Annotated in this window: 56 protein-coding genes (2 of these 56 running past the window's edge); 21 read left to right on the top strand and 35 right to left on the bottom strand. The window is 70.2% G+C overall.

Annotation, left to right across the window (positions count from 1 at the left end; all coding sequences use genetic code 11):
• The 3 genes in view from ACSHWB_RS31060 to ACSHWB_RS31050 are tightly spaced (at most 4 nt apart) and all read right to left on the bottom strand, a layout consistent with a single transcriptional unit that may run on beyond the window.
• Positions 1 to 468: the 5' portion of a Gfo/Idh/MocA family protein gene (locus ACSHWB_RS31060; RefSeq protein WP_439656825.1), read on the bottom strand. 444 nt of this gene lie to the left of the window's left edge; only the first 468 of its 912 coding nucleotides appear in the window; its start codon is at positions 466 to 468; the stop codon falls past the left edge of the window.
• 4 nt (positions 469 to 472) lie between these two features.
• Complete coding sequence (locus ACSHWB_RS31055; protein WP_439656824.1) at positions 473 to 1540, bottom strand: ABC transporter permease; 1068 nt, start codon at positions 1538 to 1540, stop codon at positions 473 to 475.
• Position 1541: 1 nt separating this feature from the next.
• Complete coding sequence (locus tag ACSHWB_RS31050) at positions 1542 to 2411, bottom strand: ABC transporter ATP-binding protein (protein WP_439656823.1); 870 nt, start codon at positions 2409 to 2411, stop codon at positions 1542 to 1544.
• 90 nt (positions 2412 to 2501) lie between these two features.
• On the opposite strand from ACSHWB_RS31050, the gene ACSHWB_RS31045 reads away from it, so the two are divergent.
• The gene (locus ACSHWB_RS31045; RefSeq protein ID WP_439656822.1) at positions 2502 to 2975 is read left to right on the top strand and encodes an NUDIX hydrolase; all 474 of its coding nucleotides are present in this window, start codon (positions 2502 to 2504) and stop codon (positions 2973 to 2975) included.
• Here the strand turns inward: ACSHWB_RS31045 and fdhD are convergent.
• Together fdhD and ACSHWB_RS31035 are read right to left on the bottom strand one after the other, a co-directional pair.
• The gene (gene fdhD, locus ACSHWB_RS31040) at positions 2972 to 3811 is read right to left on the bottom strand and encodes a formate dehydrogenase accessory sulfurtransferase FdhD (RefSeq protein ID WP_439656821.1); all 840 of its coding nucleotides are present in this window, start codon (positions 3809 to 3811) and stop codon (positions 2972 to 2974) included. The genes ACSHWB_RS31045 and fdhD overlap by 4 nt on opposite strands.
• Positions 3812 to 4201: 390 nt before the next feature.
• Positions 4202 to 5443, bottom strand: coding sequence for an MFS transporter (locus ACSHWB_RS31035; RefSeq protein WP_439656820.1), 1242 nt, complete (start codon positions 5441 to 5443; stop codon positions 4202 to 4204).
• Positions 5444 to 5505: 62 nt separating this feature from the next.
• On the opposite strand from ACSHWB_RS31035, the gene ACSHWB_RS31030 reads away from it, so the two are divergent.
• Complete coding sequence (locus tag ACSHWB_RS31030) at positions 5506 to 6657, top strand: molybdopterin molybdotransferase MoeA (RefSeq protein WP_439656819.1); 1152 nt, start codon at positions 5506 to 5508, stop codon at positions 6655 to 6657.
• Here the strand turns inward: ACSHWB_RS31030 and ACSHWB_RS31025 are convergent.
• The 9 genes from ACSHWB_RS31025 to pcaH all read right to left on the bottom strand — a co-directional run bounded on the left by ACSHWB_RS31025 (position 6635) and on the right by pcaH (position 13747).
• On the bottom strand, positions 6635 to 7723 hold the full coding sequence (locus ACSHWB_RS31025) for a winged helix DNA-binding domain-containing protein (RefSeq protein WP_439656818.1): 1089 nt from the start codon (positions 7721 to 7723) through the stop codon (positions 6635 to 6637). The genes ACSHWB_RS31030 and ACSHWB_RS31025 overlap by 23 nt on opposite strands.
• A 34-nt stretch (positions 7724 to 7757) precedes the next feature.
• Positions 7758 to 8927, bottom strand: a complete 1170-nt coding sequence (locus ACSHWB_RS31020; protein WP_439656817.1) for a 4-hydroxybenzoate 3-monooxygenase — start codon at positions 8925 to 8927, stop codon at positions 7758 to 7760.
• Positions 8924 to 9556, bottom strand: coding sequence for a 3-oxoacid CoA-transferase subunit B (locus ACSHWB_RS31015; protein ID WP_439656816.1), 633 nt, complete (start codon positions 9554 to 9556; stop codon positions 8924 to 8926). The genes ACSHWB_RS31020 and ACSHWB_RS31015 overlap by 4 nt, the downstream gene beginning before the upstream one ends.
• On the bottom strand, positions 9553 to 10209 hold the full coding sequence (locus tag ACSHWB_RS31010; protein ID WP_439656815.1) for a 3-oxoacid CoA-transferase subunit A: 657 nt from the start codon (positions 10207 to 10209) through the stop codon (positions 9553 to 9555). Before ACSHWB_RS31010 ends, ACSHWB_RS31015 begins: the two co-directional genes overlap by 4 nt.
• Positions 10206 to 10547 carry a 4-carboxymuconolactone decarboxylase gene (gene pcaC / locus ACSHWB_RS31005; RefSeq protein ID WP_439664699.1) on the bottom strand — a complete coding sequence of 114 codons (342 nt, stop codon included), beginning with the start codon at positions 10545 to 10547 and terminating at the stop codon, positions 10206 to 10208. The genes ACSHWB_RS31010 and pcaC overlap by 4 nt, the downstream gene beginning before the upstream one ends.
• Positions 10544 to 11299: an alpha/beta fold hydrolase gene (locus ACSHWB_RS31000; protein ID WP_439656814.1), complete on the bottom strand. Its 756-nt coding sequence runs from the start codon at positions 11297 to 11299 to the stop codon at positions 10544 to 10546. Before ACSHWB_RS31000 ends, pcaC begins: the two co-directional genes overlap by 4 nt.
• Positions 11300 to 11413: 114 nt before the next feature.
• A complete protein-coding gene (locus ACSHWB_RS30995; protein ID WP_439664698.1) occupies positions 11414 to 12523 on the bottom strand; it encodes a lyase family protein in 1110 nt (369 codons plus the stop codon).
• Complete coding sequence (gene pcaG, locus ACSHWB_RS30990; protein WP_439656813.1) at positions 12523 to 13017, bottom strand: protocatechuate 3,4-dioxygenase subunit alpha; 495 nt, start codon at positions 13015 to 13017, stop codon at positions 12523 to 12525. The genes ACSHWB_RS30995 and pcaG overlap by 1 nt, the downstream gene beginning before the upstream one ends.
• Positions 13010 to 13747 carry a protocatechuate 3,4-dioxygenase subunit beta gene (gene pcaH, locus ACSHWB_RS30985; protein WP_439656812.1) on the bottom strand — a complete coding sequence of 246 codons (738 nt, stop codon included), beginning with the start codon at positions 13745 to 13747 and terminating at the stop codon, positions 13010 to 13012. The genes pcaG and pcaH overlap by 8 nt, the downstream gene beginning before the upstream one ends.
• 109 nt (positions 13748 to 13856) lie before the next feature.
• Here pcaH and ACSHWB_RS30980 point away from each other — a divergent pair, with 109 nt between their 5' ends.
• Entirely contained in the window at positions 13857 to 14429 is a 573-nt protein-coding gene (locus tag ACSHWB_RS30980; protein ID WP_439656811.1) for a TetR/AcrR family transcriptional regulator, read from the top strand.
• Between the two features lie 68 nt (positions 14430 to 14497).
• Positions 14498 to 15310 carry an alpha/beta fold hydrolase gene (locus ACSHWB_RS30975; protein WP_439656810.1) on the top strand — a complete coding sequence of 271 codons (813 nt, stop codon included), beginning with the start codon at positions 14498 to 14500 and terminating at the stop codon, positions 15308 to 15310.
• Between the two features lie 159 nt (positions 15311 to 15469).
• Here ACSHWB_RS30975 and ACSHWB_RS30970 read toward each other — a convergent pair whose 3' ends face one another.
• Entirely contained in the window at positions 15470 to 16285 is an 816-nt protein-coding gene (locus ACSHWB_RS30970) for a cellulose binding domain-containing protein (protein WP_439656809.1), read from the bottom strand.
• 224 nt (positions 16286 to 16509) lie between these two features.
• Between ACSHWB_RS30970 and ACSHWB_RS30965 the strand changes: the two genes are divergently transcribed.
• The gene (locus ACSHWB_RS30965) at positions 16510 to 16923 is read left to right on the top strand and encodes a ribonuclease domain-containing protein (protein ID WP_439656808.1); all 414 of its coding nucleotides are present in this window, start codon (positions 16510 to 16512) and stop codon (positions 16921 to 16923) included.
• A gap of 4 nt (positions 16924 to 16927) precedes the next feature.
• On the opposite strand, the gene ACSHWB_RS30960 is transcribed toward ACSHWB_RS30965, so the two are convergent.
• Positions 16928 to 18058 carry a PucR family transcriptional regulator gene (locus ACSHWB_RS30960; RefSeq protein ID WP_439656807.1) on the bottom strand — a complete coding sequence of 377 codons (1131 nt, stop codon included), beginning with the start codon at positions 18056 to 18058 and terminating at the stop codon, positions 16928 to 16930.
• A gap of 162 nt (positions 18059 to 18220) precedes the next feature.
• Here ACSHWB_RS30960 and ACSHWB_RS30955 point away from each other — a divergent pair, with 162 nt between their 5' ends.
• The gene (locus ACSHWB_RS30955; RefSeq protein WP_439656806.1) at positions 18221 to 20002 is read left to right on the top strand and encodes an FAD-binding dehydrogenase; all 1782 of its coding nucleotides are present in this window, start codon (positions 18221 to 18223) and stop codon (positions 20000 to 20002) included.
• Positions 20003 to 20212: 210 nt separating this feature from the next.
• On the opposite strand, the gene ACSHWB_RS30950 is transcribed toward ACSHWB_RS30955, so the two are convergent.
• Positions 20213 to 22147, bottom strand: coding sequence for a potassium transporter Kup (locus ACSHWB_RS30950; protein ID WP_439656805.1), 1935 nt, complete (start codon positions 22145 to 22147; stop codon positions 20213 to 20215).
• Between the two features lie 281 nt (positions 22148 to 22428).
• Between ACSHWB_RS30950 and ACSHWB_RS30945 the strand changes: the two genes are divergently transcribed.
• The 7 genes from ACSHWB_RS30945 to ACSHWB_RS30915 all read left to right on the top strand — a co-directional run bounded on the left by ACSHWB_RS30945 (position 22429) and on the right by ACSHWB_RS30915 (position 28845).
• Positions 22429 to 22710: a metal-sensitive transcriptional regulator gene (locus ACSHWB_RS30945; RefSeq protein WP_319980954.1), complete on the top strand. Its 282-nt coding sequence runs from the start codon at positions 22429 to 22431 to the stop codon at positions 22708 to 22710.
• An 18-nt stretch (positions 22711 to 22728) separates the two neighbouring features.
• A complete protein-coding gene (locus tag ACSHWB_RS30940) occupies positions 22729 to 22950 on the top strand; it encodes a heavy-metal-associated domain-containing protein (protein WP_439656804.1) in 222 nt (73 codons plus the stop codon).
• A 3-nt stretch (positions 22951 to 22953) separates the two neighbouring features.
• Complete coding sequence (locus tag ACSHWB_RS30935; protein ID WP_439656803.1) at positions 22954 to 23793, top strand: hypothetical protein; 840 nt, start codon at positions 22954 to 22956, stop codon at positions 23791 to 23793.
• Positions 23783 to 25978, top strand: a complete 2196-nt coding sequence (locus tag ACSHWB_RS30930; RefSeq protein WP_439656802.1) for a heavy metal translocating P-type ATPase — start codon at positions 23783 to 23785, stop codon at positions 25976 to 25978. Before ACSHWB_RS30935 ends, ACSHWB_RS30930 begins: the two co-directional genes overlap by 11 nt.
• Before the next feature lie 63 nt (positions 25979 to 26041).
• Complete coding sequence (locus ACSHWB_RS30925) at positions 26042 to 26884, top strand: SGNH/GDSL hydrolase family protein (protein WP_439656801.1); 843 nt, start codon at positions 26042 to 26044, stop codon at positions 26882 to 26884.
• Positions 26885 to 26952: 68 nt separating this feature from the next.
• Complete coding sequence (locus tag ACSHWB_RS30920; RefSeq protein WP_439656800.1) at positions 26953 to 27783, top strand: SGNH/GDSL hydrolase family protein; 831 nt, start codon at positions 26953 to 26955, stop codon at positions 27781 to 27783.
• A gap of 105 nt (positions 27784 to 27888) precedes the next feature.
• Positions 27889 to 28845: a class I SAM-dependent methyltransferase gene (locus ACSHWB_RS30915; RefSeq protein ID WP_439656799.1), complete on the top strand. Its 957-nt coding sequence runs from the start codon at positions 27889 to 27891 to the stop codon at positions 28843 to 28845.
• On the opposite strand, the gene ACSHWB_RS30910 is transcribed toward ACSHWB_RS30915, so the two are convergent.
• Complete coding sequence (locus ACSHWB_RS30910; protein ID WP_439656798.1) at positions 28817 to 29347, bottom strand: DUF4386 domain-containing protein; 531 nt, start codon at positions 29345 to 29347, stop codon at positions 28817 to 28819. The two genes, ACSHWB_RS30915 and ACSHWB_RS30910, sit on opposite strands and share 29 nt — an antisense overlap.
• A 63-nt stretch (positions 29348 to 29410) precedes the next feature.
• On the opposite strand from ACSHWB_RS30910, the gene ACSHWB_RS30905 reads away from it, so the two are divergent.
• Entirely contained in the window at positions 29411 to 32098 is a 2688-nt protein-coding gene (locus ACSHWB_RS30905) for a BTAD domain-containing putative transcriptional regulator (RefSeq protein WP_439656797.1), read from the top strand.
• Here the strand turns inward: ACSHWB_RS30905 and ACSHWB_RS30900 are convergent.
• A complete protein-coding gene (locus tag ACSHWB_RS30900; protein WP_439656796.1) occupies positions 32043 to 32654 on the bottom strand; it encodes a TetR/AcrR family transcriptional regulator in 612 nt (203 codons plus the stop codon). The genes ACSHWB_RS30905 and ACSHWB_RS30900 overlap by 56 nt on opposite strands.
• Before the next feature lie 71 nt (positions 32655 to 32725).
• On the opposite strand from ACSHWB_RS30900, the gene ACSHWB_RS30895 reads away from it, so the two are divergent.
• The 3 genes from ACSHWB_RS30895 to ACSHWB_RS30885 are packed head-to-tail and all read left to right on the top strand — an operon-like array spanning position 32726 to position 36095.
• Positions 32726 to 33583 (top strand): metal-dependent hydrolase, encoded by an 858-nt coding sequence (locus ACSHWB_RS30895; RefSeq protein ID WP_439656795.1) that lies wholly within the window; start codon positions 32726 to 32728, stop codon positions 33581 to 33583.
• Complete coding sequence (locus ACSHWB_RS30890; RefSeq protein WP_439656794.1) at positions 33583 to 34479, top strand: PDR/VanB family oxidoreductase; 897 nt, start codon at positions 33583 to 33585, stop codon at positions 34477 to 34479. The genes ACSHWB_RS30895 and ACSHWB_RS30890 overlap by 1 nt, the downstream gene beginning before the upstream one ends.
• 2 nt (positions 34480 to 34481) lie before the next feature.
• A complete protein-coding gene (locus ACSHWB_RS30885; RefSeq protein ID WP_439656793.1) occupies positions 34482 to 36095 on the top strand; it encodes an SDR family oxidoreductase in 1614 nt (537 codons plus the stop codon).
• Here the strand turns inward: ACSHWB_RS30885 and ACSHWB_RS30880 are convergent.
• The 8 genes from ACSHWB_RS30880 to ACSHWB_RS30845 all read right to left on the bottom strand — a co-directional run bounded on the left by ACSHWB_RS30880 (position 36092) and on the right by ACSHWB_RS30845 (position 44030).
• Positions 36092 to 36529: a tetratricopeptide repeat protein gene (locus tag ACSHWB_RS30880; protein ID WP_439656792.1), complete on the bottom strand. Its 438-nt coding sequence runs from the start codon at positions 36527 to 36529 to the stop codon at positions 36092 to 36094. The genes ACSHWB_RS30885 and ACSHWB_RS30880 overlap by 4 nt on opposite strands.
• Positions 36530 to 36585: 56 nt before the next feature.
• Positions 36586 to 38031 carry a carboxylesterase/lipase family protein gene (locus tag ACSHWB_RS30875; protein ID WP_439656791.1) on the bottom strand — a complete coding sequence of 482 codons (1446 nt, stop codon included), beginning with the start codon at positions 38029 to 38031 and terminating at the stop codon, positions 36586 to 36588.
• 56 nt (positions 38032 to 38087) lie between these two features.
• Entirely contained in the window at positions 38088 to 38594 is a 507-nt protein-coding gene (locus tag ACSHWB_RS30870; protein WP_439656790.1) for a DUF4231 domain-containing protein, read from the bottom strand.
• A gap of 49 nt (positions 38595 to 38643) precedes the next feature.
• Entirely contained in the window at positions 38644 to 39612 is a 969-nt protein-coding gene (locus ACSHWB_RS30865) for an NAD(P)-dependent alcohol dehydrogenase (RefSeq protein ID WP_439656789.1), read from the bottom strand.
• A gap of 66 nt (positions 39613 to 39678) precedes the next feature.
• A complete protein-coding gene (locus ACSHWB_RS30860) occupies positions 39679 to 41637 on the bottom strand; it encodes a hypothetical protein (protein WP_439656788.1) in 1959 nt (652 codons plus the stop codon).
• A 10-nt stretch (positions 41638 to 41647) separates the two neighbouring features.
• Positions 41648 to 42244 (bottom strand): VOC family protein, encoded by a 597-nt coding sequence (locus ACSHWB_RS30855; protein ID WP_439656787.1) that lies wholly within the window; start codon positions 42242 to 42244, stop codon positions 41648 to 41650.
• Positions 42241 to 43584 (bottom strand): dihydrolipoyl dehydrogenase family protein, encoded by a 1344-nt coding sequence (locus ACSHWB_RS30850; RefSeq protein WP_439656786.1) that lies wholly within the window; start codon positions 43582 to 43584, stop codon positions 42241 to 42243. Before ACSHWB_RS30850 ends, ACSHWB_RS30855 begins: the two co-directional genes overlap by 4 nt.
• Positions 43584 to 44030, bottom strand: a complete 447-nt coding sequence (locus tag ACSHWB_RS30845; RefSeq protein ID WP_439656785.1) for a VOC family protein — start codon at positions 44028 to 44030, stop codon at positions 43584 to 43586. The genes ACSHWB_RS30850 and ACSHWB_RS30845 overlap by 1 nt, the downstream gene beginning before the upstream one ends.
• A 104-nt stretch (positions 44031 to 44134) precedes the next feature.
• Here ACSHWB_RS30845 and ACSHWB_RS30840 point away from each other — a divergent pair, with 104 nt between their 5' ends.
• Positions 44135 to 46804, top strand: a complete 2670-nt coding sequence (locus ACSHWB_RS30840) for a helix-turn-helix transcriptional regulator (protein ID WP_439656784.1) — start codon at positions 44135 to 44137, stop codon at positions 46802 to 46804.
• A 56-nt stretch (positions 46805 to 46860) separates the two neighbouring features.
• Here the strand turns inward: ACSHWB_RS30840 and ACSHWB_RS30835 are convergent, their stop codons facing one another.
• The 3 genes from ACSHWB_RS30835 to ACSHWB_RS30825 all read right to left on the bottom strand — a co-directional run bounded on the left by ACSHWB_RS30835 (position 46861) and on the right by ACSHWB_RS30825 (position 49609).
• Positions 46861 to 47607 (bottom strand): SDR family oxidoreductase, encoded by a 747-nt coding sequence (locus tag ACSHWB_RS30835; RefSeq protein WP_439656783.1) that lies wholly within the window; start codon positions 47605 to 47607, stop codon positions 46861 to 46863.
• Between the two features lie 69 nt (positions 47608 to 47676).
• Positions 47677 to 48543 carry an RNA polymerase sigma-70 factor gene (locus ACSHWB_RS30830; RefSeq protein WP_439656782.1) on the bottom strand — a complete coding sequence of 289 codons (867 nt, stop codon included), beginning with the start codon at positions 48541 to 48543 and terminating at the stop codon, positions 47677 to 47679.
• A 70-nt stretch (positions 48544 to 48613) separates the two neighbouring features.
• Positions 48614 to 49609: a hypothetical protein gene (locus ACSHWB_RS30825; protein WP_439656781.1), complete on the bottom strand. Its 996-nt coding sequence runs from the start codon at positions 49607 to 49609 to the stop codon at positions 48614 to 48616.
• Between the two features lie 212 nt (positions 49610 to 49821).
• Here ACSHWB_RS30825 and ACSHWB_RS30820 point away from each other — a divergent pair, with 212 nt between their 5' ends.
• Complete coding sequence (locus tag ACSHWB_RS30820) at positions 49822 to 50328, top strand: DinB family protein (protein WP_439656780.1); 507 nt, start codon at positions 49822 to 49824, stop codon at positions 50326 to 50328.
• Here the strand turns inward: ACSHWB_RS30820 and ACSHWB_RS30815 are convergent.
• The 5 genes from ACSHWB_RS30815 to ACSHWB_RS30795 are packed head-to-tail and all read right to left on the bottom strand — an operon-like array spanning position 50315 to position 54555.
• Complete coding sequence (locus ACSHWB_RS30815; RefSeq protein WP_439656779.1) at positions 50315 to 51469, bottom strand: MAB_1171c family putative transporter; 1155 nt, start codon at positions 51467 to 51469, stop codon at positions 50315 to 50317. The genes ACSHWB_RS30820 and ACSHWB_RS30815 overlap by 14 nt on opposite strands.
• Positions 51466 to 51969, bottom strand: coding sequence for a hypothetical protein (locus ACSHWB_RS30810; RefSeq protein ID WP_439656778.1), 504 nt, complete (start codon positions 51967 to 51969; stop codon positions 51466 to 51468). Before ACSHWB_RS30810 ends, ACSHWB_RS30815 begins: the two co-directional genes overlap by 4 nt.
• Complete coding sequence (locus ACSHWB_RS30805; protein ID WP_439656777.1) at positions 51966 to 52391, bottom strand: XRE family transcriptional regulator; 426 nt, start codon at positions 52389 to 52391, stop codon at positions 51966 to 51968. The genes ACSHWB_RS30810 and ACSHWB_RS30805 overlap by 4 nt, the downstream gene beginning before the upstream one ends.
• A 9-nt stretch (positions 52392 to 52400) precedes the next feature.
• Positions 52401 to 53723, bottom strand: a complete 1323-nt coding sequence (locus ACSHWB_RS30800; protein WP_439656776.1) for an NAD(P)/FAD-dependent oxidoreductase — start codon at positions 53721 to 53723, stop codon at positions 52401 to 52403.
• Between the two features lie 34 nt (positions 53724 to 53757).
• The gene (locus ACSHWB_RS30795) at positions 53758 to 54555 is read right to left on the bottom strand and encodes an IclR family transcriptional regulator domain-containing protein (RefSeq protein WP_439656775.1); all 798 of its coding nucleotides are present in this window, start codon (positions 54553 to 54555) and stop codon (positions 53758 to 53760) included.
• A gap of 110 nt (positions 54556 to 54665) precedes the next feature.
• Between ACSHWB_RS30795 and ACSHWB_RS30790 the strand changes: the two genes are divergently transcribed.
• Positions 54666 to 55229, top strand: coding sequence for a flavin reductase family protein (locus ACSHWB_RS30790; RefSeq protein ID WP_439656774.1), 564 nt, complete (start codon positions 54666 to 54668; stop codon positions 55227 to 55229).
• Positions 55230 to 55231: 2 nt separating this feature from the next.
• Positions 55232 to 55389: the 5' portion of a 4-hydroxyphenylacetate 3-hydroxylase family protein gene (locus ACSHWB_RS30785; protein ID WP_439656773.1), read on the top strand. The gene runs 1387 nt beyond the window's last position; 158 of the gene's 1545 nt are visible here — the first part of the coding sequence; the start codon lies at positions 55232 to 55234; the stop codon falls past the right edge of the window.

Below are 55389 nucleotides of genomic sequence, written 5' to 3'. Positions count from 1 at the left end.
CCAGGTCGCGTCCGCCTGGAACGCCCTGGGCCAGCGCGGGAACTGCAGCCGGATCTCCACGCCCCGCAGCGCGCCCAGCTCGGGCAGCCGCCGTTCGATCTCGATGGTCGCCACCATGTCCGACAACGCGAAGTTGACCGCGTTCGGGCGTCCTTCCGCGGCTTCGGCCATCGCGCCGGCCTCGGCGAGGTCGACGGCCAGCGGCTTCTCGCAGAACACCGCCTTGCCTGCCTTGAAGGCCTTCGCCGTCAGTTCGGCGTGTGAGGCGGGTGGCGTCGAGATGTACACCGCGTCCACTTCGGACAGCACGTCGTCCAGGTTCGTGACGACCGGGACGTCGAGCGTGCGGGGTGCGACGTCGACGCCCGCGACCACGGTGTAGCCGGGATGTGCCTGCGCCGCCGTCAGCATCCGGGTGCCCATGGCTCCCAGGCCGACGACGGCGAGGCGAATCGGATCAGCGATCATGCATCTATTCTGCCGGTGCCCAGGCCTTCGCCAGCTTCACCCGGCCACCGGTCTGCAGCAGCGAGCCGGTGTAGAGCCGTGACGCGACCAGCAGGATCACCACGACGGTCACCGCGAGGATGCCGAGGGAGAGGACCGCCTCCCACGCCGCGGCCTGTTCGGAGAACAACCGCACCGGCATCGCGACGCCGGCCGTGAAGGGCACGAACGACATCCACTTGAGCACGACCGGGTTCTCGTAGAAGAACTGCACGCCGAAGTACGGTCCCATGACGGCGATCATGACCAGGCCCATCGTCGAGCCGAGGTCCTCCTGACGGCTGACGAGCGCACCGGCCACCGCCCACATGGACGAGATCAGCACGAACCCGAGCATCAGGAACGGGATGAACCAGCCGAGCGCGGGCGCGACCACTCCCAGCAGTTCGCCGAGTCCCGCGACCCGCAACGCGATCGGTGCCGCGAGCGCCAGGACGACGACCTGCAGGAGCGTCAGGATCGTGTGCCCGAGGATCTTGCCGGCGAGCAGTGCCCGCACCGGCACGGTCGACACGAGGATCTCCACGATCCGCGTCTGCTTCTCGGTCACGGTGCTCTGCGCGATGGCCGCACCGCCCATGCCGAACATCAGGAACACCAGCCCGAACACGATCACCGTGACGGACCGCTGGCCGGACGTCACCGCCGAGGCCTCGAGCAGTTCCACCGGGGGCGACTCGACGAGCTCGCGGATGACGCTGTTGGGCGGGCTGTTGAGCGCGAGGACCTTGATCCCGGAGCCGTCCGGCACGATCGCGGCGTCGACGTCGTCGGCCCTGACCAGGTCGGCGGCCTCCTGGACGCTGCCGACCACCTGCGCGTCGAGTGCCTTGCCCTGCACCGCTTGCGCGGCCGATCCGACCACGGCGACCTTCGGGTCGTCGCCGCCGAACACCGTCGGCAGGATCGTGAGCGCGAACAACCCGACGACCGTGAAGAGGAAGCCGATCCAGAAGCCCTTGGTGCCGACCAGGGTCTTCATCTCACGTTCGGCGACGAGCCACGTCGCCTGGCTGAAGGAGGCGCGAGCCATGTCAGATCACTTCCCTGAAGATCTCGTCGAGCGTGGGCACGACCGGCGTGAACGAGCGGACCTCACCGCGGTCCAGTGCCGCCCTGAGCACCTGCTGGGGTTCCGCCTCGAACACCGCGCGCGGCCCGTCGAGCTCCAGGATCGTCACGCCGGGCACGTCGCGGACCCAGCCGGCGTCCTGCTCGACGACGATCTCGTAGCGCCGGCCCGCGTGCCGGGCGCGCAGCTCCTCGCGTGACCCGTTGGCCACGACCCGGCCCTTCGAGATGATCACGACGTCGTCGCAGAGCCGTTCCACGATCGCCAGCTGGTGGCTCGAGAACAGCACCGGCACCCCGCTGGCGGCGCGCTTGCGCAGCACGTCCAGCACGGTCTCGACGGCGATCGGGTCGAGGCCGGAGAACGGCTCGTCCAGGATCAGCACGGCCGGGTCGTGCACCAGTGCGGCCGCGATCTGCACGCGCTGCTGGTTGCCGAGCGACAGCTCCTCGAGCCGGTCCCCCGCGCGTTCGGTCAGCTCCAGGTCCGCGAGCAGCTCGTCGGTGTTGCGCTGCGCGGTCTCCCGGTCGACGCCGTGCAACCGCGCCAGCCACGTGATCTGGTCGCGCACCTTCATCTTCGGGTAAAGGCCGCGCTCCTCCGGCATGTAACCGAAGTCGGGCCGGTTCTGCGGCCCGACCTCGGTCCCCTGCCAGCTCACCGTTCCCCCGTGAGCGGCGAGCACCCCCAGCACGATGCGCATCGTGGTCGTCTTGCCCGACCCGTTGGCGCCCAGGAAGCCCGTCATCCGGCCGGGCCGGACGTCGAAGCTCACCTCGTCGAGCACCTTGTGATCGCCGAAGCTCCGGCTGATCCCCCTGACAGTCAACATGGGAGGAACGGTAGGTCGTGGCGTTCAAGATCGCGTCCGCCGCGCGGCATCATCCTCGCGGAGGACCCCTTACGGGCTAACGTGCCCCGCATGACGACCTTCCGGCTGGCCGCCTACGCAGTGAGCATCGAGCACGACCGCGTGCTGCTCGTCCGTTCGACATCAGCGTTCGACGAGGGCCATTGGTCGCTGCCCGGTGGCGCGGTGGAACATGGCGAGGACCCGTTCGACGCCGTGATCAGGGAGGTCGCCGAGGAGACCGGGTGCGCGGGCGAGGTCGAACGCCTGCTCGGCGTGGACTCGCGGTTCATCCCCGCGGCCGAGCGCCACATGCCGGAGAAGGGGCCGCACCAGAACATCGGCGTCTTCTACGCGGTGCGGGTCACCGGCGAACCGCGGCCGGAACCGAACGGGGCGACGATCGATCCTGTGTGGACACCGCTCGCCGACGTCGCCGGTCTGCGCAGGGCGTCGCTGGTCGACGTAGGTCTCGCGCTCGCCCTGGGGAAGCCGCCGACCGGGCATGTCGCTGCGGTCCCGGTCGGCGGCCTGGTCATCCACTAACGCGCCCCGGCGGTGACCCCCAGCCGGTGCGCGCCGGTGTAGACGTTCATCGACGTGCCGCGCAGGAAACCGACCAGCGTCACGCCCATCTCCTCGGCGAGGTCGACAGCGAGCGACGACGGTGCGGACACCGCGGTGAGCACGGGAATCCCGGCCATGACCGCCTTCTGCACCAGTTCGAACGACGCCCTGCCGCTCACCATCAGCACGGTGCTCGTGAGTGGCAGCCGGCCGCTGCGCGTGGCCCAGCCGACGACCTTGTCGACCGCGTTGTGCCGGCCCACGTCCTCGCGCAGGCACAGCAGGTTCCCCTGGGCGTCGAACAGCCCGGCCGCGTGCAGGCCGCCGGTGCGGTCGAAGACCCGTTGCGCGGCACGGAGTTTCGTCGGGAACTCGGTGATCAGCCTCGGGTCGAGGCGGATCGGGTCGGCCGCGACCTGCCAGGTCGCCACGGTGCGCACGGCGTCCAGGCTCGCCTTGCCGCACAGGCCGCACGACGAGGTGGTGTAGAAGTTGCGCTCGATCGACGGGTCCGGTGGCGCGACACCTTCCGCTAGCCCGACGTCGAGCACGTTGTAGGTGTTGCCGCCGTCCGCCGTGGCGCCGGCGCAGTAGCGGATCGACGCGATGTCGGACGGTGCGCGCACCACGCCCTCGCTGACCAGGAAGCCCGCGGCGAGGTCGAAGTCGTCACCCGGAGTGCGCATGGTCACGGCGAGGGACCTGCCCCGCACGCGGATCTCCAGTGGTTCCTCGACCGCCAGCGTGTCCGGTCGCGTGGTGACCGCGTCGTCCACCAGCCGCACCACGCGGCGCCGGCTCGTCACTCGTCCCATGCCTCACCTCCCAGCAGATCGCGACGCACTCGTCGAGCAGGCGCCGCAACACCTCGTCCCCGGACAACGCCCTGACTGCCTTGGTCACGACCCAGTTGCGCGGCCACCACCTCGGCGCGACGATCCCGGCCCTGCTCGTGCAGTGCGCGATTAGGCGTTCGGCGGGCGCCTGCCGAGTGCCGATCACCTTGGTGGCGAACGGCAGCAGCCTCCGTCGTCCGTCTTCTGTGGACTGGTCGTTGACGCACCGCGCCACGCAGGCCAGCACCGGGTGCACGCAGGCGGGCCGGTCCGACCACACCTCGCCCGCGAGCACCGATGTCAGCTCCATCAGGCAACAGCCGTCCGCGGGCGTCTGGTGCCAGCCTTTCGCGAGCCGTGGCACGCGGCTCACAGATGCGGCCTTCCCGGCTGCGACAGGTGCCCGGTGAGCACCGCGCCCGCCAGCCCGAGCACACCCGCGGCGATGAACGCGAACGCGGGCCCTTGCGAGGCAAGGACGATCGCCGCGATCAACGCCCCGGCGGCCTTGGCGGTGTAGAGGACGCCGAAGTTCTGCGCGCCGTTCGTCTCGCCGAAGTACTCCCTCGTGACGCCGACCAGCAACGAGTAGCAGCACCCGGTGCCGAGTCCCGCGAGTGTGGCGCCGATGAGCAGCCCCGGCACGTTCTGGGAGTACAGCAACACGAACTGCGCCAGCCCACCGGTCGCCAACGTCCAGACCAGCGCCTTCCGCCGCCCGACCCGGTCGCTGATCCACCCGACCAGCACCCGTCCGGTACCCGTCGCCGCAGCCAAGGTGGCCAGCGCGACGACCCCGAGCACCCTGTCGCCGACGAACAACGGCAGATACGCCAGGTCGTAAAGGGAAACGGCCGCCGCGAACGCCACACCGCCGTACAACCACCAGAACGTGCCACAGCGCATGGCCTCATGCGTCCGGAACTCCTTGAGCGCGGACCGGTTCGGCACCCGCGCGCGGTCGAGCGCCCACTCGCGCGGCGGGATGTGCGGCGGCCACCAGTGCTCCGGCGGATCCTTCATCACCGCGCCCGCCACCGCCACGACCACGGCAATCACGATCCCGGCCTGCATCAGGAACCCGGCACCGAAGAACATCCCTGCAGCCAGCACGAACGGCACCGACCCGTAGGCGAACGCGCCGCTGACGAACGCGACCTTCCGCGTCACGCGTTCCGGATACCAGCGGACGACGGTGGCGAGGCACGTCGCGTAGACCAGCCCGGCCCCGGTGCCGCCGAGGATCGCGTACCCGACCAGCTGCCCCTGCCCGAGCGTCACGAACCCGGCGCCGCAGAGGATCGCGCCGACCCACATCGCACCGGCCGAGGTCAACCTCTTCTGCTCTCTGAGCCAGGCCACCGGAAACGCCGTGCCCGCCTGGCAGACGGTCCACAAAGCCAGTGCCCAGAACAACTCCGGCACACTCCACCGGTCCTGCAACTGCGGGATCAGCGCCCCGAACCCGTACTGCCCGATGCCGGCCGCGAGCATCGCAGCCCAAGCGGCCCACAGCACCGTGCGGCGCGAGCGCCCCGACGCTTCGACGTCGGTCTCCCCCACCCGGTAGAGCCTGCCGATGTGATCACGCACGTAAGTCGCGACTGGCATGCCCTTCACCCCGTCCCGAGGATTGCATACAGTATCCGGTAGGCTATACCACGGGAGCACTGATGAACATGCCCTGGACGCTCGCCCGCCGGACAGCGCGCGAGGCCGCGAAGCCACTGGACGCGGCAGAGCTCGCCCTGCCCGACGCCCTGGGCCTCGCGCTGGCCTCAGCCGTGCGCGCCCTCACCAGCCAGCCGGCCTGCGACACCTCGGCCATGGACGGCTACGCGGTGGCGGGCTCCGGCCCGTGGACCGTCGTGGGCCGGGTGGCAGCGGGAGAACCGGTGCCTTCGGTGGTGTTGCGGTCCGGTGAGGCGTTCGGGGTGGCCACGGGGGCGCCGGTACCGGGCGGGTCCGAATCGGTGCTGCCGGTCGAGCGCTGCTCTGTCAACGGCACACAACTCAGGGAGAACCGCCACGAGCCCCCGCTCCTGGGCAGACACATCCGCCGCCAAGGCGAAGACTGGGCAGCGGGCGACGAACTGGTCCCCGCCGGCACCCTCATCACCCCCGCCGTCCTGGGCCTGGCCGCAGGAGCGGGCCACGACACCCTCCTGGCCCACCGCCGCCCCGAGGTCGCCGTGATCGTCACCGGCGACGAACTCCTCCACACCGGGCCACCCACACCAGGCAAGGTCCGCGACGCCATCGGCCCGATGCTCCCCGGCCTGCTCACCAGAGCCGACCTGACCGGCACCACCCACCTGCGCGACGACCCGGCCGCCCTGACCGACGCCCTCGCCTTCACCCAGGCCGACGTGCTGGTCACCTGCGGTGCCACCTCGGTGGGCCCGGCCGACCACCTGCGCCGCGTCCTGACCGAACTGGACGCCGAGATCCTGGTGAGCGGCGTCGCCTGCCGCCCAGGCCACCCGATGCTGCTGGCCGTCCTGCCCGACGGCCGCTGCGTCGTAGGCCTGCCCGGTAACCCGTTCGCCGCCTTCGCCGCAGTGCTGACCCTGCTCCACCCGCTGCTCGACGCCCTGGGCGGCCACGCCGTCCGGCCGCCGATCACCGTCCGGCTGAGCGATGTGAACGCTCACCCCCACGACACGCGGCTGATCCCGGTCACCAGGTCCGGCGGCGAGGCGATCCCTGTAGGCCACGACCGGCCTGGTTCGCTGTGGGGTGCGGCGCTCGCCGACGCGCTGGCGGTCGTCCCGCCCGGCCACGAGGGCGAGGTGGAGGTGCTCACTTGCGAGAGCGCCAGCTGACCTTCGACGACCCCGTCTCGGGCGGGTCCTTCACGACCGTGCGCACCGGCAGCCCGAGGAAGTCGCCGAACCGCGCGGTGTGCCCGGCGAGCCGGTCGACGTCGAAGCCCGGCAGCGGCCGGAGTTCCACGTCCACCGAGGTCTTCTTCATGACCCGCCGCCACAGGCCGGCGATCTGGCCGTCCTCGATGATCGTCGCGTAGAACATGCCGTTGTAGGTGGAGATCGGGATCTCGTCGTAGCGGGTGAAGAACGCGCTGCGGTCCTTGTAGCCGATCACCAGTTCGTCGTAGGCGGGCAGCACGAACGCGCCCGAGCCCGGCGTGAGGTCCGGCGGCAGCCAGTACTCCTTGCCGTCGAACTCCTCGCGCACCAACGAGTCCTTCACCGCCTCCAGGCCGCGGGAGGCCTCGCGCACGCCGATGCCGCACCAGTTCGCGAAGTCCGCCAGCGTCGCCGGGCCGTGGCTGCCGAAGAAGCGCGCCGCCAGCACGGCCATCGCCTCGTCGCCTTCGAGTGAGCGCTGCTTCGGCGCCCATTCGTCCAGCAGCACGAAGGTCTGCTCCTTGCCGCGCGGCGGTCCCGGCACGACCAGGCCTTCCTGGGCGAGGTGGATGAACGTGAAGTAGCTCTGCTGCCGGTCGTCCGGGATGCCGACGCCCGCCATCAGGTCGATCATCTCGCGCCGGGTGAGGCACCCGCCGCCGGTGAGCGCCTCCACGAACGTCTTGCGCGCCAACGACATCAGCTCGGGCGTCATGTGGTGGTACTGCCACGCCTTGGGTGTCAGCCTGGCGAGGTCGCGGGCGCCGAAGAGGCCCAGCATCCACCGGACGTCCTCGGCCAGGACGTAGTGGATCGTGCCGCGCATCAGCCACGTGCGGACGACGCGTCCGGTCTGCAGCGCCTCCTCGACGTCGGCGATCCGGCCCTGAGCCGTGCGCAGGCCGATCGCCCACAGCGACTGGCCGTAGTCCTGGCCCTGCATGGCACCGAGTGATGCAACGACGTCCTCCGCCGACTGGAGCCGCCCGATGTTGCCGAGGCGCAGCGCCGCGATGTCCATCGGGCCAGTCTCGCCGACCGCGCTCCAGCCTCGCTCAAGCGGGCCAGCGACCGGTGTAGCCCTCGGCCAGGAACCTCGATCCCGCCTCCGACCCGACGACCGAGCGCAGCTCACCGAGCTGGCGGCTCACGTCGAAGTCCGTCGCGCCGGGCAGGCTGTGCAGCATCGTGGTCATCCAGTACGAGAAGTGCTGCGCCTTCCACACCCTGTTCAGCGCGCGCGGCCCGTACTCGTCCAGCGCGTCCAGGTCGTTCTTGAGCAACGCGCGCTCGATCAGCTCGCTGAGCACGCGCACATCGGCCAGCGCGAGGTTCAGGCCCTTGGCGCCGGTCGGCGGCACGGTGTGGGCGGCGTCGCCGGCGAGCAGGAGCTTGCCGTGGCGCATGGGTTCCGCGACGAACGACCGGAACCGCAGCACCGTCTTCTCGGTGATCGGTCCCTCGTTGAGCGTGAACCCGTCCGGTCCGGCGACCCGCGCCTGCAGCTCCTCCCAGATCTGCTCGGTCGACCAGTCCGCAGGATCGGCTTCGGGGTCGCACTGGAAGTACATCCGCTGATGCGTCTCGGTGCGCTGGCTGATCAGCGCGAACCCGCGCGGCGAGTGCGCGTAGACCAGCTCGGGGGCACTGCGCGGCGCCTCGGTGATGATGCCGAACCAGGCGAACGGGTACTCGCGGGAACTGTGCCTGCGCAACGCCTCCGGCACCTCGGCGCGGCAGATCGACCGGGAGCCGTCCGCCCCGACGAGCAGGTCGCAGCGCACCTCCTGCCGCACGCCGTCGCTGTCCACGAACCGGATCGCGGGCCCGGTGGTGTCGACCGACGTGTCGCTCACGCCGAACCGCACGTCGCCGCCGTCGCGTTCCCGTGCGTTCGCCAGGTCCACGAACACGTCGGTCTGCGGGTAGAGCCAGACCGACTCGCCGACCAGCGCGCGGAAGTCGATGCGGTGGCTCTCCCCGCCGAACCGCAGGTCGATGCCCTCGTGCGGATGTCCGTCGCGTTCCACCCGGTCCGACACCCCGGTGTCGACCAGCAACCGCGCGCTGTCGGCCTCCAGGATGCCCGCGCGGACCGTGTTCTCGATCTCCAGGCGTGTCCTGTTATCGACAACAACGCTGTCGATCCCGTTGAGGGACAACAGATGCGAGAGCATCAGCCCGGCCGGTCCGGCACCGACGATGCCGACCTGGGTGCGCGTCATGACAGCTCCTTCAACGGGACGTCGAGCAGTGCCTGGAGATCGGGGAACGAGATGCCGTGCAGATCGCGGACGACCACACCGTCACCGGTGATGAGGAACGTCGCGAGGTCGGTGTAGACGCGGCTGACGCACCGCAGTCCGGTCAGCGGGTACGTGCAGTCGTTGAGCAGCTTGGGTTTCCCGTCGCGGGTCAGCAGGTTCATCATCACGAACACCTGCTTCGCGCCCACCGCGAGGTCCATGGCGCCACCGACCGCCGGGATCGCGTCCGGCGACCCGCTGTGCCAGTTCGCGAGATCGCCCCGCGCCGACACCTGGTACGCGCCGAGCACGCACACGTCGAGATGGCCGCCGCGCATCATCGCGAACGAGTCGGCGTGGTGGAAGTACGAGGCCCCCGGCAGTTCGGTGACCGGGATCTTGCCCGCGTTGATCAGGTCGAGGTCGACGTCGTCGCCGTGCGCCTGCGGCCCCATCCCGAGCATGCCGTTCTCGGTGTGCAGCACGACGCCGCTGCCCGGCGCCAGGTGGTCCGCGACCTCGGTGGGCTGCCCGATGCCGAGGTTCACGAACGCCCCGGCCGGGATGTCGGCCGCCACCAGCTTCGCCAGGGTCTGCCGGTCGATCATGCCGCACGTCCGATGTGGACGATCCGATTGACGTAGATGCCCGGCGTCACCACGTGTTCGGGGTCGATCGCACCGAACTCCTCGACCTGCACGACCGTCGTCGTCGCGGCGGCCGCCATGATCGGCCCGAAGTTCCGCCCGGTCTTGCGGTAGACGAGGTTGCCGTGCTCGTCGGCCAGGTGAGCCTTCACCAGTGCGAGATCCCCCTTGATCGGGTGCTCCAGCACGTACCCCTTGCCGTCGATCACGCGGGTCTCCTTGCCCTCGGCCAGCATCGTGCCGTACCCGGTGGGCGTGAAGAACCCTCCGATGCCGGCCCCGCCGGCCCTGATCCGTTCGGCGAGATTTCCCTGCGGCACCAGGTCGAGCTCCACCCGGCCCGCCCGGTACGCCTCGTCGAAGTGCCGCGAGTCGACCTGCCGCGGATACGAGCACACGATCTTCGCCACCCGCTCCTCCCGGATCAGCGCCGCGATCCCGTTCTCCCCGGACCCGGCGTTGTTGCTCACCACCGTGAGCCCCTTGGCGCCGCTGTCCAGCAACGCCTCGATCAACTCCACCGGCTCCCCCGCAGGCCCGAACCCGCCGATCAGCACCGTCGCCCCGTCCGGCGTGTCCGCGACGGCCTCCAGCGCCGAGTTGTGCACGTTCACACGCCCTCCTTCAGGACCGAGCGAGCCACCGAGAACGCGTGGTTGGCCGCGGGCACCCCGCAGTAGATCGCGCTCTGCAGGATCACCTCGCCGATCTCGTCCGCGCTCAGCCCGTTGCGCACCGCCGCCGCCACGTGCAACTTCAGCTCGTCCCAGTGCCCCTGGGCGATCAACGCAGTGAGCGTGATCGCGCTGCGCATCCGCCGGTCCAGCCCAGGCCGCGTCCAGATCTCACCCCACGCGTACCGGGTGATGAACTCCTGGAAGTCCTGCGTGAACTCGTCCGGCGCCGCCCTGTCCACATGCGCGTCCCCGAGCACCTCACGCCGAACCTTCATGCCGTCGTCGTAGGACACCGCATCTCCTCAAGCACCTCGATCAACGTCCGCGCCACCGCCACCGGATCCTCCGCGGGCGGCAGATGACCACACCCAGCCAGCACCACGTCCGCGCCGTCCGCCGAGACGACGACGTCGTGCTCCCCCACCAGAACCCGCACCGGCCGGACAGCCGCACCGGCCTCGAACACCGCCAACGCCTCACACGCCAGCGCGTACGACTCCTTGCCGACCTCCGCCAACGCCCTGAGCAGCCCACCGGCGACCTCCGGCGCCCGCGCGACGAACCCCGGCGCGAACCACCGCTGAGCCGACCCCTCGACCATCACCGGCGTCCCGGCCCGCCGCACCAGCTCCGCACGCTCGCGCCACATCTCCGGCACGCCGATCCGCCGCGCCGCCCCGATGCACACGACGGCCTCGAACGGCCCCGCGTCCCTGGCCGCGAGCTCGAACCCGACAGCCCCGCCGAACGACACCCCGGCATACGCGCTCGGCCGTCCGTTGACGAGTGCCGCAGCGCGTTCGGTCAGCTCGTCGGCGATGTCCGGGACCGAGAAGGGCTCGGTGGCGGGCCTGCCGTTGCCGTGCCCTGGCAGATCCCAGCCGATCACCTCGAACTCGTCGCCGAGGGCCTTCGCGCAGTTCCGCCACAGCAGGCTCACCGACGTGCCCAGGGATGGCCCGACCACCAACAACTGCCCGGAGTCCTCGGACCCCGCGAGCCGCGTCAGGCTCAGCTCAACCGCCATTTTCTGTCAGACCCCTTTGAGATGATTGGAGTGGGGACCTTCGCGCCCCCTGCAGGGGGTCGAGTCGGAATCGATTCCGCGAACTCGGCGCCGCCAAGCCGGAACGCTCCACGCTCATCGCGCCGCCCACCTCTTCACCGCCTCGTCCACGAACGCCTCCGCCGCCCCGAGGTAGGAGCCCGGGTCCGTCCCGCCGCCCCGCTCCGCCAGCAACTCGTCGGCAGCCTCGGCCGCCCGCCGCGCCATCACGTCGGCACGCACCTCCAGCCCCTCCACCAACTCCGCGGCCTGCGAAGCCGCCACCACCGCCAGCTCCAGCAACCCCCGCAACGCCGGCCACTCCGCGTGCCACGCCCCGTCCGGCCGCTCGTCCACCGCCCGCGCCGCACACAGGTGCAGCTGCGCCCCCAGCCCGGGAGCCCGCAGCGCCGCGCTGTTCACCAGCACCGACAGCACCGGGTTCCGCTTCTGCGGCATGGTCGACGACCCGCCCCGCCCCGCCACGAACCCCTCGCGGACCTCACCGATCTCCGGCCGCCCCAACGTCAGCAGGTCCGCCGCCATCACCCCGAGCGCGTCGCACGACCGCACCACCGCATCACCAAGCCGCGTCACCGGCGCGCGATAGGTGTGCCAAGGCATCCCCGGCCACACCAGCCCCAGATGCCCGGCGAAAGCCGAAGCCGACGCAACAGGATCCGCAACGCGCGACAAGGTCCCCGCCGCACCCCCGCACTGCACCGGTAGACCCCGGGCCACGACCTCCAGCTCGTCCAACGAGTCGAGCACACCGCCCAACCACCGCGCGGCCTTGAGCCCGAACGTGATCGGCACGGCGTACTGAGTCAGCGTCCGCCCCGCCATCACGCTGGACCGGTGCTCGTCAGCGAGCCGGGCCAGCGCTCCGGCCACCCGCCCGAGATCCGCCGAAACCCTTTGCAGGGCACCACGTGCCAGCAGCATGAAAGCGGAGTCGAGCACGTCCTGACTGGTCAGTCCGGTGTGGACAGGCGAGGAGACCCTCGAGCGCAAGGCATTCACCAGCGGCAGCACCGGATTGCCGGCGGCCTCGACCTCGACCGGGTCCAGTGCGGGCACCCAGTCGCCGAGCGAGAGCGAGGTCCCGAGCACGCGCGCCCAGGCCACCTCGACCTCCAGCATCGCCCGCACCAGCGCGTCGTCGTCGACGAGACCGGCGGCGCGATGAGCACCCGGCAGCACCATCACGTCCTCGGGAACTTGAAGAACACCGTCTCGGACGGCCCCTGCAGATGGATGTCGAACCGCAGCCGGCCGTCCGCCTCCCGCTCGGAGACCAGCCCGTCCACGGCGTCCACGGCGTCCGGCAGGTAGATGCGCGTGAACAACCGGTCGAGCAGCCCGCGGGCGAACACCGTCACCGCGAAGAACGGCAGGCCCGGCTCGACGGTGCTGAACCAGTAGTGTCCGGCGCGGTCGGTGCAGGACCGGCCCCAGCCCGTGAACGCGGCACCGCGCCGCCGCAGCGACCCGCCGATCCGCGGCACGACGCCGGCGGCGTCCGACTGGCGGATCTCGATCATCGCGTCCGGCACCGGCTCGCCCGCGCCGTCGTAGACGTAACCGTGCAGCACCACGGATCCGGCCGCGCTGAACGGCACCAGCTCGGAGTCGCCGGGGAACGCCAGCGCGTGGTGGAAGAACGGGCCGACCGTCTGGCCGGGCGTCGCCTCAGTCATCGGACGGCTCCAGGTAGGTGGCGTGGCTGCCGGTCAGCACGATGTCCCAGCGGTAGCCCAGTAACCACTCGTGCTCGGACTGCGCGTGGTCGTACGACGCGATCAGCCGGGAGAGGGCGGCGGGGTCGGTGATCGACTGCGCGATGGGGTCCAGCGCCAGCAGCTGGTCGCCGGGGAAGTACATCTGCGTGATCAGCCGCTGGGTGAAGTCCGTGCCGAACAACGAGAAGTGGATGTGCGCCGGCCGCCAGGCGTTGTGGTGGTTGCGCCACGGATAGGGGCCCGGCTTGATCGATGTGAACGTGTACCAACCGTCGTCGTCGGTCAGGCAGCGGCCGACACCGGTGAAGTTCGGGTCCAGCGGCGCCGGATGCTGGTCGCCCTGGTGCGAGTAGCGGCCGGCGGCGTTGGCCTGCCAGATCTCGACGAGCTGGCGGCGCACCGGGCGTCCGTCGCCGTCGAGCACGCGGCCGTGCACCCGGATGCGCTCGCCGATCGGCTCGCCACCGCGCTGCACGGTCAGGTCGGCCTCGACGGCGTCGACGTCCGAGTGACCGAAGACGGGCGCGAGCAGCTCGGCGCCCTCCGGATCGACGTGCCGCGGTTCCTTCGTGGGATGGCGCAACATCGTGCTGCGGTACGGCGCGAAGTCCAGCAACGGCGCACCCCTCGGTGAGTCGGCCTGGATCTTCGCGATCTCGTCGCTGATCTCGTGCTGGCTGGTCGTCACGTGATCGAACGCTAGGCAAACACCGCCCCGTAGTCGACCGGAGCCTTCCACTGAACGGAAAGCCTCATCCGAACTTGACGCCTCCGAGACGACCGCTCATATTGGTGGTATGCCCAGGGCAAGTGTGCGAGAGCAGATCGTCGACGCCGCGTTCGAGCAGTTCCACAAGCACGGCTACAACGCCTGCGGCGTCAAGCTGATCACCGACAGCGCCGGCGTGCCGAAGGGCTCGTTCTACAACCACTTCGAGAGCAAGGAAGCGCTCGCGCTCGTCGTGATGGACCGCTACGGCGAGACGCGCCACCTGGACAAGCTCCGCACACCGAAGACCGCACCCCTGACCCGGCTGCGCACCCACTTCGAGGCACTCGCCCAGGACATCGTGGACTTCGGCTACGAACGCGGCTGCGTCTACGGCAACTTCAGCACCGAGGCCGCCGACCACATCCCCGCGATCCGCGACGGCCTCAGGACCGCCTTCGACCTCTGGGGAAACGCGATCGCCGCCGTGATCCGCGAGGCGCAGGACGCCGGCGACGTGACGGCCACCCAGAGCCCCGAGACCCTCGCCCGGTTCCTGCTCAACTCCTGGGAAGGCGCCATCGTCGGCGAACGGGCGGCCAAGGACGGGTCGTCGTTCGCCGCGTTCTTCACGGTCGCCTTCGAGGTCGTCCTGCACTGAGACACCGCTCAATGTGACCGACCGTCTTATCCCTTGACGCACTCAAGACGACCGGTCATATTGAGTTCATGAGCGACATCCAACCGAGGTTCCGCACCATCGACGGCCTGTCCATCCGTTACGCGGTGAGCGCTAACAACCGGCCCGCCGCACTGCTGCTCGCCCCGTGGCCGGAGAGCGTTTACGCCTTCGACCCGACCTGGGCGAGACTCGCCCAGGTCGCGAGCCTGATCGCGGTCGACCTGCCCGGCTTCGGGCACTCCGACCTGCGCGAGGACCTGCTGTCCCCCAGCAGGATGGGCGAGTTCGTCGTGCGCATCGCCGACGCGTTCGAGCTCGAGCGGCCCCACGTCGTCGGCCCCGACATCGGCACCAGCGCGGCACTGTTCGCCGCCGCCAAGGCGCCGGAGAGGTTCCGCAGCATCGTGATCGGCAGCGGCGGCGCGGTGTCACCGACGGACCTGGGCACCCCGCTGCACGAGTGGGTGCACGACGAGGACCTCTCGCCGTACCGGGCACTGGGACCCAAGGACGTTGTGAACGTTGCCATGGACGCCATCCAGGGCTACGAGCTGCCGGACGTGGTGCGGCAGGACTACCTCGCCGGGTACCAGGGTCAGCGGTTCGTCGAGCAGATGGCGTACGTGCGCGCGTACCCGGCCGAACTGCTGGAGCTGGACCGGCTCCTGCCCGGCATCACGACGCCCGTCCAGCTGATCAACGGCAAGAACGACGCGGTGGTGCCGGTCTCCAACGCGGAGCACCTGCACGAGCGGTTGCCGAACAGCCGGTTGGACGTCGTGGACGCCGGGCACTTCGTGTGGGAGGAGAACGCGGACGAGTACGCCCGCATCGTCACCTCCTGGTGGCAGCAGAACTAGTGGTACGTCTCGGAACGTTGGCGAGGTAATCCACGCTCAGCAGGGCACCTCGTGGCACCGCCCCCACGCCCCCGTACAACCAGTACGAGGACGTGGGGGCGGTACCACGATGCACCCGTCTGACCGCGCATTCCCCCGGCAACGTTCCGAGCCACACCACTAGCCCGTCGTGCAGGCCGCCCCGTTGACGCTGAACGAGGCCGGCGCCGAACTGGGACCGGTCGAGGAGCCGTTGAAACCGAACGACACCGACCCGTCCGTGACGATCAGCGCGTTGTACCCCGCGTTGGTCACGCTCACATCGGCGCCGGCCTGCGACACCGTGCCGTTCCACAGCTGCGCCACGGTCTCGTCGTCGGCGAACCGCCAGCGCACCGTCCAGCCCTCCACGAGCGCGCCGCTGACGTTGCGGATGGTCACCTCGGCCTGGAACGCGCCTGCCCACTGGCTCGTGATCCGGTAGACCACGATGCACGGCGGTGACGACGCGGTCGAGGACGGCGGCGGGGCGTTCGACGCGGGACACTCCTGCGCCCACAGACCGAGTTTCGCCTTCGACGCCTTGGTCTCCGCCTCGACCAGCGGGCCACCGTCCACACCCGCGGTGCGCAGGAAGCCGTACTGCACGGCCAGCATCGCGAAGTCGGTGCCGTCCGGCAGCATCAGCGACACCTCGCCCGGGGTGATGCTGCTGACCCGGACCTCCTTGTCCAGCAACGTCTTCGTGGCGAAGTCGAGGGCGGCCGCGGCGGCGCACGCCGGAGGTTCCGCCAGCCGCGAGACGCGGGCGCGCGTGCCGTTGGCCAGCTCGACGGTGCGGCCGTCCACAACGGCACGCACCTTTGTGGACGGCTCGTTCTCCCCTGTGGAGGGAGAGGAGACGCGTGGTGCGGGGAACGGCCTGCCGTCCTGCGGGGCCGTGCACGCGGCCACGAGCAAGGTCAACAGCACCAAGATGTGCTTCCGTGCTGCCATTGGACAAACTTATCGCCGGTGGCAGCGTGCGCAATCGACTGTTCGGAGTTGATCAACTCCGGCGTTCAGAGTCGTCAGCGGTCCGAGCCTCGCGGGACGACGCGGAGTGTGCGAGCGTGGAGCGGCCACAGTTGAGCGGATGGTTCCCTGCCGTTCATCGGCTCGTGGTGATCAACAGTCAGGATCAGGACGTTCCCTCGTTTCCCTGCCGATGGAGGTCTGAAGTGCAAACCCTGCAACAACACCGGACGCGTCGTCTGTTCGCCGCTCTTGCCATCGTCGCGTCCGTGCTCGGCGTGACCACGGCCGTGGCTCCTGCCGCCGACGCCGCGGTCTACAACTCCTGCACGCAGTCGCGCTGTTCCGCGGCCCGCTCCGCCAACTCGACGTGGCAGTCGAAGGGCTACCCGAGCACGCGCGGGTGGGTCAGCAACTGGTCAGGCAGCCAGTGCAACTACGCCGGTGGCGTGCACCAGAACCGCGAGGGCCAGCTGCCCGCGGGCCACAGCTACCTGGAGTTCGACGTCTACCCGCGTGCCTGCGGCGCGTCCCGGGACGCGTACCGGATCATCGTCGACCGCACCGCCGGGACGGTCTACTTCTCGCCGGACCACTACGCGAACTTCTACCGTCTCTAAAGCCTCACCTGGCGCTGCGGTCGATCCACGACCGCAGCGCCCACCAGGTGTGCAGCGTCGTCAGCACATGTGAGCGTCCCGCATCCGGGTTCTCCCCGAGATCGGCGAGAGTCAGCTCCACCAGCCGGTCGAGCCGGTACCGCACGGTGTTCGCGTGGATGTGCAACGCGGACGCCGTCGCGCTGAGCCGGCCGCCGTTGTCCAGGTAGCACAACGCTGTCACCACCATCTCGTGGTGGAACGTGCTCTTCGGGTCGAGCTGGCCGAGCAGCGAGTCGGCGAGCGTGTCCGCGAGCCCGGGGAACGCCGCGAGAGCGGTCTCACCAGCGAGATCGGTCAGCAGCCGCACTCCCAGGGAGTCCCCCGCTGCCGCCAGCGCCTGCGTGCACAGGGAGTACGTGCCCCGCAACGACTTCAGCGCCGTCGCCGGTGACACGACGAGCAGATCGTCCGACCACGACGGCGGCACGTGTGTGAGCCCCGCGAGCCGTCCCTCGACCAGCCCGTACACGCCTCCGAACGTGTGCAGCCGTTGTTCCAGCGTCCGCGCGTGGCTCGGATCGGTCACCCCGGAGACCACGCAGTGATAACGACCGTCGGGCCGCAGGCCGGTGCGAGCGAGCTCGGCGGGGTCCGGGAACTCACCGGACACCAGCAATCGCCGCAGCACCTGGGCGTTGAGGTCGCGGGCCGTGCGGGACAGCTGCAGCTCGGCGGTGTGATAGCCGCTGATGATGTGCCGCTCGACCGCGCCGACGTAGTGGTCCAGGTCGATCATGAAGTCCAGGATCGTGCCGTCGGCGACCCCCAGCGACCGCGCGAGCTCGACGCTCGCCCTGATCAACTCGGTCCGCCCGGCGTGCACCCCGCGCAGCAGCCCCGCCATCGACACGCCCTGAGCCGCGCGATCGGCGCCCAGCGCCAACGCGGCGGAGAAGTCGCCGTCGTCGGGCGTCCCGCCGCGTTCGAGGTGCGCGATCCCTTCGGACAGCAGGAACGCGATGTGCCGTCGGTTCTCCTCCGCGGGCAGCCTGGCGACCTCCGGCGAGTTGCCGCGGGCGGCGTCGACGACCCGTTCGACCACCTTGTCGTCGGCGGCGACGGCTTCGAGCACCCGGCGGACCATCGCGGACATACCCGGCACTTCGCTCCCCAAACACCACGTTGTGTGACGGCCACAACACAGCCGTCGCCGTTTGGTTGCGGGCCCCTATCCCCCGCTCTCCGGTTACTGGTTAGTTGCTTTACGCGAGAGTAATTCGCGTTGGCACCACCCTTCAACGAGGAAGGCCCTGGGATGTCAGACCGGAACATCAGCCGCCGCAACCTGCTCGCCGCGAGCGGCGCGATCGGTGCGATCGCCGCGAGCGGGACCCTGGGGCAGGCGGTCGCCGGAGCGGCGCCGCGAGTCGACGCGGACGTGATCGTCATCGGGCACGGCCTGGCCGGTCTCGTCGCGACCTCCGAGCTGGCCGCCGCGGGCCGCAAAGTCCTGCTGCTGGACCAGGAACCCGAGGCCAGCCTGGGTGGACAGGCGTTCTGGTCGCTCGGCGGCCTCTTCTTCGTGAACTCGCAGGAGCAGCGCACCGCCGGCATCAAGGACTCGCTGGAGCTGGCCCGCACCGACTGGTTCAACACCGCCGGGTTCGACCGCGGTGTCAGCAATCCCCTGGGCGAGGACTACTGGGCAGCGAAGTGGGCGGAGGCCTACCTGAACTTCGCCGCCGGCGAGAAGCGCGACTGGCTCTACGGCCTCGGCGTGCGCTGGGTGCCGATCGTCGGCTGGGCCGAACGCGGTGGCCAGCTCGCCGACGGCCCCGGCAACTCGGTGCCGCGCTTCCACATGACGCTGGGCACCGGCCCCGGCGTGATGGAGCCGTTCGAGAAGAAGGTGCGCGACGCCGTCCGCGACGGCAAGGTCACCTTCAAGTTCCGCCACCAGGTCGACGGGCTGATCACCTCCAACGGCGCCGTGACGGGCGTGCGCGGCACGGTCCTCGAACCGAGCAGCGCGGCACGCGGCACCCCCAGCTCCCGCACCAAGGTCGGCGACTTCGAGCTGTACGCGCCGATGGTCGTCGTCACCTCGGGCGGCATCGGCGCGAACCACGACCTGGTGCGCCGCAACTGGCCCGCCCGCCTCGGCCCGGCCCCGCAGCGGCTGATCACCGGCGTCCCCGCGCACGTCGACGGCCGGATGCTGGCGATCACCGAGCTGGCCGGCGGCCGGATCGTCAACCGCGACCGCATGTGGCACTACACCGAGGGCATGATCAACCACACGCCGATCTGGCCGGGCCACGGCATCCGCGTGCTGGCGGCACCGTCGTCGCTGTGGCTGGACGCGCGCGGCAAGCGCTTCCCCAACCCCGGCATCCCGTCGCTGGACACGCTCGGCACGCTGGAGCTGATCGGCAAGTCCGGCTACGACTACTCGTGGTTCGTGCTCAACAAGAAGATCATCGACAAGGAGTTCGTGCTCTCCGGTTCCGAGCAGAACCCGGAGATCACCCGCAAGGACCTCGCCGCGTACATCGCGATGCGGATCTTCAACAGCACGCCGCCGCCGGTGAAGGCGTTCATGGACAAGGGCGTCGACTTCGTCATCAAGAACAACCTGCCGGACCTGGTGGCCGGGATGAACGCTCTCACCGGGCAGAACCTGATCAACCTCGACGACCTGCGCCGCCAGATCACCATCCGCGACCAGCAGGTCGACAACCCCTTCACCAAGGACGTCCAGGTGATGGGGATCCGCAACTCCCTGGCGTACAGCGGCGACAGCCTCGCCCGCACCGCGAGCCTGCACAAGCTGCTCGACCCCGGCTCCGGCCCGCTGATCGCGATCAGGATGAACATCCTGACCCGCAAGACGCTGGGCGGCCTGCAGACCGACCTGCAGGGCAGGGTCCTCGGCTCGAACGGCCAGCCGATCTCCGGCCTGTACGCGGCGGGCGAGGTGGCCGGTTTCGGCGGCGGCGGCGTGCACGGCTACCGCGCGCTGGAGGGCACGTTCCTCGGCGGCTGCCTGTTCTCCGGACGCTCGGCCGGACGAGCCGCGGCGGCGGAAAGCGCCTAGCGGCCCACGATCACGGGGTCTGCGGTCTCCCCTGTTGACCGCAGACCCCGCACCACGTCCAGCACCAGGTGGTCGTCCTCCCACAGCTCCCCCAGACCACGCATGCGCTGGACGTGCTGCCACGGAACCGTTGCGCGCCAACCAGGAATCGCCCGGTCACGGCCTCGGACGTCGGTTCGAGGTTCAGGTAGGGGTCCGCCATGACCCCACCTAGACATCGATGTGCGCGCCCATGATCACTGTTCGCTCCCGGGGCAATCCGAAGTGCTCGGCCGCATCCGCCGTGATGTACGACGTGGCCACGAACAGCCGCTTGCGCCACCCGGCCATGGTCCGCTTCGGCCCGCGCTGCAGCTCGATCTTCGACAGGAAGTACCGCGCCTGTCCGAGATCCAGCGCACCCTCGGTCTGCGCAGGATCCAGCAACGCCAGCGCAGCAGGCACGTCCGGCGTCTCCATATACCCGAAGCGCGCGCTCACATGGACGATCCCGTCATCGGCATACCCGAGCTCGTCCACCGTGACCCGCCGCTCCAGCGGCACACGCGGCACAGGTTCGGTCTCGATGGACACGATCACCACACGCTCGTGCAGCACGTGGTTGTGCTCGACGTTCGCCCGCATGGCCAGCGGCGCGGTCTCCTTACCCCGATTCAGGAACACCGCACACCCGGGCACCCGAGTCGGCCGCTGCGAGTGCAGTTCCTCGATGAACGCCTGCAACGACCCCTCAGCATCCCGCCGAGCCTTGGTGACGATCGCCCGCCCACGCTGCCAGGTGGTCATGACGGTGAACGCGGTGAGCCCGATCAACAACGGCAACCACGCGCCATGCAGCAACTTCGTCATGTTGGCTGCGAGGAACAACAGATCCACACCCAGCAACAGGACGCAACCGACCCCGATCGCCCAGGCCGGCGCCCCGAACTTCAACCGGGCGATGAACAAGAACAACGTCGTGGTGATGGTGATCGTCCCGGTCACGGCCATGCCGAACGCGAACGCCAGCGCCGCCGACGTCTGAAACGCGAACACGAGCGTCAACACCGAGATCATCAACATCCAGTTGATCCACGGCACGTAGATCTGCCCGATGGTCGACTCGGACGTGTGCGCGATCCGCAACCGAGGCAGATACCCGAGCTGAGCAGCCTGCGACGCCACCGAGTAAGCACCGGTGATCACCGCCTGCGAAGCGATCACGGTCGCCGCCGTCGCCAGCACGACCATCGGCCACCGCGCCCACTCCGGCACCAGCAGGAAGAACGGCCCGCTGACGTTGGCCGGGTCGTCCAGAATCAACGCCCCTTGCCCCATGTAGCTGAGCACGCAGGCCGGAAACACGAGGAACAACCACCCGCGAGCGATCGCGGGCCGCCCGAAGTGCCCCATGTCCGCGTACAGCGCCTCGGCCCCGGTGACCGCCAGCACCACCGCGGCCAGCGCGAAGAACGCGATGCCGAAGTTCCCGACCAAGAACCCGAACGCGTACGTGGGCGACAACGCCTTGAGAATCTCCGGATGGCCGGCGATCCCCACGATCCCAGCCACCCCGATGACAGCGAACCACAGGATCATCACGGGCCCGAAGAACCGCCCGACCACCCGGCTCCCCCGCCGCTGCACCAGGAACAGCCCAACGATGATCACGGCGGTGACCGGCACGACGAACCGCTCCAACTCCGGCTCGACGACCTTCAACCCCTCCACCGCGGACAACACCGAGATGGCAGGCGTGATCATGCTGTCGCCGAAGAACAACGCGGCCCCGAAGACCCCCAGCGCAGCCAACGTGGCCGCAGCCTTCCGCCCCTGCTTGGCCTTCCACCGCCGCAACAGGGTGATGAGGGCCATGATGCCGCCCTCACCATCGTTGTGGATGCGCATCGCCAGCAACACGTAGGTGACGGTCACGACGATCATGACCGACCAGAAGATCAACGACACGACGCCGTACACGTTGTCCACGCTGACCGGCACCGGATGCGGGTCAGCGGGGTTGAACACCGTCTGGATCGTGTAGATCGGGCTGGTACCGATGTCGCCGAACACGACCCCGAGTGCCCCCACGACCACGGCCAGCCGAACGCCGTCGTGCGCAAGCCTCTGCCGGGCCTCAACGCCGGAAACCTGCTGATCAGCCACGAGCAACCCCCTAGACCGCCTGCTGCCCGCAAGATAACCGCACCCTCGGACAGCCGCAGAGCGCCACCGGGTGATCTTTACGCGTTGCTGACGGCGTCAACACCCAACCACCCGCGCAGCCGAAGGCGAGCCGTCCTACCAGGCAAGACCGGCGGTCCCTTCCAAGCCGCCACCCCAACCTTTGACATACCCATACCCCCCTAGGGTATAAATGACCGCAGAGCCCACCGCTCCCCCGGGATGACCACCCGGCCGCGCGGTGGCCGGAGAAGGAGCGAGACATGCACGGCTACGCCAACACGAAGGCCTCCCACCTGCGCCGCCTCCGCCGTATCGAGGGCCAGGTCCGCGGCTTGCAGCGGATGATCGAAACCGATGAGTACTGCATCGACGTGCTCACCCAGATCTCCGCGGCCACCAGGGCGTTGCAGGCGGTCTCACTGGGGCTGCTCGACGAGCACCTCAAGCACTGCGTGAGCCAGGCCATCACCGAGGGCGGCACCACGGCAGACGCGAAGATCGCGGAAGCCAGTGACGCCATCGCCCGCCTGGTCCGCTCCTAACCCGCGAGGAGAAGACCCATGAGCGAGTCCGTCCACACCGAGTCCGTCCACACCGTCAAGGGCATGACCTGCGGCCACTGCGTCACCAGCGTGACCGAGGAACTCGCCAAGATCGACGGCGTGCAGAACGTGACCGTAGACCTCCCCACCGGCAAGGTCACGATCACCAGCACCACCCCGGTCCTGCTGACCGACCTGCGGGCCGCGGTCACCGAAGCCGGCTACGAACTGGCGGGCTGACCGATGAAGACCGGACACAAGGTCGCCCTCTACGCCACCGCGCTGGTCGTGATCTTCGGCGCGACCTGGGCAGCAGGAGCCGCGGCAGGACCACCCGAGCCACCACCGGCACACGCGGAAGAAGCAACACACGGCGGCGGCCACGACTCACCCCAGTCCAAGCTCCCACCAGGACTGTCCGTCTCGGACAACGGCTACACCCTGCGCCTGGACGAGATGAACCCGCTGACCTTCCACATCGAGGGCCCGGACGGCCGACCGGTCACGAAGTTCGCCGTAGAACACGAAAAACGCCTGCACCTGATCGCCGTCCGCCGCGACGGCTCGAACTTCCAGCACGTCCACCCGGAAATGGCGCCGGACGGCACGTGGTCGGTCCCGCTGAGCCTCCCGGAAGCCGGCAGCTACCGGATCTTCGCCGACTTCAGACCAGAGGGCGGCGAGAAGACCACGCTGGGCGCCGACGTCCAGGTCGCAGGCGACTACCGCCCCCGAAACCACATCAACAGCAGCACGTTCACCGTGGACGGCTACGAGGTGTCCCTCACCGGCGAACTCAACGCGGGCACGGCATCAACCGTCACCATCGCCATTACCAAAGACGGCAAACCGGTGACAGACCTGCAGAACTACCTGGGCGCCAAGGGCCACCTGGTGGCGCTGCGCGCAGCCGACCTCGCCTACCTGCACGTCCACCCGGAACAAGGCGACCAGGTGAAGTTCGCCGTAGAGGTCCCCACAGCCGGCAAGTACCGCCTGTTCCTGGACTTCCAGCACAACAACGTGGTCCGCACCGCGGAGTTCACGCTCACAACGCACGAGGAGGGCGGTCATGGCCACTGACACCATCGAGATCTCGATCGGCGGCATGACCTGCGCCTCCTGCGCCGCACGAATCGAGCGCAAGCTCAACAAGCTGGACGGCGTCGAGGCGTCGGTCAACTACGCCACCGAGAAGGCCCGAGTCACCTACGCGGGCGACCTCACCCCGGCCGACCTGGTGAAGGTGGTGGAGGACACCGGCTACACAGCCGAACTCCCCTCCGCGCCAACCGAGAACCCGACCATCGACGACCCGACCAGAACGCTGCGGCAACGGCTGATCACCTCGACCGTGCTGTCCGTACCGGTGATCGCACTGGCGATGATCCCGGCACTGCAGTTCACCTACTGGCAGTGGCTGTCGCTGGCGCTGGCCGGCCCGGTGGTCACGTACGCCGCGTGGCCGTTCCACAAGGCGGCGTGGACGAACGCCAAGCACGGCGCCGCCACGATGGACACGCTGATCTCGATCGGCGTCGGCTCGGCGTTCCTGTGGTCGCTCTACGCGCTGTTCCTGGGCACGGCGGGCACTCCCGGCATGACGCACGGGTTCACGTTCACCATCGAGCGGATGGCCGGGACCGGCAACATCTACCTCGAGGTCGCGGCGGGCGTCACGACGTTCATCCTGGCCGGCCGGTACTTCGAGGCGCGGTCGAAGCGGCGGGCGGGAGCGGCGTTGACGGCGCTGCTCGAGCTCGGCGCCAAGGACGTCGCGGTGCTGCGGGACGGCCGCGAGGTCCGCATCCCGACCGGCGAGCTCCAGGTCGGCGACAGGTTCGTCGTGCGGCCGGGCGAGAAGATCGCCACCGACGGTGTCATCGAGGAGGGCAGCTCCGCGGTCGACGCGAGCATGCTCACCGGCGAGTCGGTGCCGGTCGAGGTGCGGGCCGGTGACGCGGTGGCCGGGGCGACGGTCAACGCGGGTGGGCGGCTCGTCGTGCGTGCGACGCGGATCGGGTCGGACACGCAGCTCGCGCAGATGGCGAGGCTGGTCGAGCAGGCGCAGAACGGCAAGGCCGAGGTGCAGCGGCTCGCGGACCGGATCTCCGCCGTGTTCGTGCCGATCGTGATCGCGCTCGCGGTGGGCACGCTGGGGTTCTGGCTCGGCACGGGCGGCGGTGCGGGAGCGGCGTTCACGGCCGCGGTGGCGGTGCTGATCATCGCCTGCCCGTGTGCGCTGGGCCTGGCGACGCCGACCGCGTTGCTCGTCGGCACCGGCCGGGGTGCGCAGCTCGGCATCCTGATCAAGGGGCCGGAGGTGCTGGAGTCCACCCGCCGCGTCGACACCGTGGTGCTCGACAAGACCGGGACCGTGACGACAGGCCGGATGAGCCTGGTGAGCGTTCACACCGCCGAAGGTGAGGACGAGGACGAGGTCCTCAAGCTCGCCGGGGCGCTGGAGAACGCGTCCGAGCACCCGATCGCGAGGGCCATCACCCAGGCCGCGGGTGACGTGCCGCCCGTCGAGGACTTCCAGAACGTCGAAGGCCTTGGTGTGCAGGGAGTTGTGAACGCTCACGCGGTGCTGGTCGGCCGGGAACGCCTGCTCAGCGACTGGAGCGTCCAGCTCGACGCGAACCTCACCGAGGCCAAGGAAGCGGCCGAACGGCAGGGGCGCACGGCGGTGCTGGTGGCGTGGGACGGCAAGGCGCGTGGCGTGCTGGTCGTCGCGGACACGGTGAAGCCCACCTCGAAGGAGGCCGTCGCGGGTCTCCGCGAACTGGGACTGCGCCCGGTGCTGCTGACCGGCGACAACCAGGCAGCGGCGGAGGCCGTGGCGGCCGAGGTCGGCATCGACGAGGTCATCGCGGAGGTGCTGCCGGCCGACAAGGTCGACGTCGTCAAGCGCCTGCAGGACGAGGGCCGGGTCGTGGCGATGGTCGGCGACGGCGTGAACGACGCGGCGGCGCTCGCCCAGGCCGACCTGGGCCTGGCGATGGGCACCGGTACGGACGTCGCGATCGAGGCCAGCGACCTCACCCTGGTGCGCGGCGACCTCAATGCAGCCGTGGACGCGATCAGGCTGTCCAGGCGCACGCTCACAACGATCAAGGGCAACCTGTTCTGGGCGTTCGCGTACAACATCGCGGCACTGCCGTTGGCGGCGCTCGGCCTGCTCAACCCGATGATCGCGGGCGCGGCCATGGCGTTCTCGTCGGTGTTCGTGGTGAGCAACAGCCTGCGGTTGCGCAGCTTCCGCTGACAGGACCCACACGGGCGGTTCCGTAACCTCGGCACATCAGCCTCTGAAGGACAGGAGTCAGGTGTGCCGAGGTTCGCCCTGGTCGCGGCGTTGCTCATGACGCTGACGGCGTGCACCTCGACGCCGCCCGCGTCCACCCCGGTGCCCGCGCCCAGCAGCAGCGCCCCGCCACCGGCCGAGCAGGTCTACGTGTCGATCGGCGACTCCTACGCGACGGGCTTCAGCCCGAACGGCACCGGGGAGAGCTTCGCGCAGATCGTCGCGAAGCAGTCCGGCCTGAAGCTGATCAACCTGGCCTGCAACGGCGCCACCTCGGCCGATCTCGCGACCAGGCCCGCGTGCGGGCCGGACGCCGGCGGCAGGACCCAGCTCGACGCCGCGGTCGAGGCGTTGCGCGGCAAGAAGGCCGCACTGGTCACGGTGGTGATCGGCGGCAACGACCTGGCGCCGTGCGCGTTGTCGCAGGAAGCCCTGGAGTGCGCGACCAGGACCGTCGCCGACATCCAGACCAACGTCGCCGGCACGCTCACCGAGCTGCGGGAGGTCGCGCCGGACGTGAAGATCGTCGGGCTGACTTACCCGGACGTGTTCCTCGGCGCGTGGGTGAACCCCTCGTTCCCCAACGGCAAGAACCTCGCCCGGCTGTCGGTGACGATGTTCCAGGACTTCAACACCAAGATCGCGGCCCAGTACGGCAGGTTCGGCGCGAAGTTCGCCGACGTCACGAGCACGACCGGCGGTTACGGCGCGCTGACCGAGCTCACGCAGGACCCGAAGTACGGCCAGATCCCCGCGTCCGTGGCCAAGGTGTGCACGCTCACCTACTTCTGCGACCGCACCGACGTGCACCCGACGCCCGCGGGTCATCAGGTGATCGCGGAGGCCGTCACCGCCGCGGGTCGTTGATCACGAAGGTCTCACAGGCCACCTCGGTAGGCTCGCCACGTCGGTCCACCGAGGTGCGAGGAGCAGGTGTGCAGAGGTTCTCGCTGGTCCTGACCTCCGCGCTGACGCTGCTGGCGGCCTCCTGTTCCGCCGCCACATCTCCCCCGACCAGCGCTGTCCCGGCCGAACCGCGGCTGTACGTGTCACTCGGCGACTCCTACGCCACCGGGCTCGGGCCGAACGGCACCGGCGAGAGCTTCGCCCAGATCGTCGCCAGGCAGTCCGGGCTCGACCTGATCAGCGTCGCCTGCAACGGCGCCACCTCCGCCGATCTCCTCGCCGCGCAGGCGTGCGAACCGGAGGCAGGCGGGAGGACCCAGGTCGACGTCACCGTCGACACCCTGCGCACCGGCCAGGTCGGGCTGGTCACGATGGTGATCGGCAGCAACGACCTGCTGGAACCGTGCGCGGTGGCCCAGGACCCCGCCGAATGCGCGACGTCGGCGATCACCGACACGAAGACCAACATCGCCACCGCGCTCACCAGGTTCCGCGAGGCGGCGCCGGACGTGCGGATCGTCGGCCTGGGCTACCCGGACGTCTTCTTCGGCGCGTGGGTCAACCCCTCGCTCCCGAACGGCGAGGACCTCGCCCGCACGTCGGTCGCGTTGTACGAGGACTTCAACGGCGAGATCGCCGCGGAGTACGCGAAGTTCGACGCGAAGTTCATCGACGTCACCAGCACGACCGGCGGTTATGGTGCGCTGACCGAACTGACCGAGGACCCGAGGTACGGCCAGATCCCGGTGTCGGTCGCCGAGGTGTGCACGCTCACCTACATCTGCGACGAGACCGACGTGCACCCCACGCCGGCGGGCCATCAGGCGATCGCCGACGCGATCACCGCCACGGGTCCGTGACCGCGAACCAGAGCAGGTTCAGCGCCGTATTACCCGAAAGACTCTGTTGATCAGCGTCCGCGCCTGACAAGCTCTCGAACCGTTGCCGCACCGAGGAAGTGTTCGATGACCGTGCTCCCGCACACCACTGACGCCCTGCACCGGCTCAGCGACGCCGTTGACGGCTTCCTGCGCGGTGAGAAGGAGTTCAACCTCACCGACCCGTCGACGCACATGCTGGTCGGAGGCCGGTTGCGCACGCTCGGCGCGCAGATCGGCGCCGGGGTGGCCGCGGGGATCCCCGAGGAGGACATCGCCGCGATCGTCCAGCCCGCGCGGTCGGCATGTTCGCGTTCACCCTTCATGCGCGACGAGAACGAGTGGGCGCGCGGCTACCCCAGCGACTTCCGGCTGGTCGAGCACGTCATGGCGCAGACGAACGAGGCCCCGCAGGGCACGCTCGGCTGGCACGTCGAGACGAGCCTGCAGAACTCGCCGGTCACCCAGCAGCAGCGCAACCGGGTGATGCATCAGGCCAGGCTGATCAGCGACTGCCTGACCGCCCAGCGCAACGGTCCCCGCTCGATTCTGCTGATCGCCGCCGGCGCCGCCCCTGACCTGCGGCTCATCCCGCCCGGCATCCTGCGGCCCGGCGACAGGTTCGTCCTCACCGACGTCGACCCCGACGCGCTGGAGCTGGCCGAGCAGCGGCTCGGTCCGCTCAACGACGTCACGACCTCGATCTCCGGCAACGTGTTCCGCGCGCTGCCGAAGCTCGCCGAGCTCGGCCCGTACGACCTGGTGCTGGTCAACGGCCTCTACGACTACCTCAACGACCGCGCGGCCGTGCGGCTGACCGAGGCGGTGCTGACCAGGCTCTGCCGTCCCGGCGGCACGTTCTACTTCTCCACCAGCACGCCCGGCAACCCGTTGAAGCACGCGCTCGAGTTCCTGATGGACTGGTCGGTGACCGAACGCGACGAGCGGGCCGTCCGCGCGCTGCTGCCGGGGTGCGACGTGTCCGCGGTGCTCGACCCGACCGGGCTGGCGCTGCTCACGCACGTGCGGACGAGGCGGGGCTGAACCCCTTCACCAGCAACCAGACCGCCAGCACCATCTCGTTGAGCGCCAGCGGCACGAACAGCGCGCCGGCCTGCTGCGACGAGAGCACGCCGAGCAGCACGAGCACGGCACCGGCCAGGTAGGGCACCACGGCGACCAGCGCCCACACCGAGATCCACCTCGGCACGAGCGCCGATCGCAGCAGCAGGACGTTCAGGAGCGCCACGCCGACGCAGAAGTAGATCGCGCTGGCGTGGCCCCAGACCTCGTCGATGTGAACGTGCGCAATCGGTGCCACGGCCGACATCAGGAAGACGACCTCGAGGGTTCGCGCGACGACGTACCCCATCGCCGCGCCCTCGCCGTGGGGTCTGAGGACGGGGTACAACACTGGTGCGATGAACGCGATGGCCACGGCCATCACGAACACCATCACCCCTCTGGTGGCGCCCTGGGTGGCCGCGCTGACCACGCCCGCGGCCGTGGCGGTGATGAACAGGCAACCCACAACTCGTGCTGTCATGGCGCTGAGGCTGGCGGGCGCTGGTGTGCGGCCGGTGTGCGTGTGGTGTGTGAGAATTCGCCGGTGCGGATCGGTTTGCTCGGTGGTGTCCGCGCCACCACCGACGACGGCGAACCGGTCGACATCGGGTCGCCGAGATCGCAGGTCGTGCTGGCGGCGTTGGCGCTCTCCCCTGGCATGCCGTTGCCGGTGTCGCGGCTGATCGACCTCGTGTGGGGTGACGCGCCCCCTTCCACTGCTGGGAAAGCGTTGCAGTGGCATGTCGCGCAGCTGCGGAAGTCTCTTGGTGCTGACGCGATCGCACGGGTCGGTGCGGCCTATCGGCTCGACGTGCCCACTGATGTCTCGCTGTTCCTGGAACACGTGCGCGCCGGGGACGCAGCTGCGGCCGTCGCGGTGTGGGGTGGTGTGCCGCTGGCGGGGTTGGTGGCGCCGGAGCTGGACGCGGCCGTGGTGTCGTTGACCGAGGAGTGGCTGGGCGCGGTCGAGAAGGACTTCTCGCGGCGGCTGCCGGCCGAGCCGGGAGCTGTTGTCGGTGAGCTGTCGGCGTTCGTGTCGGAGCATCCGACGCGGGAGGGGCTGGCGGCGTTGTTGATGACGGCGCTCTACCGGACCGGGCGGCAGGCTGATGCTCTCGCGGTGTACCAACGGGTTCGGCGGCATCTTGTGGACGAGCTCGGGGTGGAGCCCGGGCCTCTGTTGCGTGCCGCCGAACAGCAGGTGCTCGCGCATGCTCCGGTTGCCAGGCCGGTGCTGATAGGCCGTGATGCCGATCTTGCGCGCGTCGCGGAGGCGTTGCGGGTCGCGCCGGTGGTGACGCTGGTGGGGCCGGGCGGGATCGGCAAGACGCGGCTGGCTTCGGCGCTGGGCGGGGTTTTCGTGTCACTGGCGGAGATCACGTCGTCTGCGGACGTGCCGCGGGCCGTCGCGGATGCGCTGGGAATCGTGGAACGGCCCGGGGTCTCCGTGGCGCAGGCGGTGGTGGCGGCGCGGCTTTCGTTGCTGGTGCTGGATAATTGCGAGCACGTGTTGGATGGCGCCGCTGCTTTTGTGGCTTCTGTCAGTGCGCCGGTGCGGGTTCTGGCGACCTCGCGGGAACGGCTATCCGTTGCCGACGAACGGGTTGTGGTGGTGGAGCCGCTGGACGCGGCGGCGAGTGTTGAGCTGTTCGACGTTCGTGCGCGTGCTGCTGATCCTTCGTATTCGGGCGATGGTTCGGTTGCGGAGCTGTGCCGGTTGCTCGACGGGATCCCGCTGGCCATCGAGCTGGCGGCGGCTCGGGTGCGGAGTCATCGGCCCGCGGAGTTGCTGACGCGGCTGGACATCGGTGTGCGGCGGACGGGTGCGTCGCGGCATCGGACCGTGCGGTCGGCGATCCAGTGGTCCTACGACCTGTTGACTTCGGCTGAGCAGGAGTTGTTCTGCCGGCTTTCGGTGTTCGCTGCGCCGTTCGACCTGGGGGCGGTGGCGGAGGATCATCTGCTCGGGGATCTGGTCGAGCGGTCGATGGTGTCCGTCCACGATGGACCGTTCGGGCGGCGGTTCCGGATGCTGGAGCCGTTGCGGCAGTTCGCTTCTTCGCTGCTTCTCGACCGCGGTCCGGCTTTGGCCGCGCAGGCCTCGTGGTGCTTGCGGCGGGTTGCGGAGGTCGGTGAGTTGTTGAGCGGGCCCGGCGAGGTCGAGGGTGTGGGGCGGCTCGCGGAGTTGTGGCCGAACCTGCGGGCGGCGGTGGAGTGGGCGCTCGAGTCCGGGGACGTGCCACTGGCGGAGGCGCTGGTCCGGCCCGTGGTGACCGAGCTGCCGCTACGAGGGCGGCGGGAGATCGGCGACTGGGCTGAGCGGCTCGTGCAGACAGCACAGACCGCGCACGGGCAACGCGCCGTGCGTTCCCACCACACACACGACCCTGGCCGGGTACCCCCAAATTCAACAATAGCGAGTGGGTCTGACAGTTTTGGCGGGCGCGAGGCCGGCCTGCCGGGATTCTGGCTGGTGTGGGTGGCCGAGCGGAACGTCCAGGGGTCCAGCTCGGCCACGTTGCCGGAGGTGCCCGACCATCCGCTGAGCCGGTACGCGCGTGCCTACGCGTCCGGCGACGGGCTGGCGCTCGCGGAGTGCCTGCCCGAGGCGTTGGCGTCGGTGGACGAGCCGCACCTCCACTCTTTCCTGGAGATGATGCCGTCGGGCACGTCGCTGGGGGCCGGGCTGTTCGAGCTCGTCGACCACCGGGTCGCGGCGCTGGCCGAGCGGTTCCGGAGCACCGGGCCGCCCACGTTGCTGCACTGGGCGTTGCAGACGCTCGGGTACAGCGCGATGTTCCAGGGGCGTGCGCCGGACGCGTTCTTCGACGAGGCGGCGGACGTCGAGCTGCCGCCGGGCACGTTGTCGGCCAACAAGACCACGGAGGCGCGGCGGGCGTTCCGGGGCGGGGACCTGAGCCGGGCGTTCGAGCTGCTCGGGGCGCACGTCGACGAGTTGCTGGAGACCGGCAACGTGGTGGCGGCGAGCGTGGTGGCGGTGGAGTTCATCGCGATCACGCGGGACAGCAGGCCGGGCGAGGCGGCTCGGGTGCTCGGGTATTTGAAGCACGCGGGCGACTTCGGGGCGATGGCGGCGGCGAACCTGGTCGAGGGGCTCACGACGGACTTGCCAGGGATGGACGACCGCGAGGCGTTGCTCTACATGCGGTCGGTGCTCAGCGCAGGCCGTGGGCGATCCGGGTCACGAAGGCCGCCAGCCGGTCCGGCGTGAACTTCTCCGGTTCGGTGAGCACCAGGCGGCCGGACATCTCCGCGAGGGCGAGCATCGCGTGGCCGAGCAGGGCCGAGTCGAGGTCGTCCAGGCGGCCCAGCTCCTTGAGGCCCAGCGCGGCCAGGTCCTCGATCTGGGCCAGGACGCCCGCGCGGACGAGTTCCACCTGGGCGCGGAACTCGGCGGGCGTGCCCTCGGGCGGCAGGAGCACGAGGCGCCAGCGGTCGGGGGCCTGCACCACGGCGGTCACGAAGACGCGGACGGCGTCGGCGAAGGCGTCGTCCGGGGAACGCGTGGCGAAGTCGGTGGGCAGGGCGGCGAGGACCTGTTCGGTGGCGCGGGCCGCCTCGCGTTCGAGCAGGGCGCTGATGAGCTCGCCGCGGTTGGCGAACAGGTCGTAGAGCACGGGCTTGGTGACCTCGGCGTGTTTGGCGACCGACTCCATGGTCACGGTGTCGAAGCCGGCCGGGATCAGGCTCAGGGCGGCGTCGAGCAGTTGCTCGCGGCGCTGCTCGGGCGGCAGGCGGCGGGCGTACTTGCGACGCGTTGTGCTCACGGGACCATATTGCTACGGTGGCGTAGCTTTCACAAAGCTACGCTGGCGTAGTAATTGGCGGAGGTACTGCGATGGAGCCGGACAACCTCGTTCTGCAGCCGCGTGACGTGCAGTTCGACTGGTCGACCCTGCCGATGCACTGGGTCCCGGACGAACCGGTCACCACGCACGTCATGAACGTCCTGCACCTGCTGCTGCCCGAGGGCGAGCGGTGGTTCGTGCGGACGTTCCAGCAGGCCGTGCCGCTGATCACCGACGACACGTTGCGCGAGGACGTGCTCGGGTTCATCGGCCAGGAGGCCATGCACGCCGAGGCGCACAGCGAGGTCCTCGACCACCTGCTGGCGAACGGGCTGGACCCGCGGCCGTTCACGCGGCAGATGGAACACGTGTTCCAGCGGATCCTCGGCCCCCAGGCGGGGCTGAACGAGGAGCAGGCGCGCGAGCAGCTGATCGAACGGGTCGCGATCGTCGCCGCCGTCGAGCACTTCACGGCCTACCTGGGCGACTGGATGCTGAACGCCGGCGCGCTCGACAAGGCCAGCATCCACCCGGTGATGCTGGACCTGCTGCGGTGGCACGCCGCCGAGGAGGTCGAGCACCGCAGCGTCGCGTACGACCTGATGTGCCACCTCGACCGGCGGTACGTGCGGCGGGCGCGGGCGATGCTGCTGGTCGCGCCGGTGTTGTTCTGGCTGTGGGTGCGCGGGGCGCGGTTCATGGTGCGCGCCGACAAGACGACTCGGGTGCGGCTGACCTGGCGGGAGTCGATGCGGGCAGGACGGCGCGGGCTGCTGCCGAAGCTGTCGGACATCTTCCGGGCGTTCCTGCGCTACTTCCACCCCGCCTACCACCCGAAGCAGGAAGGCTCGACGACGCAGGCGATCGCGTACCTGGCGTCGTCGCCCGCGGCGCGGGAGGCGCACTGATGCTGAACGGTCTCACCCGGTTCGGCAGCCTCTACGACGCCGCAGTGGCCCGGTTCGGTGGCCGAGCGCGCCCCGGTGCCGCGCGGGATGCCTTGTGGCTCACCGTTGTCGAACGCTCACATGTCGCCGACGGCGTGGTGAGCCTCCGGTTCGGCGGGCCTGCACTGCCCGCCTGGCAGCCCGGCTGTCACGTCGACCTGCACCTGCCGTCCGGGCTGCGCCGGCAGTACTCGCTGTGCGGTGACCCGGCCGAGGACACCTACCGGATCGCGGTCCGCGAGGTCGGCGCCGGTTCGCGCGAGGTGCAGGCGTTGCGGGTCGGCGACCGGATCCAGGTGCGCGGGCCGCGCAACGCCTTCCCGTTCGCCGGGATCGGGCCGGTCGTGTTCGTCGCGGGCGGCATCGGGATCACCGCGATCCTGCCGATGGTGCACGCGGCCGCGCGGGCGGGCCTCGACTGGCGGCTCGTGTACTGCGGGCGGTCGATGACGGCGATGCCGTTCCTGGACGAGCTTCCCGTCGGCCGGGTCGACGTGCGGATCGGCCGGGGCGAGGCGCTGCTCGGCGACGCTTCCCCGCGGGGCGCGGTGTACTGCTGCGGGCCGTCGTCGATGCTCGACCAGGTGCGGGCCGAGTTCTCGTCGCGCTGGCTGCACTTCGAACGCTTCAGTCCGCCACCGATCGTCGACGGTCAGCCGTTCACGGTCGAACTGCGCCGCAGCGGGGTGTCCCTCGACGTACCCGCTGACCGGTCGGCGCTGGACGTGATCAGGGACTTCCGTCCGTCGGTCGCCTACTCGTGCCGCCAGGGGTTCTGCGGCACGTGCGATGTAGGCGGCGTGCGGATCTGCGTGGACCGGCCCACCGGTGATCGACTAGTTCTGGAGGAACTGTGAAGGTGCGTTCCGGGGAAGTCGAACTCGCCGTGCAGGTGCGCGGCACGACCGGCCCGACCGTGGTCCTGGTGCACGGGTATCCGGACACGCACGAGGTCTGGGACCGCGTGGCCGCGTTGCTGGAGAAGGACTTCCGCGTCGTCACCTACGACGTGCGCGGCGCGGGCGAGTCGACGGCGCCGTCCACTGAGGACGGTTACCGGCTCGAACGGCTGGCGGCGGACCTGTTCGCGGTGATCGACGCGGTCAGCCCTGACGAGCCGGTGCACGTCGTGGGCCACGACTGGGGTTCGATCCAGTCCTGGGAGGCCGTGACCACACCCGGTGCGCGGATCGCGACGTTCACGTCCATCTCCGGGCCGTCCCTCGACCACATGGGGCACTGGTCGCGGAAGGGCTTGTCGATCGCTCACATCAGGCAGTTCGTCCGCTCCTGGTACATCGGCGCGTTCCACCTGCCGGTGCTCGCGCCGTTGTTCTGGCGGCTCTACCTCGGTCCGCGCTGGGGAGGCGTGCTCCAGCGGCTGGAAGGTGTGAAGGTCAAGCCCGCGCGCACGATCACGTCCGACGCCGTGCGCGGGATCTCGTTGTACCGGGCCAACATCCGGCAGGTCATGCGCTCACCGCGGCAACGGTTCGCGCCGATGCCGGTGCAGGTGATCCAGCCGACCCAGGACCGCTACATCCGCACCGAACCGCTCGACCTCGAACGCTGGGTGCCGTCGCTCACCCGCAGGAAGATCGCGGCCGGGCACTGGGCGCCGCTGAGCCACCCCGCGCCGCTCGCCCGGATGATCAGCGAGTTCGTCACGGACTCCACTCCCCCGCGTGAGCTCGTGGTGATCACGGGCGGCGGCAGCGGCATCGGCAGGGCGACCGCGGTGGCGTTCGCCGAGGCGGGCGCGAAGGTCGTGGTGTCCGATGTGGACTTCACCGCGGCCAAGGAGACCGCCGACCTGGTCGACGGCCACGCCTACGAGGTCGACGTGCGCTCCGAGGAGGCGGTACGGGCCTGGGCGCGGCAGGTCGCGGACGAGCACGGTGTGCCCGATGTGGTCGTGAACAACGCGGGCATCGGCCATTCCGGGTCGTTCATGTCGACCTCGACCGAGCAGTGGCAACGGGTGCTGGACGTCAACCTGTGGGGAGTGGTGCACGGCTGCCGGGCCTTCGGTGAGCTGATGATCGAACGCGGCGAGGGCGGCCACGTCGTGAACCTGTCCTCGGCGGCGGCCTACCTGCCGTCGAAGATCCTGTCCGCGTACGCCACCAGCAAGGCGGCGGTGTTCATGCTGTCGGACTGCCTGCGGGCCGAGCTCGCGCCGCACGCCATCGGCGTCAGCGCCATCTGCCCGGGACTGGTGAACACGAACATCACCGCGACCACGACGTTCTCCGGCGTCAGCTCCGAGGAGGAACGCCGCAAGCAGGACCGCGCGTCGAGGATCTACGCCCGGCGCGGTTTCGGTCCCGAGGGCGTGGCCACCCAGATCGTGCGGGCGGTGCGCCGCAACAAGCCCGTCGTGCCGGTGACGGCCGAGGCCAGGGCGGCCCGGCTCGCCAGCCGGGTCGCTCCTGGCCTCCTGCGCACGTTCGCCAAGCTGGACGTCGGTTAGACCTCGGCCAGGTCGCCGCCGAGGGCGGCGGCCAGCCGGAGCCAGGGCGCGGCCTCCTCAGGCCGGCCCTGCCGCTCCAGCGTCCGCCCGAGCAGCAGGTGGGCGTAGTGCTCGACCGGGTCGCGGTCCACGATCACGCGGAGCTGCGCCTCGGCCTTGCCCAGCTGCGCCGAGTGGTAGTAGGCGCGGGCCAGCAGCAGGCAGAGGTCCGTCTGGAACGGCACCTCGCCGGCGACGTCGGCCAGCAGCTCGGCGGCCTTGATGTAGTCGCGGGACTCGAACAGCAGCCGCGCGCGCTCCCACTTCTCGGCGGGAGTCTCGACGTGGCCGGTGTCGAACAGGCGCATCGCCGTGACCCAGCGGTCTGCCGCCACCTCACCGTTCGGCTGGTAGGCGTTGAACCCGGTGGTGTCGCGCACCGAGAACTCGTTCATAGGAGAACCTCCCTTCCGGCGCGTACAACGCGTTCGGAAAGCAGGTATTCCCCGCCTCACCGGACAAGGGGAAGCGGGGCGAACGAGTGGTCCTGCCAGATCAGCCGCGACTGCTCCTCGGGGTACGGGCCCACCTCGTCCTGCACGTCGAAGACCCGCGTCAGGCGTTCGGAACCGTAGGCGGGCCAACCAGGTTCGCCGGTGATAGCGAATACCGTCCACGCCGCCCGCATCCGGTCGGACACGGCCCTCACCACGGGGGTGATCTCCCCGAGCACCGCGGCCGCCTGCCCCCGGTCGAGGTTGCCGAACACCAGCGGCACGTCCAGACCGTGACAGGCGCGGAAGACCTCGGTCGGCTCGAAGGCCACCACGTAGACGTGCGCCCGGCCACCCGCCGCCACCTGCGCCTCCGCGAGGTGCAACGACGGCATCCGGAACACCCAGTCCGAGGAGACCAGCTCGAACAGCTCCTCCGGCGCCAGCTGCGGATACGCGAGGCCCGGCGCGAACATCTCCAGCGCCTCCGACGCCTGTTCCGCCGTCACGCTGCCCACCAGGCCCTCCAGCACGGACAGGAGGCGCTGCTCGTGACGCGTGTGCCCGGCGATCAGCTCGACCTCGCGTGCCGCGCCCGACCTGACCGCCTCCCACGGCGTCACCGGGAGGACGTCCCCGTCCACCACGGGCGCGAACGGGATCTTCTTGTACCCGGCCGGGCCCCACCGCGGGAACCGGCCCATCTTGGCCATGACCTCGTCACCCGCGGACGGCAGCAGCTCCGGCTCCACAGTGGACAGATCGGCGACGGTCGGCCGCAGTCCCAGTTCGGCGGCGCACGCCGCGGCGATGTCACCGGCCAGCTCCGGCGTGAAGAACACCCCCGGCACGCTGCTCGCGATCGCACGCTGGAAGAGCCCCTTCGCGCGCGGCATGGCGAGCAACGCCGCCACCGAACCGCCGCCCGCCGACTCGCCGAAGACCGTCACCCGGCCCGGATCACCGCCGAACGCGCGGATGTTGGCGCTCACCCACTCCAGCGCCGCGACCTGGTCGAGCAGCCCCCGGTTCGCCGGAGCGCCCTCGATCTGCGCGAACCCCTCGATGCCGACGCGGTAGTTGAACGTCACCACCACGACACCGTCCGACGCGAGCCGCGCGCCGTCGTAGTCGGGCAGGCCGGACGTGCCGATCGTGTAGGCACCGCCCTGGATCCACACCATCACCGGCAGGTCCCCGGCCACCCCTGGCGACCAGACGTTCACCGTCAGCCACTCGTCGCCGGCGGACCCGAACCTGTCCATGCCGAACACCCCGGCCTGCGGTGGCGGCGGCCCGAACTCCAGCGCGTCCCGCACGCCGTCCCACGGCTCGACCGGCTGGGGTGCGGCAAAACGGAAAGACCCGACAGGCGGCGCGGCGAACGGGATGCCGCGGAACACCGCCAACCCCTGCTCAGCAGCACCACGAACAGTTCCACCGGTGACTCGAACCTCGACCATGGCGGAATCGTCGGCGCATCCCCCGCCGGAAAGCCAGGGATTTACCGCTCACCGGATCAGGACTTGGCGCCGCTCATGTTCGGGAACGCCATGTCCTTGAAGAACATGGTCGCCTCCCGCTGCCGGAGGTCCCCGAGCCTGTCGATGAACGCGCTCGCGGCCTTCTCCTGCACCGACCGCTGCGCCACGTCGTCAGCGGCGGGGAAGTTGCCCGGAGTGGTCTTCCACTCCAGGTAGGCGGCGGTCACGGCCATCTCGCTGTTGCGCAGCAGGATCCACGACTGGTCCCAGCGGTAGAACGCGCGCAACCCCGTCAGCCCGGCGACCACGACGCCCGCGAGCGAGATCGTCAGCGCCTTGCCCGGGTAGTCGAGGCTCGTCAGCACCGGCAGTGCGGCGCCGACGAGGATCACCAACGTCCCGCTGGCCCGGTAGAAGCGCCGGTGCCAGCGCGCCCTGACGTCGTAGAACGACCGCAGCCACGTGCCGTACGCGTCCGCGGTGGCGATCACGCCGTCGTTCATCTCCGCCACGTGACCCGGAAACGCCGGGATGGACTTCATCTGGTTCCCCCTCGCCAGGAACTGACTCCCCATCCCCCACGATAAGCGGTCAGGCCGTGACGACGACCTTGGCCCGCGCGTGCTCGGACTCGACGTGCCGGATCGCGTCCGGCGCGTCGGTCAGCGGGTAGGTCCGCTCGATCACCGGCACCAGCCGTCCCGACTCGGCCAGCTCCCGCAACGCGACCAGGTTCTCCTTGCTGGGCTTGGCCTCCAGCACGACGAGCCGCTGCCGGGTGAACGCCGCCAGCAGCCTGCCCTGGATGATCAGCCGGTACGGGCCGATCAACGCCCCGCCCGTGAAGCTGCCGCCGCCGGACAGCACCAGGGTGCCGTCGGGGGTGAGCAGCGCCCGCAGCTCGCCCATGGACCTGGTCCCCACCAGGTCGAAGACGACGTCGTAGTGCTGCCCGGTGCGGGTGAAGTCCGTTGTCCGGTAGTCGATGACGTGGTCGGCGCCGACCGAACGGACCTGCTCGACGTTGCGCGTGCTGCACACCGCGGTCACGATCGCCTTGCGCGCCTTGGCGATCTGCACCGCCATCAGCCCCACCCCGCCGGACGCGCCGTTGATCAGCACCTTCTGCCCCGCCTGCAGCTCCCGCAGTCCCATCCACGCCGTGTTGCCCGCCAGCGGCAGCGTCGCCGTCTGCTCGAACGTGAGGTTGGAAGGCTTGTGCGCCACCAGGTTCGCGGGCACGCGGACATACTCGGCGAAGGACCCCTCGACCTCCCCGAACACCTCGTCCCCGACCTGCACCATGCCGCCCACGCCCGGCCCGGTCTCCTCGACCACGCCCGCGAAGTCCATCCCCCTGATCCGCGCCTTCGGCCCCGTGAGCCCCAGGAACAGCCGCGCGAAGTACGGGTCGCCGCGCATGATGTGCCAGTCGGCGGCGTTCACCGACGACGCCCGCACCCGCACCAGCACCTCGCCGGCCGCGGGCACCGGCCGTTCGACCTCTCGCAGCTCCAACACGTCCGCCGACCCGTATCTGTCCTGGACGATCGCCTTCATCGCGGCCTCCCTCGCTTGTGAGGGAAGGTAAGCGGCGGCAACACGTCCGCACATCAGGGACGCCCCCTAGGGCTCCTCCCCCGCCATCACCTTGCGGGCGAAGTCCTCCGCGGCGGCGAACGTCTTGGTGTAACGGGTCAGGCGTTCGGAGCGGTAGTCGTCCGTCGCCGGGTCGTGGTCCTCGTCCTCTCCCGGGAGGTACTTGAAGAGGTCGACGTGCGCGAGGAACGCGGCCAGTTCGGGGCGGCTCGTCCTGATCCGCTCGTCGAGCTGGTCGCGGGGGAAGCCGCAGGAGACGCGGGAGCCGTGGTAAGCGTCGATCACGCCGAGGTAGAGCGCATCCAGGTTCGGGAACGACTCGGGGTCCACGACCTCGGCCGGCAGCGGTGTGATGTGCCGGCGGCGGTGCGCCGTCCAGACGTCCTGCTCCAGGTCCAGTTCGAGGAGTCGTTGTGCCGCACGGGATCCGGCCAGGTCGACCAGGCCGTCGTCGCCGATGACGTTCTCGTGCAGGTTCAGCTCCCACAGCTGCGGCAGCACCGCCCAGTCGACGAGCGCACGCGCGCCGTCGGATCCAATGTTGTTGTGCGCCAAAGAGAGGCTCTCCAGCTGCGGAGCGTTCGGCGGCAGCGACTCCGGGTCGCCGAACGCGCAGTCGTCCAGCTTCAGCGTCTGGAGCGTGCGCCACGCGGGTGCGTCCGGCAGCGACGGCAGGTCGCCCAGCGGGTTGCCCGACACGTCCAGGAACTCGAGCGGCAGCTCCAGCAACGGTCGCAGGCCGGCCGGCGTGAGACCCGTGGCCGAGAGATCCAGCCGTTTCAACCCCTTGTGCAGCGCCACGGCCTGCGCGCCGGCGTCGCCGATCGGCTGCGGCCGCCCGTGGCTGTAGTGCGGCGAACCACTCCCGCAGCCGAGATCGAGGTCTTCGAGCGCGGGCATGCGTGCGAGAACCTTGCGCACGCCGTCCGGGCCGAAGTAGTTCCCGCGCAGGCTGAGGTGCCGCAGTTTCGGGTACTCGGCGGTGAACGCGTCCGCGAGCCGGTCGGTGGCGACGAGGCTGCCCAGCACGAGCTTCTCGATGATCGCGGGATCGGTGCCGGCGAGCACGCGGGCGATCACGTCGTCGCCGCCGGGCAGTGCCACCAGGGACAGTTCGGTGAGCTGCCCGAGCACGCTTGCCCCGACCAGGCCGCGCGCACCGCCCCTGTCCATGTCCGATCCGTGCACGGTGAGGCTGCGCAGGTTCGTGAGTTCCGCTCGGGAGAAGAACTCCTCGGACGCGGTCTCGTCGGCCTCGTTCGCGTGCTTGCCGCAGCGGAACCCGATCTCTAGCCGGTCCAGTGCGGAGAGTGCCTCGAACCCGGCCAGCTCACGGGCTTCGTCGACGCTCCGCACGAGCACGGTCACGGACGTCAGATCCGGCACGGAACCGTTGCGCAGCAGGTGGATCAGGTCGGCGGCGAGCAGTCCGGCGTGCTTCAAGCGGGTCGGCCGGTCGATGCGCACCGGCGGGATGTCGAAGCCCCACAGGCTCTCCCGCACCCGCACGACCGTCAGCGACTCCAGCCGGGTGGCCGTCTCGCTCGCCGCGAACCGGGCCATCGGGGCCGCGTCGAACTCCCACAGGCCGGCGAACTCCACCGAACGCAGGTGCTCCCAGTGGTCCGCGGTCTCCGCGAACGCCGCCACCTGGTTGTGGCCGTACGGGGCGAGCTTCAAGTCGGTGACCGCACGCACCTCGGCACAGGTCCGCGGATCGGGCAGCACCAGCTCGCGCATCCCCTCGCGGCCACCGCGGCCGAGGTCGAGCGAACGGACGAGCGGCCACACCCGCTTGGTGAAGCCGGATTCCAGTGCGGCGATCCAGGAGTACGGCGCCTGCCTGGTCTCGTCGGGCCAGGTGGCGAGCTGTTCTCCGCACCACGCAACGAGATCCTCGTCGGTTCTCCCCAGAGCGGCACAAAGCGCGCGGAACGCCAACGTCGTCGGCGTTCCGCGCAGCGCTCTCGCTATTTCCTCGTTCACCCGCCCGAACCTACTGCGGCAACTGCTCGCCCGTCTGCTCCTTGACCATGTACTCGGCGTACCAGTCGGGCCAGTTCTCGTCGTACTCGCCGCCGTTGCGCTTCTCGTGCTCGCCGTGGGCCACCGCGGCCCTGCGCAACGCCGCGGACAGGTCGGTGATCGAGCCGTACGCGGTGTCGTCGGCGTCGACGCGGCCGGGCAGGCGGGTCGTGACCTCCTGCAGGATCCACGTGTTGCCGTCCGGGTCGGCGAGCTCGGCGCGGGTGAAGTAGCTGCGGCGCTCGGGGTCCGCGCCCTCGACGGGGCCGTCGGGGCCGCCGTGGAAGAGCGGGCCGACCTTGACACCCGCCGCGAGCAGGGCCTCGTGCGTCTCCACGATGTCGGAGACGATCAGGAAGTGCCTGCCTGAACCGGGTTCAGCGGTCGTGACGCCCTCGCCGAAGTGGATGGAGGCGTTGGAGCCGTGGGGGGTGAACTGCACGACCCACGGCGGGGTGACGTCCTGACGCCAGCCGAGGCGGGAGTAGAACTCCTTGGCGCGCTCCACATCGGTGACGGGAATGACGGTGACCTCGAGCTTCATGTCGATCTCGGTCAGGTTCTTCACTTCGCTACTTCCTTTGCCAGGTCGCGGAGCGCGTTGAGGAACGCCTCCGAAAAGGTGGGGAACGGCTGGATGACGTCGAGCAGCACGGACAGCGGAACCTTCGCGCGGATCGCGACCGTGGCCTGCTGCAGCCACTCGCCCGCTTCAGGGCCGACGGCGTAAGCGCCGGTGAGGACCTCGCCGTCGGACACGAGGGTCAGGAATCCGGGTTTCGTGGCGTATTCACGGGTGTAGGTGGCCGTGCGGGCGACACCGGACAGGTGGGCGGTCGCGGTGTACTTCCCTTCCGCCGCACCGACCGCGGCGACCTCGGGCGAGGTGAACACGACGCGGGGAACGGCGCTGTAGTCGACCTCGGCCGGTGTGCCGAGGATGTTCGCGGCGGCGACGCGGCCCTGGTACTTGCCGACGTGGGTCAGGTTCCACTGGCCCGTGACGTCGCCGACCGCCCAGATTCCGTCCGCCACGTTCATCCGCCCGTCGGTGGCGAGGCCGCGCAGGTTCGCCTCGACTCCAACGGTTTCGAGTCCGATGCCGTCGACCCGCGGGCGGCGGCCGGTGGCGACGAGGAGCTTGTCGCCGCGCAGCCGGGTGCCGTCCGGGAGGTCGAGCACGTACTCGCCGTTCTCGAACCGGGCCGCGGTGGCGTGCACGCCGAGGTGCAGCTCGACGCCGTCCGCGGCCAGTGCCTCGGTGAGCGCCCGGCCGGCCGCCTCCGGTTCGCGGGGCAGCAGCCGGTCGGAGCCCTCGACCAGGGCGACCTCGGAGCCGAGGCTCTTGAACGCCTGCGCCATCTCGACGCCCACCGGTCCGCCGCCCAGGACCAGCAGCCGGCGCGGGATCTCCTGGACGCCGGTGGCCTCGCGGTTCGTCCACACGTCCAGGTCGGCCAGGCCCGGGATCGGCGGGAGGAACGGTGCCGATCCGGTGGCGATGACGATGTGGTCGGCCGTGTAGGTCTGGTCGCCGACCTCGACCGTCCGCGGCCCGGCGATCCTGCCGTGGCCGCGCAGCACGTCGATCCCGGCGCCCTCGGCCCACTTCTCGCCGCCCGCGTCGTTGTAGGACGAGACCATGAAGTCACGCCATGCCAGCACGGCCTTCACGTCGATCTCGCCGGTGACCGCCTCACGGGCGCCGGGGACCTCGCGTGCCGCCGCCACGGCCTCGCCGGCACGCAGCAGGGTCTTCGACGGGATGCACGCCCAGAACGAGCACTCGCCGCCGAGCAGTTCGCGCTCGACCACCGCCACGCTCAGCCCGCCCTCGGCGACGGCCGCGGCGAAGTGCTCGCCGGGTGACCCGCCGCCGAGGACGATCACGTCGTAGTGCGAGGTCATCACACACGTCCGGGAAGGCGCGTCGTGACCTCCTGCAGCACCCAGCCGTTGCCGTCCGGGTCGCTGAACGAGGCGAACGAGCCGTAGCTGGTGCGGGCGGGGTCCGGTCCGGTGACCCGGCCGGTGGTGCCGGCGTGGTGGAAGACCCCGGTCTTGTCGTGGAAGATCTCGCTGACCTGCACGCCGCGGGCGGCCAGGTCGGTGCGGGCGGCCTCGATGTCGTCGACGATCAGGTGCATGCCCTCGGCGCTGCCCGGCTCCGCGGCCGAGACGCCGGTGCCGAAGATGACCGAGGCGGGCGAGCCGGGCGGGGTGAACTGGACCAGGCGGTAGCCCTCGTCGTCGGCGAACTCGGCGTCGAAGCGCCAGCCCAGCGTCTTGTAGAAGTGCACGGCCCGGTCTACGTCGCTGACCGGGATGACGGTGACCTCGAACTTGTAGTCCATCGGAGTCCCTCTCGTTTCGGTGATGACATGAGACTGCTCCCGCCAGGGGTGCCTTCGAACCCGTGGAACACCCTGGTGACTCCCTGGCCCGTACGCTCGGACCCGTGTCGGACGAAGGTCTGCTGGGCAGGCGCACGGAGGGCGAGACGCTGGACCGGCTGCTCACGCAGGCGCGGTCCGGTGCAGGTCAGGTGCTGGTGCTGCGGGGTGAGGCCGGGATCGGCAAGACCGCGCTGCTCGACCGGGTGTCGGCGCGGGCCGCCGGGTTCCGGGTCACGCGGGCGGCGGGCGTCGAGTCCGAGAGCGCGTTCCCGTACGCGGGGCTGCACCAGCTGTGCGTGCCGTTCCTCGACCGGCTCGACAAGCTGCCCCCGCCCCAGCGCGAGGCGCTCGGCACCGCGTTCGGGATGGCCTCCGGGCCGCGGCCGACGCGGTTCATGGTCGGCCTCGCGGTGCTGACGCTGCTCGCCGAGGTCGCCGACGAGCAGCCCCTGGTGTGCCTGGTCGACGACGCGCAGTGGCTCGACTCGATGTCGTCGGCGGTGCTGGGGTTCGTCGCCCGCCGGCTGCTCGCCGAACGGATCGCGCTGGTCTTCGTGCTGCGCGAGGGCAACGACTACCTCGACGGGCTGCCGGAGCTGTTCGTGCGCGGCCTGGACGACGTCGACGCCCGCGCGTTGCTGGAGTCGGTGCTCAGGGGGCCGGTGGACGGCCGGGTGCGCGACCGGATCGTCGCCGAGGCGCGCGGCAACCCGCTGGCGCTGCTGGAGCTGCCGCGCGCGTGGACGACCGCCGAACTGGCCGACGGGCTCGACGCCGGGCCGCTGACCAGCCGGATCGAGGACGCGTTCGTCCGGCAGATCGCGCCGCTGCCCGCCGACACGCGGCTGCTGATGCTGACCGCCGCCGCCGAACCGCTCGGTGACGCGACCCTGCTGTGGCAGGCGGCCGGGCTGCTCGGGCTGGGCGCAGACCCCGCCGCCGCGGCACTGGGCACCGGGCTGATCGAGTTCGGCGCGCGCGTCCAGTTCCGGCACCCGCTGGTGCGGTCAGCCGTGTACCGGTCGGCGTCCACTGTGGACCGCATGCGGGTGCACCGGGCGCTGGCCGACGTGACCGACCCGGCGATCGACCCGGACCGCCGCGCCTGGCACCGGGCCCAGGGCACCGCAGCGCCGGACGAGGAGGTCGCGGCGGACCTGGAGAACTCGGCCGGTCGCGCGCAGGCCCGTGGTGGGCTGCTGGCCGCCGCCGCGTTCCTCGAACAGGCAGCGGTGCTGACCCCGGAACCGGGTCGTCGCGCGTCCCGTGAGCTGGCGGCGGCGCGGGCCAAACGGGACGCGGGCGCGCTGGAGGCGTCGTTGCGGCTGCTCTCCGCGGTCGAGGCAGGACCGCCGGACGAGCACCGCGGCGCCCTGGTCGAACACCTGCGCGGGCACATCGCGTTCGACCAGCGCCGGGTCTCCGACGCCGCCCCGCTGCTGTTCAGCGCGGCAGGCCGGCTCGCCCCGTTCGACGCCGACCTGGCCCGCGAGACCCACCTGGAGGCGCTCTCGGCCGCGATCTGGGCCGGTGCGCCGCTCGCCGACGCCGCCCGCACCACTCCCCCGCCGCGCACCCCGGCCTCCGCGCTGGACCTGGTGCTCGACGCCCTCACGACCCGCATCACCGCGGGCTACCCGGCGGCCGTCGCACCCATGACGCGGGCGCTGGACGAACTGCGCGGCTTGAAGGTCGGCGCCGACGACATCAGCCGCGTGCCGTGGCTGTTCGGCAACCGCGCGGGCGGGATCATCGCGAGTGAGCTGTGGGACTTCGACACGCGCAGGGCGTTCGCCCAGCAGCAGGTCCGCCTCTCCCGCGACGCCGGCGCGCTCGTGCAGCTGCAGTTCGCGCTGAACTTCCTGGCGGACAACGAGCTCATGGCGGGCGAACCCGCCGCGGCGCAGGCGTTGATCGAGGAGGACCAGCGCATCTCGGAGGTCACCGGCACCCCGCCGGTCGGCTACGCGGTGCTGCTGCGCGCTGCCTACCGCGGCGAGGCCACGTCCACCGCACGGGAGGAAGCGCTGGCGGCGGGCCAGGGACGGCTGGCCGTGATCGCCGACTGGACCGCCGCGATCCTCCACAACGGACTGGGACGGCACGACCTCGCCCGTGACGCCGCACTGCGGGTCTTCGGCTCCGACGCCCTGGTCTACAGCTGCCTGATCACGTCCGAACTGGCGGAGGCCGCCTCCCGCACCGGCGACACGGCACTCGTCGCCGAGGCCCTGGAGCGGTCGGAGCCGTGGGCCGACACGCAGTGGTCGCTGGGGATCAAGGCCCGCCTGCGCGCGCTGAACGGCGACTCCGCCGCGTTCGCCGAGTCGATCGCCTGCCTGGAACGCACGGCGTTGCGTCCCGAACTGGGCCGCGCTCACCTGCTCTACGGCGAGTGGCTGCGCCGCGAGGGCCAACGGGTCGAGGCCCGCGAACACCTGCGCACCGCGCACGAGACGCTGACGGCGTGCGGCATGCCGGCGTTCGCCGACCGGGCGTGGCGCGAGCTGCAGGCGACCGGGGAGACGGCCCGCAAGCGCACCGCCGAACCCACCGACGAGCTGACCGCGCAGGAGTACCAGATCGCCCGGCTGGCGCGGGAGGGCTACTCGAACCCGGAGATCGGCACGCGGCTGTTCATCAGCCCGCGGACCGTGGAATGGCACCTGCGCAAGGTGTTCGGCAAGGTCGGGGTCACGTCGCGGCGGCAGTTGCGGGACGCGAAGTTCTGAGAGCGGGACCGACGCGGCCACCGCTCTGAAGCGATGACCGCGTCCCTGCCGGAAGCTCAGTTCCCGGCGGCCAGCCACTGCTGAAGGCTGGTCGGCTGCAGCTGTGCACCGTCGTTCGGCACGAGCTGCTTGCCGGTCAGGAACGTGCCGAAGTACTTGGCCTGCGGGTCACCGACGACCTCGCGCGAGTCGCCGCGCTGCGTCAGCACCGTGCGCACCCAACCGTCCATTGTGAACTCCTCGGGCCCGCCGATCTCCAGCACGCCGTTCACCGGCTCGGTGGCGGCGGTCCGTGCGACCACCGCGGCCACGTCGGAGGCCGCGATCGGCTGGACGCCACCGTGCGGGAGGTGCACAGCGCCGTCCACCTCGGCGGAGTTCGCGATGGCACCCGCGAACTCGAAGAACTGGGTGGCGCGGATGATCGAGTACGTGAGGCCCGACTCCCTGATGAGCTTCTCCTGCGCCACCTTCGCGCGCAGGTAGCCGGACTCGGGCAGCTCGTCCGTGCCGACGATCGACAGCGCGACGTAGTGGCCGACGCCCGCCTCGGCGGCGGCCTTGGTCAGGTTCGTCGTGGCCGTGGTGAAGAAGTTCATGACGTCGTCGTCGGCGAACGACGGCGAGTTCGACACGTCCACCAGCACGTCGGCGCCCTTGAGCACCTCCTCGACGCCCTCTCCGGTCAGCGTGTTCACACCGCTGTTCGGGGACGCGGGCACGGCGTCGTGGCCGTGCTCACCGAGCCGCTTCACGACCTGGCTGCCGATCAAACCCGTACCGCCGATGACAACGATCCTCATGGGTCCCATCCCTCTCGTGTTCGGGTGTTCACGAGCTAAGACAGGACAGCCCTCGAAGTTGTGACAGCCCTACTGGAACGCGGCCAGCTTCTCCGGGTTGACCAGCCACAACACCTGGTCGATGCCTTCCGAGGACGCCGAGACCGTGATCACCGCGTAGGTGCCGGAGTCCTTGCGCAGCCGGATGGCGGTGAGCCCGTTCGCCTCCACGAACGACGCCTCGGCGCCGGCCCAGAACGACGGCGCCCAGCCCGAGATGATCTTCGCCAGGGAGGCCGCGCCGAACAGCGGGCGACCGGCCGCGCGGATGGCGCCGTTGCTGTCGGAGTAGCTCACGACGTCCTGCGCGAACAGCTTCTCCAGCGCCGCCAGGTCACCGGCCTGCGCCGCCGCGACGAACGCCTCCAGCAGCTTGCGCTGGTCCGCGCGCTCGACCGGCGCACGCCGTTCGTCCGCGAGGTGCTTGCGGGCCCTGCTCACCAGCTGCCGCGTCGCGACCTCGCTGGTCTGCACGATCTCGGCGATCTCGCGGTACGGGTAGTCGAACGCCTCGCGCAGCACGTACGCGGCGCGTTCGGTCGGGGTCAGCTTCTCCAGCAGCATCAGCACGGCGAGCTCCAGCACGGCACCCTGCTCGGCACCGACCTGCGGGTCGGCGGAGGTGTCGACGGGCTCGGGCAGCCACGGCCCCACGTAGGTCTCGCGGCGGGCGCGGGCGGTCTGCGACTCGTTGATCGCGAGCCGGGTGATCGCGGTGGCCAGGTACGCCTCGGGGTTGCGCACGGCGGCGCGGTCCGCGAGCTGCCAGCGCAACCACACCTCCTGCACCAGGTCCTCGGCGTCGGCCACGCTGCCGGTCATGCGGTACGCGATGCCGAACAGCCTCGGGCGGGCCGCCGCGAACACCGACTCGGCCTCGTCGAGCTGCTGGGTCATCAGCCACCCCTCTCCTCACGGCAACCGTAGCGCCGATCGGAGAGGGGCGTGATGTGGTGCCCCACACGGGCTAGGAGCAGGTCCAGCGCAGTGGTCCGTACTCGCTCGCGTGGCTGAACAGGCTGTCGTCGTCGCCAGAGACGAACGTCTCGGTGACGGACGTGACACCGTCGGGGTAGGGCAGTTCACCCAGGAAGGCCGTGTCCCGCCAGACCGACTCGTGACCGACCATTGTGGACCGTTCCCCGGTGATCAGCCCGCCCGCGTTGATGGAGAACGCCGTGCCGGCGTCGTCGATCTCGCGGGCGTTGCCGTCGCGGTCCCACAGCAGCGCCTGCGACTCGGGCCACACGCCGTTGAACTCGTAGCCGATCACCTTGCCGCCCCGGATCGCCTCGAGGTACGCGTACTTGCCCTTGGCCTCCAGCGGCGTCACCTTGCCGTTGCGCCACAGGGCGCCCGCCTTGGCGCCACTGCCGTCGCCGCGGAGCAACACCGTGCCGTCGTCGTCCAGGTCCTTCGGCGTGCCGGCGGCGGGGTCGATGATCTGCGGCGCGACGGCGATCGTGGACCACAGGATCCCGACCCGCACACCGTCCGAGATCCGTTCGCCGTAGCCGAGCACGTCACCGCGTTCGTTGAGGGCGGTGGCGCCGGAGACCCGGTACCCCGCAGGGGAGGTGAGCTGGGTGATCACGCCCGACGCCGAGTACAGCAGGACCTCCCAGCGGCTCTCCGCGACGTTGCGGCCGTCGACCAGCACCGTGCCCGCCGAGTTCTGGCCGGCCATCTGCAACCACTGCAGGTACTTCAGTTCCTGGACCACCCGCGGCTGCCCGCCGGTCCAGATCACCAGGTCGTTGGTGTTCGCACCCGGCCGCGACGCCGTGCCCGCGTAGTTGCCGTGGCTGTCGGTGCCCCTCACGTAGGTGGAACGCGCGTCATACCCATCAGGTGTCGTCACCTTGGACGCGGCCCAGTCGCACGAGGCCGCCGTCGCCGCCACCGGTGCCGCCAAGGTGGTGAACGCCAGGCCCATCGCAGCGATGATCGCAAGTCTGCGCATGTTGATTCTCCCCCGAATCAGCTGAAGACATGACGATCACGCGGGACCGCTGCCACCGGTTGCCTCGCATCACCCGATTGGACCAGGGCAGACTGATCGCAAGTCTGCGCATGTTGATTCTCCCCCGAATCAGCTGAAGACATGACGATCACGCGGGACCGCTGCCACCGGTTGCCTCGCATCACCCGATTGGACCAGGGCAGACTGATCACGTGACCACCGAACGCCCCAGCCCTCCGCTGCAGGCCGGCGAACGCGAGACCCTGCGCGCGTTCCTCGACTTCCACCGCGCCACCCTCGCGATGAAGTGCGACGGCCTGTCCGACGATGACCTGCGCCGCCGCTCGATGCCCCCGTCCACGCTGACGCTGCTCGGCCTCGTCCGGCACATGGCCGAAGTGGAGCGCACCTGGTTCCGCAAGGTCATCAACGGCGAGGACATCCCTCTGGTGTGGTCGGACGCGGGCGACTACCAGGCCGCCTACGACGCCTCGGGTTCGACGAGGTCCGAGGCGTTCGAGGCGTGGCAGGCCGAGGTCGCGCACGCGCGCCGGATCGAGCGCGAGGCCGAGTCGCTGGACGTGACGGGCTACCAGCCGCGCTGGGAGGAGCACGTGTCGCTGCGGCTCGTGATGAACCACCTCTGCCACGAGTACGCACGGCACAACGGCCACGCGGACTTCCTGCGCGAGGGCATCGACGGCGTCACCGGGGCGTGAGCCGCGCCGCCTCCACGACGGCCGGCGAGCGCATTTCCCGTTGCAGCGCCAGAAGATCGGCCAGCTCGTCGTCCAAAGTAGACGCCGAAGACCACGCCGAGGTCTCCACCGGGTGCAGCGCCTGCGGCGCGGTCAGGCCGATCCGCAGCACGCACGCGTCCAGTGCGAGCGGATCGGTGACACCGGCCTCCTCCAGGTTCATCGCGGCGAACGCGCGGGTGTCCGGGGAGACGCGGCCGGACAGCTCCAGCTGGGCGTCCCGGATCTCGACGGCCCGCCGGTACAGCCGCAGTTCCAGCGACCCGACGAACCAGCGCGGCGGATCACCCAGCACCACGGACGGCACGGCCGCGACCAGCTCCGTCCACAACGGACCGAGCCGCCGGTACCCGCGCACCCTGCGCAGCCACCGAGCCGTGTCCAGCGAGACCTGGATCGAGCCGCTCAGCACGACGAGCAGCATGCCCAGGTACAGCGCCATCTCCGTGAACCGGCCGTAGGTCTCGTACCGGGTGCCCTGCGCGACCCAGCCCAGCCCGTACCAGATCACGTACCAGTACCGGCAGCACGAGTAGACGAACAGCGCGAGACAACCCAGCCACAGCAGGAAGAGCGTCACCCGCAACGCCCCGCGCGCCTGCCGCCACAACGGGATCAGCAGCACGGCCCCGGCGGCGACGCCCGCGCACATGCACGTGATGTACACGAGGTGGTAGATCATCGTCGCGGGGTGGGTCGGGTGCCAGTAGGCGAAGTCCGGCTGGTCCAGGCCGCGCGGGACGATCACGAACATCGCGGTCATCAGCACCGCGGCCGCGGCGAGCACGTACCGGCCGATCCGCACGATCCCGGAGTTCGCGCCCAGCAACCCGAAGCTCAGCATGAGACCGACACCCGCGAGACCGGTCAGGTGCCCGATCATGATCGCCAGGTCGGGCACGCCGGTGACCTGGTCGAACGCGTACCTGACCTGACGGACGACGATCGTGGCCGAGAGCGCGAAGCACAGGAACGCCAGCGCCACCACGCGGCCGTGCGACGACCGCCGGGCCAGGCACAGGCGGAAGACCGCGAAACCCCAGACGACCACGAGCATCCCGAACACCACGACCGGGAGCTCCAGCGACGGGAACCTGCTCACCGCTCAGGGCCGAAGACGTCGGCGAACGCGCCGAGCGCCCCGACCGGCCGGGGTGCGGGCGCGGTCCAGCCCGCGCGTTCGCGGATCAGCGCGGCGACCATCTCCGCCTCCTGCTCCTCTGGCGTCGAGTAGCGGGTGCGCATCAGCACGCGCCGGACCATCGCCGGGTCGAGGTTGCCGAGCAACGCGGAGAGCCCGCTGCCGGCGTCGCCGAGCGAGTGGTCGCAGAGCATGTGGCCGATCTCGTGCAGGATGATGTTCTGCTGGTGGAACGCGCTCGCGCCGCGGGCGTGGAAGATGTGGTCGGCCTTGCCCGTGGACACCCACAGCCCGCACGGCAGATCCGCGGCTCCCGTGTAGGGCAACGGATGCAGGTACAGCGGACGCTTGCGGCCGGCGGACACCCGCTCGCAGAGCGCCTCGATCGAGAACGGTTTCGGCACCTCGAACCCGGCGAGCCTGTCCCGGGACCGGCGCTGGAGCGACCGCCAGCCCTTCACAGTTCGTCCGCGGGAGGCAGGCCCTCGATCGTCCTGGCGTGCTGGATCATGCCGAGCACGGCCTTGATGCTCGCCGACGACAAACCGTTGGCCCGCAACGCAAGCGAACGGACGTCGCTGTCGCGCAACGCGGCCAGCAGCTCCAGCTGGTCCTCGATGCCGCTGGTGTCCTCGTCGAGGAAGTACGACGTGGGCACGCCGAAGAAGTGCGCGAGCCCTTCCAGGTGGCGCTTCGTGGGGTTGTCGCGCAGGCCTTTGCGCAGCTGCCAGACATAGGTGTGCGAGATCGAGATCCCGTTCTCGCGGATCGCGGCGGCCACCTCTTCGTAGGTGTACTCCCGCTGGCCGCCTGGGCGCACCGCCTTGAAAAGCCGATCCAGCCGTCCGGCCAGCGAGGCCGGCTGCTCCCCCTGGGCTACCACCCGCCCATCCTAGTCGACCTCGGTGCCGGCCTGACCGGCCGCCGCCGGGGGCAGATCGGCCTTCGCCAGGCTGATCCCCCGGTCCGGCACCACGCCGAAGTGCGTGATCTGCCGCCCCGACCCCAGCTCCGTGATCCAGTTCGCCGCCGTCCGGAACCGCCCGTACGGCAGGTCCATCAGGTGGTAGCCGCGCGTCACGGCCTTCGCGGGCAGGCTCGTCAGCGGTACGCCCAGCGGGTTCGCGACCGCCTGCCAGCCACCGAGGTCGACGACGAACCCCAGGTCCTTGTGCTTGTACTCGCGGGCGGTGCCGTGCCCGAGCGACGCCGCGATGTTGATCGCCGCGGTGCGCCCCTGCCGTTCGGCGTGCTGGGCGGTCATGGCGGTGATCTCCCCCGGCCGCACCAGGTCCGGCACGGCGGCCGCGTCCCCGGCGGCCCACACGTCCTCGCAGACCTTCAGGTACGTGTCGGTGTCGATGCGGCCGTTGGTCGCGGGCTTGTTCAACGTGCTGACGAGCGGATCAGGCCGCACGCCGACACACCACACCACGGTCCGTGTCTGGATCTCGCTGCCGTCGGAGAGCCGCGCGCACGTGGCGGTCATCTCCTTGAGACTGGTCTCCAGCTTGACCTCGGCACCGCGCTTGAGCAGCACTTTCTCGGTCGGTTTGGACAGCCGCGGGTCCAGGCCGGGCAGGACGCGCGGTGCGACGTCGACGAGGATCCACCTCGGCGGGACGTCGCGGAGCCCTGGCAGATGACGCCACGCGTCCTGCGTCAGCAGCTGTGTCTGCGCGAGCACCTCGGTGCCCGTGTAGCCGGCACCCACCACCACGAACGTGCACCGCGCACGGCGTTCCTCGGGATCGTCGGACTGATCGGCGAGTTCGAGCTGCCGCAGCACGTGGTCGCGCAGGTGGATGGCCTCGGCGACGGTACGGAAGCCCTTCGCGTGCTCGGCGACGCCGGGGATCGAGAGCAGGCGCGTGACGCTGCCGGACGTGATCAGCAGCCGGTCGTACGGCATCGAGTTCGCACGGCCCTCGACGTCGGTCACCCGCACGCACTTCTTCGCGAGGTCGATGCCCGTAGCCGCGCCCAGGACGAGCCTGGTGCGCTTGAGGGTGTTCCGCAGCGGCACGGCGACCCGGCGCGGGTCGAGCACACCGCCGGCGACCTCGGGCAGCAGCGGGATGTAGAGCATGTAGTCGGCGGGGTTGATCGCGACCAGTTCGGCCGCGTCCTCGGGCAGCTTGCGTTCCAGCTTGCGCAGACAGTGGAATCCGGCGAACCCGGTGCCGATCACCAGGACCCTCGGCCGAGCGGACATGCGTCCTCCTCGAGTTGCCGCCACAAAGGCACGGTCAGTAGAAGCCTTCGCGCCGCGCCGAGCTCTTGTGGCCCAGGTCGGCACTGATCCGTTCCGCGGCGTCGAGCAGCAGCGGCACCACCTCGCCGCGGATCTCCTGCACAGATGATCGCCCCACGGAGGTGGAGGACGCGAGTGCGGCGACCACCTCGCCGGTGCGGTCGCGGACGGGGGCGGACACCGAGAGCAGCCCGATCTCCAGCTCCTCCGCGACGATCGACCACCCGTCCGAGCGAACCTGCCGCAGACTCGCGCGGAACGCGTCGGCGTCGGTGATCGTGTGCCTGGTCAGCGCGGGCAGTCCGGCCGCGACGATCTCCTCGGTCACCGCGTCCGGCGCCCAGGCGAGGAGGACCCGGCCCATCGACGTCGCGAAAGCCGGGATGCGGGTGCCGACCGACACGTTGATGCTCATGATCCGCCGCACGGGCACGCGCGCGACGTAGACGGCGTCCCGTCCGTCGAGCTCCGCCAGCGACGCCGACTCACCGGTCTTCGCCGACAGCTCCAGCAGGTGCGGCTGCGCGATCTCGATCATCGCGTGCGACGCCGAGTAGTGCTGCCCGATGCTGAGCACCCGTGGCGTCAGCGTCCACCGGGTGCCCTCGTTGCGCACGTACCCCAGCCGTTGCAGCGTCAGGAGGATCCGGCGCACGGCAGGGCGCGAGAGGTTCGTCGCGGCGGCGAGCTCGGCCAGGTTCGGGCTGACCCGTTCCTCGTCGAACGCGAGCAGCACAGCGAACCCGCGCTCGATGCTCTGGATGAAGTCGCGCTCGTCCGGACCGCTGGTCATCGCCCCATCTTTCCGCACCGCCACCCGTTGACACGGCCGCAACGTCGGTGCACCCTCATGTAACCGCAGCGCGTACAGATTGTACGCATAGCGTACAGGAGGAGCGGGAGATGACTCTGGATCACCGCGCAATCCGCACCGGGTTCGGCAGGTTCGCCACCGGGGTCACCGTCGTGACCTGCCGCAACGACGACGGGGAGCCGCACGGCGCGACCGTCAACGCCTTCACCGCCGTCTCGCTCGAACCGGCGCTGTGCCAGGTCACGCTGACCCGCAAGGCCAAGGCCTGCCGGTTCCTCGACGCCAAGCCGTTCGCCGTCAACGTCCTCGCCGCCGACCAGCTCGACGCGGCCTGGACCTTCGCGGGCCGCCCCCAGGGCCCCGCGCCCCGCTGGGCCGACGGGCCGACCGCCCCCGTCCTGCTCGGCAACGCCGCGACCATCTCGTGCCTGCCCTGGCGCACGTACGACGGCGGCGACCACCTGATCGTCATCGGGGAGGTCGCGCACCTCGACACCAGCGACGCCGATCCGTTGCTGTTCTTCGGTGGCGCGTTCCGCGAGATCGCCGGACGCACCGCGGACCACTGGATGAGCTCGGTCGACTGCCCGGACATCGGGTGGTTCGGCGCGGACTTCACCTCACTGCGAACCACTTCAACGCTGAAGGGTTAGGGATGACCACGCAGCAGCAGCAACGCACCACCCGGCCGATGACCGGCGAGGAGTACATCGAGTCCATTCGGGACGGACGCGAGGTCTTCCTCGGCGGAGAGAAGGTCGGTGACGTCACCACGCACCCGGCGTTCCGCAACTCCGTCCGCATGACCGCCCG

Source organism: Lentzea sp. HUAS TT2, from assembly GCF_051853195.1.
Lineage (GTDB): Bacteria > Actinomycetota > Actinomycetes > Mycobacteriales > Pseudonocardiaceae > Lentzea.
Note: the sequence above shows the minus strand (reverse complement) of the source record. Positions and strands in the feature narration are given on the sequence as shown.

Coding starts and splice junctions, on each gene's coding strand:
- ACSHWB_RS30835 (WP_439656783.1), bottom strand. CDS start 47,607: ATGAGGATCGTTGTCATCGGCGGTACGGGTTTGATCGGCAGCCAGGTC.
- ACSHWB_RS30975 (WP_439656810.1), top strand. CDS start 14,498: ATGAGCGACATCCAACCGAGGTTCCGCACCATCGACGGCCTGTCCATC.
- ACSHWB_RS30945 (WP_319980954.1), top strand. CDS start 22,429: ATGCACGGCTACGCCAACACGAAGGCCTCCCACCTGCGCCGCCTCCGC.
- ACSHWB_RS30980 (WP_439656811.1), top strand. CDS start 13,857: ATGCCCAGGGCAAGTGTGCGAGAGCAGATCGTCGACGCCGCGTTCGAG.
- ACSHWB_RS31020 (WP_439656817.1), bottom strand. CDS start 8,927: ATGACGCGCACCCAGGTCGGCATCGTCGGTGCCGGACCGGCCGGGCTG.
- ACSHWB_RS31000 (WP_439656814.1), bottom strand. CDS start 11,299: ATGGCGGTTGAGCTGAGCCTGACGCGGCTCGCGGGGTCCGAGGACTCC.
- ACSHWB_RS31055 (WP_439656824.1), bottom strand. CDS start 1,540: ATGGCTCGCGCCTCCTTCAGCCAGGCGACGTGGCTCGTCGCCGAACGT.
- ACSHWB_RS30865 (WP_439656789.1), bottom strand. CDS start 39,612: ATGAAGGCGATCGTCCAGGACAGATACGGGTCGGCGGACGTGTTGGAG.
- ACSHWB_RS30790 (WP_439656774.1), top strand. CDS start 54,666: ATGACTCTGGATCACCGCGCAATCCGCACCGGGTTCGGCAGGTTCGCC.
- pcaC (WP_439664699.1), bottom strand. CDS start 10,547: ATGAAGGTTCGGCGTGAGGTGCTCGGGGACGCGCATGTGGACAGGGCG.
- ACSHWB_RS30930 (WP_439656802.1), top strand. CDS start 23,783: ATGGCCACTGACACCATCGAGATCTCGATCGGCGGCATGACCTGCGCC.
- ACSHWB_RS30825 (WP_439656781.1), bottom strand. CDS start 49,609: ATGCGCAGACTTGCGATCATCGCTGCGATGGGCCTGGCGTTCACCACC.
- ACSHWB_RS30940 (WP_439656804.1), top strand. CDS start 22,729: ATGAGCGAGTCCGTCCACACCGAGTCCGTCCACACCGTCAAGGGCATG.
- ACSHWB_RS31025 (WP_439656818.1), bottom strand. CDS start 7,723: ATGGACATCGCGGCGCTGCGCCTCGGCAACATCGGGCGGCTCCAGTCG.
- ACSHWB_RS30795 (WP_439656775.1), bottom strand. CDS start 54,555: ATGACCAGCGGTCCGGACGAGCGCGACTTCATCCAGAGCATCGAGCGC.
- ACSHWB_RS30800 (WP_439656776.1), bottom strand. CDS start 53,723: ATGTCCGCTCGGCCGAGGGTCCTGGTGATCGGCACCGGGTTCGCCGGA.
- ACSHWB_RS31035 (WP_439656820.1), bottom strand. CDS start 5,443: ATGCCAGTCGCGACTTACGTGCGTGATCACATCGGCAGGCTCTACCGG.
- ACSHWB_RS31045 (WP_439656822.1), top strand. CDS start 2,502: ATGACGACCTTCCGGCTGGCCGCCTACGCAGTGAGCATCGAGCACGAC.
- fdhD (WP_439656821.1), bottom strand. CDS start 3,811: ATGGGACGAGTGACGAGCCGGCGCCGCGTGGTGCGGCTGGTGGACGAC.
- ACSHWB_RS30870 (WP_439656790.1), bottom strand. CDS start 38,594: ATGAAGTCCATCCCGGCGTTTCCGGGTCACGTGGCGGAGATGAACGAC.
- ACSHWB_RS30995 (WP_439664698.1), bottom strand. CDS start 12,523: ATGGTGCTGCCGGGTGCTCATCGCGCCGCCGGTCTCGTCGACGACGAC.
- ACSHWB_RS30850 (WP_439656786.1), bottom strand. CDS start 43,584: ATGACCTCGCACTACGACGTGATCGTCCTCGGCGGCGGGTCACCCGGC.
- ACSHWB_RS30935 (WP_439656803.1), top strand. CDS start 22,954: ATGAAGACCGGACACAAGGTCGCCCTCTACGCCACCGCGCTGGTCGTG.
- ACSHWB_RS30895 (WP_439656795.1), top strand. CDS start 32,726: ATGGAGCCGGACAACCTCGTTCTGCAGCCGCGTGACGTGCAGTTCGAC.
- ACSHWB_RS30875 (WP_439656791.1), bottom strand. CDS start 38,031: ATGGTCGAGGTTCGAGTCACCGGTGGAACTGTTCGTGGTGCTGCTGAG.
- pcaG (WP_439656813.1), bottom strand. CDS start 13,017: ATGACTGAGGCGACGCCCGGCCAGACGGTCGGCCCGTTCTTCCACCAC.
- ACSHWB_RS30915 (WP_439656799.1), top strand. CDS start 27,889: ATGACCGTGCTCCCGCACACCACTGACGCCCTGCACCGGCTCAGCGAC.
- ACSHWB_RS30830 (WP_439656782.1), bottom strand. CDS start 48,543: ATGACCCAGCAGCTCGACGAGGCCGAGTCGGTGTTCGCGGCGGCCCGC.
- ACSHWB_RS31050 (WP_439656823.1), bottom strand. CDS start 2,411: ATGTTGACTGTCAGGGGGATCAGCCGGAGCTTCGGCGATCACAAGGTG.
- ACSHWB_RS30910 (WP_439656798.1), bottom strand. CDS start 29,347: ATGACAGCACGAGTTGTGGGTTGCCTGTTCATCACCGCCACGGCCGCG.
- ACSHWB_RS30845 (WP_439656785.1), bottom strand. CDS start 44,030: ATGGACTACAAGTTCGAGGTCACCGTCATCCCGGTCAGCGACGTAGAC.
- ACSHWB_RS30970 (WP_439656809.1), bottom strand. CDS start 16,285: ATGGCAGCACGGAAGCACATCTTGGTGCTGTTGACCTTGCTCGTGGCC.
- ACSHWB_RS30890 (WP_439656794.1), top strand. CDS start 33,583: ATGCTGAACGGTCTCACCCGGTTCGGCAGCCTCTACGACGCCGCAGTG.
- ACSHWB_RS30880 (WP_439656792.1), bottom strand. CDS start 36,529: ATGAACGAGTTCTCGGTGCGCGACACCACCGGGTTCAACGCCTACCAG.
- ACSHWB_RS30955 (WP_439656806.1), top strand. CDS start 18,221: ATGTCAGACCGGAACATCAGCCGCCGCAACCTGCTCGCCGCGAGCGGC.
- ACSHWB_RS31030 (WP_439656819.1), top strand. CDS start 5,506: ATGAACATGCCCTGGACGCTCGCCCGCCGGACAGCGCGCGAGGCCGCG.
- ACSHWB_RS30960 (WP_439656807.1), bottom strand. CDS start 18,058: ATGTCCGCGATGGTCCGCCGGGTGCTCGAAGCCGTCGCCGCCGACGAC.
- ACSHWB_RS31015 (WP_439656816.1), bottom strand. CDS start 9,556: ATGATCGACCGGCAGACCCTGGCGAAGCTGGTGGCGGCCGACATCCCG.